Annotated in this window: 48 protein-coding genes and 1 tRNA gene (1 of these 49 only partly in view); 22 read left to right on the top strand and 27 right to left on the bottom strand. The window is 33.3% G+C overall.

Annotated elements, in window-relative coordinates; translation table 11 throughout:
• Positions 1 to 325 precede the first annotated feature (325 nt).
• Positions 326 to 1,942: an alkaline phosphatase PafA gene (pafA, locus tag GWR14_RS07940; protein ID WP_163408487.1), complete on the top strand. Its 1,617-nt coding sequence runs from the start codon at positions 326 to 328 to the stop codon at positions 1,940 to 1,942.
• Between the two features lie 121 nt (positions 1,943 to 2,063).
• Here pafA and ald read toward each other — a convergent pair whose 3' ends face one another.
• Entirely contained in the window at positions 2,064 to 3,182 is a 1,119-nt protein-coding gene (ald, locus tag GWR14_RS07935) for an alanine dehydrogenase (RefSeq protein WP_163408486.1), read from the bottom strand.
• Between the two features lie 200 nt (positions 3,183 to 3,382).
• Here ald and GWR14_RS07930 point away from each other — a divergent pair, with 200 nt between their 5' ends.
• Positions 3,383 to 3,841 (top strand): Lrp/AsnC family transcriptional regulator, encoded by a 459-nt coding sequence (locus GWR14_RS07930; protein WP_031456201.1) that lies wholly within the window; start codon positions 3,383 to 3,385, stop codon positions 3,839 to 3,841.
• A gap of 59 nt (positions 3,842 to 3,900) precedes the next feature.
• Here the strand turns inward: GWR14_RS07930 and GWR14_RS07925 are convergent, their stop codons facing one another.
• Both GWR14_RS07925 and GWR14_RS07920 read right to left on the bottom strand, forming a co-directional pair.
• Positions 3,901 to 5,349 carry a glyceraldehyde-3-phosphate dehydrogenase gene (locus GWR14_RS07925; RefSeq protein WP_163408485.1) on the bottom strand — a complete coding sequence of 483 codons (1,449 nt, stop codon included), beginning with the start codon at positions 5,347 to 5,349 and terminating at the stop codon, positions 3,901 to 3,903.
• Positions 5,350 to 5,532: 183 nt separating this feature from the next.
• Positions 5,533 to 6,933, bottom strand: a complete 1,401-nt coding sequence (locus GWR14_RS07920) for a trypsin-like peptidase domain-containing protein (RefSeq protein ID WP_163408484.1) — start codon at positions 6,931 to 6,933, stop codon at positions 5,533 to 5,535.
• A gap of 324 nt (positions 6,934 to 7,257) precedes the next feature.
• Between GWR14_RS07920 and dapF the strand changes: the two genes are divergently transcribed.
• From dapF to GWR14_RS07895, 5 genes are all read left to right on the top strand, one after another.
• The gene (gene dapF, locus GWR14_RS07915; protein WP_163408483.1) at positions 7,258 to 8,040 is read left to right on the top strand and encodes a diaminopimelate epimerase; all 783 of its coding nucleotides are present in this window, start codon (positions 7,258 to 7,260) and stop codon (positions 8,038 to 8,040) included.
• 24 nt (positions 8,041 to 8,064) lie between these two features.
• Positions 8,065 to 8,598: a GNAT family N-acetyltransferase gene (locus GWR14_RS07910; RefSeq protein WP_163408482.1), complete on the top strand. Its 534-nt coding sequence runs from the start codon at positions 8,065 to 8,067 to the stop codon at positions 8,596 to 8,598.
• Positions 8,599 to 8,608: 10 nt separating this feature from the next.
• The gene (mltG, locus tag GWR14_RS07905) at positions 8,609 to 9,649 is read left to right on the top strand and encodes an endolytic transglycosylase MltG (RefSeq protein WP_163408481.1); all 1,041 of its coding nucleotides are present in this window, start codon (positions 8,609 to 8,611) and stop codon (positions 9,647 to 9,649) included.
• A gap of 2 nt (positions 9,650 to 9,651) precedes the next feature.
• Positions 9,652 to 10,572 carry a DUF2279 domain-containing protein gene (locus GWR14_RS07900; RefSeq protein WP_163408480.1) on the top strand — a complete coding sequence of 307 codons (921 nt, stop codon included), beginning with the start codon at positions 9,652 to 9,654 and terminating at the stop codon, positions 10,570 to 10,572.
• Between the two features lie 98 nt (positions 10,573 to 10,670).
• Positions 10,671 to 11,318 carry a peptidoglycan-binding protein LysM gene (locus GWR14_RS07895; protein WP_163408479.1) on the top strand — a complete coding sequence of 216 codons (648 nt, stop codon included), beginning with the start codon at positions 10,671 to 10,673 and terminating at the stop codon, positions 11,316 to 11,318.
• A gap of 58 nt (positions 11,319 to 11,376) precedes the next feature.
• On the opposite strand, the gene scpA is transcribed toward GWR14_RS07895, so the two are convergent.
• From scpA to dnaA, 10 genes are all read right to left on the bottom strand, one after another.
• The gene (gene scpA, locus GWR14_RS07890) at positions 11,377 to 13,518 is read right to left on the bottom strand and encodes a methylmalonyl-CoA mutase (protein WP_163408478.1); all 2,142 of its coding nucleotides are present in this window, start codon (positions 13,516 to 13,518) and stop codon (positions 11,377 to 11,379) included.
• Positions 13,519 to 13,556: 38 nt separating this feature from the next.
• Positions 13,557 to 14,921 (bottom strand): methylmalonyl-CoA mutase subunit beta, encoded by a 1,365-nt coding sequence (locus GWR14_RS07885; RefSeq protein WP_163408477.1) that lies wholly within the window; start codon positions 14,919 to 14,921, stop codon positions 13,557 to 13,559.
• A gap of 15 nt (positions 14,922 to 14,936) precedes the next feature.
• Positions 14,937 to 15,263 carry an FtsB family cell division protein gene (locus tag GWR14_RS07880; protein ID WP_163408476.1) on the bottom strand — a complete coding sequence of 109 codons (327 nt, stop codon included), beginning with the start codon at positions 15,261 to 15,263 and terminating at the stop codon, positions 14,937 to 14,939.
• Positions 15,264 to 15,412: 149 nt separating this feature from the next.
• Positions 15,413 to 16,021, bottom strand: a complete 609-nt coding sequence (gene udk / locus GWR14_RS07875; protein WP_163408475.1) for a uridine kinase — start codon at positions 16,019 to 16,021, stop codon at positions 15,413 to 15,415.
• 254 nt (positions 16,022 to 16,275) lie between these two features.
• Positions 16,276 to 17,157: an SDR family oxidoreductase gene (locus GWR14_RS07870; protein ID WP_163408474.1), complete on the bottom strand. Its 882-nt coding sequence runs from the start codon at positions 17,155 to 17,157 to the stop codon at positions 16,276 to 16,278.
• A 75-nt stretch (positions 17,158 to 17,232) separates the two neighbouring features.
• Positions 17,233 to 18,360, bottom strand: a complete 1,128-nt coding sequence (locus tag GWR14_RS07865) for a methionine aminotransferase (RefSeq protein ID WP_163408473.1) — start codon at positions 18,358 to 18,360, stop codon at positions 17,233 to 17,235.
• Positions 18,361 to 18,395: 35 nt separating this feature from the next.
• A complete protein-coding gene (locus GWR14_RS07860) occupies positions 18,396 to 18,857 on the bottom strand; it encodes an energy transducer TonB (protein ID WP_163408472.1) in 462 nt (153 codons plus the stop codon).
• Between the two features lie 16 nt (positions 18,858 to 18,873).
• Positions 18,874 to 19,587 carry an SAM-dependent methyltransferase gene (locus GWR14_RS07855; protein ID WP_163408471.1) on the bottom strand — a complete coding sequence of 238 codons (714 nt, stop codon included), beginning with the start codon at positions 19,585 to 19,587 and terminating at the stop codon, positions 18,874 to 18,876.
• Between the two features lie 65 nt (positions 19,588 to 19,652).
• Positions 19,653 to 20,120, bottom strand: a complete 468-nt coding sequence (locus tag GWR14_RS07850) for a low molecular weight protein-tyrosine-phosphatase (RefSeq protein WP_163408470.1) — start codon at positions 20,118 to 20,120, stop codon at positions 19,653 to 19,655.
• A 9-nt stretch (positions 20,121 to 20,129) separates the two neighbouring features.
• On the bottom strand, positions 20,130 to 21,557 hold the full coding sequence (gene dnaA, locus GWR14_RS07845; RefSeq protein ID WP_163408469.1) for a chromosomal replication initiator protein DnaA: 1,428 nt from the start codon (positions 21,555 to 21,557) through the stop codon (positions 20,130 to 20,132).
• 187 nt (positions 21,558 to 21,744) lie between these two features.
• Between dnaA and GWR14_RS07840 the strand changes: the two genes are divergently transcribed.
• Positions 21,745 to 22,149 carry an acyl-CoA thioesterase gene (locus GWR14_RS07840; protein WP_163394513.1) on the top strand — a complete coding sequence of 135 codons (405 nt, stop codon included), beginning with the start codon at positions 21,745 to 21,747 and terminating at the stop codon, positions 22,147 to 22,149.
• A 31-nt stretch (positions 22,150 to 22,180) separates the two neighbouring features.
• On the opposite strand, the gene GWR14_RS07835 is transcribed toward GWR14_RS07840, so the two are convergent.
• Genes GWR14_RS07835 through ribD form a run of 3 tightly spaced genes read right to left on the bottom strand, consistent with a single transcriptional unit; the run spans position 22,181 to position 24,467 of the window.
• Positions 22,181 to 22,813, bottom strand: coding sequence for an IMPACT family protein (locus GWR14_RS07835; RefSeq protein WP_163408468.1), 633 nt, complete (start codon positions 22,811 to 22,813; stop codon positions 22,181 to 22,183).
• Positions 22,814 to 22,822: 9 nt separating this feature from the next.
• Positions 22,823 to 23,425 (bottom strand): HAD family hydrolase, encoded by a 603-nt coding sequence (locus GWR14_RS07830; RefSeq protein ID WP_163408467.1) that lies wholly within the window; start codon positions 23,423 to 23,425, stop codon positions 22,823 to 22,825.
• Positions 23,418 to 24,467: a bifunctional diaminohydroxyphosphoribosylaminopyrimidine deaminase/5-amino-6-(5-phosphoribosylamino)uracil reductase RibD gene (gene ribD / locus GWR14_RS07825; protein WP_163408466.1), complete on the bottom strand. Its 1,050-nt coding sequence runs from the start codon at positions 24,465 to 24,467 to the stop codon at positions 23,418 to 23,420. The genes GWR14_RS07830 and ribD overlap by 8 nt, the downstream gene beginning before the upstream one ends.
• A 107-nt stretch (positions 24,468 to 24,574) precedes the next feature.
• Between ribD and GWR14_RS07820 the strand changes: the two genes are divergently transcribed.
• Together GWR14_RS07820 and prmC are read left to right on the top strand one after the other, a co-directional pair.
• Positions 24,575 to 25,060 carry a GNAT family N-acetyltransferase gene (locus GWR14_RS07820; RefSeq protein WP_163408465.1) on the top strand — a complete coding sequence of 162 codons (486 nt, stop codon included), beginning with the start codon at positions 24,575 to 24,577 and terminating at the stop codon, positions 25,058 to 25,060.
• A gap of 85 nt (positions 25,061 to 25,145) precedes the next feature.
• Complete coding sequence (prmC, locus tag GWR14_RS07815; protein ID WP_163408464.1) at positions 25,146 to 26,000, top strand: peptide chain release factor N(5)-glutamine methyltransferase; 855 nt, start codon at positions 25,146 to 25,148, stop codon at positions 25,998 to 26,000.
• 88 nt (positions 26,001 to 26,088) lie between these two features.
• Here the strand turns inward: prmC and GWR14_RS07810 are convergent, their stop codons facing one another.
• Positions 26,089 to 27,333: an ABC transporter permease gene (locus GWR14_RS07810; RefSeq protein WP_163408463.1), complete on the bottom strand. Its 1,245-nt coding sequence runs from the start codon at positions 27,331 to 27,333 to the stop codon at positions 26,089 to 26,091.
• A 211-nt stretch (positions 27,334 to 27,544) separates the two neighbouring features.
• On the opposite strand from GWR14_RS07810, the gene hisS reads away from it, so the two are divergent.
• The 11 genes from hisS to GWR14_RS07755 all read left to right on the top strand — a co-directional run bounded on the left by hisS (position 27,545) and on the right by GWR14_RS07755 (position 37,927).
• Entirely contained in the window at positions 27,545 to 28,972 is a 1,428-nt protein-coding gene (hisS, locus tag GWR14_RS07805; protein WP_163408462.1) for a histidine--tRNA ligase, read from the top strand.
• 249 nt (positions 28,973 to 29,221) lie between these two features.
• Positions 29,222 to 29,292 (top strand) — tRNA-Trp (locus GWR14_RS07800).
• A gap of 338 nt (positions 29,293 to 29,630) precedes the next feature.
• Complete coding sequence (locus GWR14_RS07795; protein ID WP_163408461.1) at positions 29,631 to 30,209, top strand: nucleotide exchange factor GrpE; 579 nt, start codon at positions 29,631 to 29,633, stop codon at positions 30,207 to 30,209.
• Between the two features lie 71 nt (positions 30,210 to 30,280).
• Entirely contained in the window at positions 30,281 to 31,390 is a 1,110-nt protein-coding gene (gene dnaJ / locus GWR14_RS07790; protein WP_163408460.1) for a molecular chaperone DnaJ, read from the top strand.
• 160 nt (positions 31,391 to 31,550) lie between these two features.
• On the top strand, positions 31,551 to 32,480 hold the full coding sequence (locus tag GWR14_RS07785) for an ABC transporter ATP-binding protein (protein WP_163408459.1): 930 nt from the start codon (positions 31,551 to 31,553) through the stop codon (positions 32,478 to 32,480).
• Positions 32,481 to 32,573: 93 nt separating this feature from the next.
• Positions 32,574 to 33,890, top strand: coding sequence for an ABC transporter permease (locus GWR14_RS07780; RefSeq protein ID WP_163408458.1), 1,317 nt, complete (start codon positions 32,574 to 32,576; stop codon positions 33,888 to 33,890).
• 110 nt (positions 33,891 to 34,000) lie between these two features.
• A complete protein-coding gene (locus GWR14_RS07775; protein WP_163408457.1) occupies positions 34,001 to 35,164 on the top strand; it encodes a sigma-54-dependent transcriptional regulator in 1,164 nt (387 codons plus the stop codon).
• Between the two features lie 97 nt (positions 35,165 to 35,261).
• A complete protein-coding gene (locus GWR14_RS07770; protein ID WP_163408456.1) occupies positions 35,262 to 35,921 on the top strand; it encodes a DEAD/DEAH box helicase in 660 nt (219 codons plus the stop codon).
• Between the two features lie 170 nt (positions 35,922 to 36,091).
• A complete protein-coding gene (locus GWR14_RS07765) occupies positions 36,092 to 36,802 on the top strand; it encodes an alpha/beta hydrolase (protein WP_246236302.1) in 711 nt (236 codons plus the stop codon).
• A 30-nt stretch (positions 36,803 to 36,832) separates the two neighbouring features.
• Entirely contained in the window at positions 36,833 to 37,051 is a 219-nt protein-coding gene (locus GWR14_RS07760; protein ID WP_031456168.1) for a putative signal transducing protein, read from the top strand.
• Between the two features lie 72 nt (positions 37,052 to 37,123).
• A complete protein-coding gene (locus GWR14_RS07755) occupies positions 37,124 to 37,927 on the top strand; it encodes a Cof-type HAD-IIB family hydrolase (RefSeq protein ID WP_163408454.1) in 804 nt (267 codons plus the stop codon).
• A 98-nt stretch (positions 37,928 to 38,025) separates the two neighbouring features.
• On the opposite strand, the gene GWR14_RS07750 is transcribed toward GWR14_RS07755, so the two are convergent.
• Complete coding sequence (locus tag GWR14_RS07750; protein ID WP_163408453.1) at positions 38,026 to 38,550, bottom strand: hypothetical protein; 525 nt, start codon at positions 38,548 to 38,550, stop codon at positions 38,026 to 38,028.
• Positions 38,551 to 39,037: 487 nt separating this feature from the next.
• Here GWR14_RS07750 and mtaB point away from each other — a divergent pair, with 487 nt between their 5' ends.
• Complete coding sequence (gene mtaB / locus GWR14_RS07745) at positions 39,038 to 40,372, top strand: tRNA (N(6)-L-threonylcarbamoyladenosine(37)-C(2))-methylthiotransferase MtaB (protein WP_163408452.1); 1,335 nt, start codon at positions 39,038 to 39,040, stop codon at positions 40,370 to 40,372.
• A 74-nt stretch (positions 40,373 to 40,446) separates the two neighbouring features.
• On the opposite strand, the gene GWR14_RS07740 is transcribed toward mtaB, so the two are convergent.
• From GWR14_RS07740 to GWR14_RS07700, 9 genes are all read right to left on the bottom strand, one after another.
• Positions 40,447 to 40,962: a hypothetical protein gene (locus GWR14_RS07740; protein WP_163408451.1), complete on the bottom strand. Its 516-nt coding sequence runs from the start codon at positions 40,960 to 40,962 to the stop codon at positions 40,447 to 40,449.
• Between the two features lie 102 nt (positions 40,963 to 41,064).
• Positions 41,065 to 41,781, bottom strand: coding sequence for a 3-ketoacyl-ACP reductase (locus GWR14_RS07735; RefSeq protein ID WP_163408450.1), 717 nt, complete (start codon positions 41,779 to 41,781; stop codon positions 41,065 to 41,067).
• Positions 41,782 to 41,895: 114 nt separating this feature from the next.
• Positions 41,896 to 42,483 (bottom strand): LURP-one-related/scramblase family protein, encoded by a 588-nt coding sequence (locus GWR14_RS07730; protein ID WP_163408449.1) that lies wholly within the window; start codon positions 42,481 to 42,483, stop codon positions 41,896 to 41,898.
• 40 nt (positions 42,484 to 42,523) lie between these two features.
• The gene (locus tag GWR14_RS07725) at positions 42,524 to 43,225 is read right to left on the bottom strand and encodes an SIMPL domain-containing protein (protein WP_163408448.1); all 702 of its coding nucleotides are present in this window, start codon (positions 43,223 to 43,225) and stop codon (positions 42,524 to 42,526) included.
• 33 nt (positions 43,226 to 43,258) lie between these two features.
• A complete protein-coding gene (locus GWR14_RS07720; RefSeq protein ID WP_163408447.1) occupies positions 43,259 to 45,421 on the bottom strand; it encodes a VWA domain-containing protein in 2,163 nt (720 codons plus the stop codon).
• 36 nt (positions 45,422 to 45,457) lie between these two features.
• Entirely contained in the window at positions 45,458 to 46,414 is a 957-nt protein-coding gene (locus GWR14_RS07715; protein ID WP_163408446.1) for a hypothetical protein, read from the bottom strand.
• A gap of 2 nt (positions 46,415 to 46,416) precedes the next feature.
• A complete protein-coding gene (locus tag GWR14_RS07710; RefSeq protein WP_163408445.1) occupies positions 46,417 to 46,917 on the bottom strand; it encodes an RNA polymerase sigma factor in 501 nt (166 codons plus the stop codon).
• Positions 46,918 to 47,066: 149 nt separating this feature from the next.
• Positions 47,067 to 47,744: a CPBP family intramembrane glutamic endopeptidase gene (locus tag GWR14_RS07705; protein ID WP_163408444.1), complete on the bottom strand. Its 678-nt coding sequence runs from the start codon at positions 47,742 to 47,744 to the stop codon at positions 47,067 to 47,069.
• A gap of 150 nt (positions 47,745 to 47,894) precedes the next feature.
• A protein-coding gene (locus GWR14_RS07700) for a DUF6929 family protein (protein ID WP_163408443.1) crosses the window boundary here: on the bottom strand, positions 47,895 to 48,146 show its end. Its footprint extends 585 nt past the window's final position; the window shows 252 of its 837 coding nt (coding positions 586-837); the start codon falls outside the window, past its right edge — the gene reads right to left on this strand; its stop codon occupies positions 47,895 to 47,897.

Genomic DNA, 48,146 nt, shown 5'->3' with positions numbered 1-48,146 from the left:
CCGCTCTGAGTACCAAAACAAAAAAAAGCGTAATTACTAAATAAATGTAATTACGCTTTTTTGGGTTTATGAAATATCGGGCTATCTTTTTGTGATAATGAATTCTTATGTTCTTGATCTTGGTTGCACTATCCTTTTGTGAAAAACTTCTTTTTTTATTCTAAAAACTTCTCAGAAAAATGATACAGCGTAAATCCCATGTGAAACGCTAAAAAAAACTTTTTACTTTTGTTAAATTAAAAGCAATTTTGGTTTTAAGTTTAGGCTTGATTAGCCTTTTTGGGTTCGAATCTGTATTTTTGTTTTAAATATTTATAAGTTAATTATGAAAAAAACTATTGTATTGTTGACGTTATTTGTTATTTCAAATATGGTCGCTCAACAACGTCCTAAATTGGTTGTTGGAATTGTGGTTGATCAGATGAAAATGGAATATTTATACCGATTTTTAGATGATTTTTCTCCAAACGGATTTAAAAGATTAATGAATAATGGATATACTTTTCAAAATATGCATTATAATTATGTGCCTACTTATACAGCTCCGGGCCATGCATCGATTTATACAGGTACTACACCTGCTACACATGGAATTGTAGGTAATGAATGGTTTAGCAGAAGTCTTGGGAAACAAATGTACTGTACGGATGATGCTTCTGTAAAAACTGTCGGAGACGGAACTGCAGATGAAGGCGAAATGTCACCAAAAAATCTGCAGAGTACTACCATTACAGATGAAGTTAGAATGGCAACAAATTTTCAAGGAAAAGTGATTGGAATGAGTCTTAAAGATCGTGGTGCCATTTTGCCGGCCGGGCATTTTGCGAATTGGGCTTTTTGGTACAGCAAGACAGGTTCTTTTATTTCCAGTACATTTTATGGAGAAAAATTACCTGAATGGGTGTCAGAATTCAATAATGAGAAAAACTATCTGAAATACATTAATAAAGGCTGGGATTTGTATAAGCCTGCTTCAACGTATAATGAAAGCCTTCCCGATAATAATCCTTACGAAGGCAAATTATATGGTAGTTCAGCACCTGTTTTTCCATATGATCTGAAAACGATGTATGAAAAAAATGATGCAGGAATATTGAGATCTACTCCTTTTGGAAATGATTTATTAGCTGATTTTGCTAAAAAAGCTATTGAAAAAGAAGAATTAGGGAAAGATAATATTACGGATTTCCTGACCGTGAGTTTTTCGTCTACTGATTATGTTGGACATTTATTGGGACCACGTTCTATGGAACTTCAGGATACTTATTTACGATTAGATCAGACAATAGCTGACTTTTTAACTTATTTGGATAAAACAGTAGGAAAGAATAATTATTTACTTTTTTTAACCGCTGATCATGCTGGTGCAGAGAATGTTATTTATTTGAAAGACAGGAAATATGATGTTGATAATTATCCGTCAAAAGATTTTAGAAAGAGTTTGCAGGATTTCTCTGTGAAAACGTTTGGAATAGATTTGCTTTTGAATTATTCTAATTTTAATATCTTTTTCAATAAACAGATTGTTAAAGACAAAGGTTTAGATTTAGTAAAAGTAAAACAAGCGTTTAAGGAGTTTTTAATTTCGTTGCCACAGGTTAAAAGAGTATATACTGAAGAAGAAATTTTAGCTAATTCAGGAAATGATTATTATTTGAATTTTGTTGCGAAAGGATATGATGTAACACAGGATGGTGATATTGTTGTAATTGGTAAGCCAGGTGTTATTGAATATTTGCCAACAGGTACTTCACACGGAACGGCTTATACTTATGATACTCACGTACCAGCAATTTTTTTTGGTTGGCATATTAAAAAAGGAGAATCTTATGATAAAAAGGCGATTACTGAAATTGCACCAACTATTGCTCAAAAAATAAAAGTTACTTTTCCTAATGGAACAGAAGCTAAAGTAATGCAGGAAGTTTTAGATGAAAAATAATATTTTAAAAATACAAAATTTGAAACTGTCCTTTTAAAGGTAGGTTTTTTATGAAAAAAAGGCTTTTCAGTATTGAAAAGCCTTTTTTCTGAGAAATTATAAATTATTATTTTAGTAATAACTATGCGTTTGTTAATACTAATTCTTCATTGAAAGGAAGATTCCAAGCTTCGGCAACTCCTTTGTAAAGGATTTTTCCGTTTGCAATGTTTAGTCCTTTTTTCAATTCTTCGTTTTCGTTACAAGCTTTTTCCCAGCCTTTGTTTGCTAATTGTACTGCGTAAGGTAAAGTAGCATTAGTTAAAGCTAGAGTAGATGTATAAGGAACAGCACCTGGCATATTAGCCACACAGTAGTGAACAATATCATCGATAATAAAAGTTGGGTTTTCGTGAGTTGTTGGAGTACAAGTTTCTATGCAACCTCCCTGGTCTACAGCAACGTCAACAACAACAGTTCCAGGACGCATTAATTTGAGCATGTCACGAGTAATTAAGTGAGGCGCTTTTGCTCCCGGTATTAAAACTGCTCCAACAATTAAGTCAGCATCTTTAATTGCTTTTGTAATGTTGTAATGGTTTGACATTTCTGTATTTACATTTGCTGGCATAATATCATCTAATTGACGCAAACGTGGCAAACTTAAATCCATGATAGTTACTTGAGCACCTAAACCAGCAGCCATTTTTGCTGCCTGAGTTCCTACGATTCCTCCACCTAAAACTAGAACTTTTGCTGGTGGTACACCCGGTACACCTCCTAAAAGAATTCCTCTTCCTTTTAATGGTTTTTCAAGATATTTTGCTCCTTGCTGAATTGCCATACGACCTGCGACTTCAGACATTGGAACCAATAGCGGCAAGCTTCTGTCTGTTTTTTCTACAGTTTCGTAAGCTAAACAAACTGCACCTTTTTCTAACATTGCGTGAGTTAATTCTTCAGAAGAGGCAAAGTGAAAATAAGTAAAAAGTAATTGGTCTTTTTTAATCAAGGGATATTCTGAAGCAATTGGCTCTTTAACTTTGATAATCATTTCTGCAATAGCATAAACGTCTTCAATTGTTGGTAATACAACCGCACCAGCATCTGCATATTCTTCATCGCTGAAGCCACTTCCTAAACCGGCAGTAGATTGAATGTAAACTGTATGTCCGTGTTTTTTTATTTCAGAAACACCTGCAGGAGTTAAAGCCACACGGTTTTCATTATTTTTAATTTCTTTTGGAACACCTATTATCATAATGTTATGTATTTTGTTTTTTTATAGAGTTATGTTACAAATGTATTAATAGAGAATATATTATTGATAAATAGGTTTTAAATAAGAAAATATTATTTTATTTTATATTTTTACAGAAAAATATTCTTTATAAAATCCCTTTTATTTCCTTAAAAAGAAAAAATGACTGATTTTAATTAAAAATAGAAAACGTTTTCGTTATGGCTTTAGATGAAATTGATAAAAAAATCTTACGTCTTTTACAGGAAAATGCTCATTATACCCTAAAAGACATTGCAAACAAAATAAATTTATCATTAACACCAGTTCATGATCGGGTTAAACGACTTGAAAAAGAAGGTGTTATAGAGAAGTATGTTTCTATTTTAAATAAGAAAAAACTAGGGAATAATCTAACTGTTTACTGTCAGGTAACCTTAACAAAACAGACATACGATACCTCTGAAGGATTTAATCAATCCATTTTAAATATGCCTGAAGTTGTAGAGTGCAACTATGTATCGGGAAACTTCGATTATATGCTGAAAATTATCATTCCGGATATGGAAAGCTATCATTATTTTCATCAAAAGAAATTATCTGTTTTACCTGAAGTTTCCTTAATTAATACTGTTTTTGTGATTTCTGAAGTAAAAAGTACAACAGTACTTCCTATTTAAAACAAAAACCACCAGAAAAATTCTGATGGTTTAAGAAATGGTTGGTTTTGGTTTTTATATTAATAGTAAGTGAATCTCCTAACTTTGGCAATATACTTTGCTAAACGAATTACCTGATGACTATAACCATATTCATTGTCATACCAAATGTAAAGGATAATGTTTTTTCCGTCTTTAGAAACGATAGTTGCATTACTGTCATAAATTGCAGGTGCAGAAGTTCCAACAATGTCAGATGAAACAAGTTCATTATTTAATGAATATTTAATTTGTTCTACCAATTCGCCTTCAAGGGCATATTTCTTCATTATTTTATTTACAGCAGTTATTGAGGTTGATTTTTTGACTTCTAAGTTTACAACTACCAAAGATCCGTTTGGAACCGGGACTCTAATCGCATTTGAAGTCAGTTTTCCATCAAGTGACGGAATTGCTTTTGCAACCGCATTGCCTGCTCCTGTTTCAGTAATAACTATGTTTAAGGCTGCAGCTCTTCCACGACGGTATTTTTTGTGCATATTATCAACCAGATTCTGATCGTTTGTATAGGCGTGGATAGTCTCCAAATGACCTTTTGTGACCCCTAAACTATCTTCGATAACTTTTAAAATAGGAGTTATAGCATTTGTAGTACATGAAGCTGCCGAAAAAATAGCTGTCTCATCCGGATTGTATTCATTATGGTTTACGCCATATACAATATTTGGAACTCCTTTTCCGGGTGCCGTCAACAATACTTTACTGACTCCTTTTGAAATTAAATGTTTTTTTAAAGTTTCTTCGGATGTAAAAGCTCCACTGTTTTCAATAACAAGTGCGTCATTAATTCCGTATACTGTATAATCTATTTCTTCAGGCGAATTTGCATTGATTATGTTTACTGTAGTTCCGTTAATAATCAAAGCATTATTTTTTGGGTCAGCTGTCACTGAACCCTGAAAATCTCCGTGAATTGAATCGTGTCTCAATAGAGAAGCTCGTTTCTCTAAGATTACTGAGTCAATTTTATCACGGGTTACAATTGCTCTCAGGCGCAACTGATTTCCTTTTCCGGTTTTAGACATTAACTCTCTTGCTAATAAACGTCCAATTCTTCCAAAGCCATACAGGATGACATCTTTAGGCTGAATTTCTTTAGATGATTTGGCTTTTTTTAATTTGTCCATCACAAAATATCGTGCATCAGGATATTTTTCTTCCTCCAGCTGATATTCATAAGTTAGTTTTCCAAGATCTAATTTCGCTGGTGGAAAATCTAATGACAAGATGACTTTTGCAATTTCAACAGAATCAAAAATGCTGATTGGCTTGCCGACAAATTCTCCTGCGTATTGATGCAAGTTGATAATGTCACTAACATTTTTATCCAATAATTGATTTTTAAATAAAACCATTTCGATGGATTTGTCATACCATAAATCACTTATGACTTTAATTAATTCGACACCGGCTCTTCTTCGGTCGACTTGTAGGGATACTTCTTTTTGGTACAAAGTTTTGTTGTTCATAATTAATCGAATTAAAAAAATAAAATGCTCACTATTTTAAAATTTTGCGCAAAACTACTTATTTCAATCGATTTCGTAATTTGTTTTGTGATTTATTTTTGAAAAACAAAAAAGCCACCTTAATTTTTTAAGATGGCTTTCCTTGATTTTTAGTTTCAGTTTGAAACTTAGGTATGACTATTTTTAAATTATAATTCTAAAGATTTCTCCATTTTTATTGATCATTTCGATTCGGACACTTTGACCTTCGTCTTTTTTATTTAAAAGCTTAGAAACTGTTTCAACATTGGTCGCTTTAATATTATCAATACTTAAAATAATATTTCCTTGTAATTCATTTTGATACTGCATCAAATTTTCATTTGTAATGTTTTTGATTTTTACACCATAATCAATTTTAAATTTCTTTTTGTCTACAGCGTCAATATTTTCTAATTCAATTCCTTTAAATTCGGTACTGAAAAATTCATTTTTACTAAGTGTTACTGAGGCTGTTTTAGATTTTCCTTCTCTAATATAAGTAACCTGTACGACATCATTAGGTCTTTTAGTATTGATATAGCCAGAAAGATCTGCATATGTCGAAATGTTCTGATTATCTAATTTTACAATGATGTCACCTTTTGTAAGACCAGCCTTCTGAGCGCCTGATTTAGGGGTAACCTTATTGATATAAAAGCCCTGTGTTTCAGAAATACCTAATTCTTTGGAAGCGTTGCTATTTAATTCACCACCTTCAACACCCAAAATCCCTCTTTGTACATTTCCGAATTCCATAATATCTTCAACAATTTTACGTGCATTGTTTGATGGAACTGCAAAAGAATATCCAACATATGATCCCGTCATTGAAGAAATCATAGTGTTAATTCCGATTAATTCTCCACGGGTATTAACTAATGCTCCACCACTATTTCCGGGATTTACGGCAGCATCGGTCTGAATAAAGGACTGGATTCCGCTGGTGTCTAAATTTCTGGCTTTCGCCGAAACAATCCCGGCAGTAACAGTCGAAGTTAAGTTATAAGGATTTCCAACGGCTAAAACCCATTCTCCAACTTTTACACTGTCAGAATTTGCAAAAGCAGTGTATGGCAATTTTTCGTTGGCATCAATTTTCAATAAAGCAATATCCATTTTGGAATCTGTTCCAATTAATTTTGCTTTATATGATTTTTTATTGTTTAATGTGATTTCAATTTCGGTTGCATCTTTAATAACGTGATTATTTGTTACAATATATCCGTCTTCAGAGATAATAACACCTGAACCGGTTCCAACCTGTTCCTGTTGTTGTCCTCCACCGTAGCCATAGAAAAATTCCATCATGGGATTACTAACTGTTCTGCGGGAAACATTTTTTACGTGAACAACAGTGTGAATTGTTTTATCAGCAGCTTCTGTAAAATCTACTGTTTCGGCAGCCAGACCAACATTTCTGCCAAATGAATTCGGGGCAAGAGTAACAACAGAATTTTCTCTTCCCAATAAAGAATTGTTGCCGTCAAATAATAATTTGTAAGCACCAAGAGTAGTAGCACCACTCAATAATGACACTAAAAATAAGCTTGAAAATCTTTTCATAATTAGGATTTATGTTTAAGTTACTAACGTAAAATTAAAGGAAAAAATTATTTTGAAAAATGGTTTAACGCTCTTTAACATTGATTAACATTTCATTAATTAATAGTGTGTTAAAAATGATGCTATTTAACATATTGAGTTTAAAATTATAGGGTTTGAATGAGATGATTTGTTTTATAATTCTAAAATTGTGATATTGGAACAAATAATATTAAAATTTTAACATTAAATTTTTCAAAGTCATTTAGTGCAAGATGATTTCACAAATTACAATAAATGGTTAATTAATAGTTCGTACTTTTGTACTTTAATAATCCAACAGAAATGCAAATAGAATTTTATAAATATCAGGGTACCGGAAACGATTTTGTAATGATTGATAACCGTTCAGGTTTCTTTCCAAAAGAAGATATAAAACTTGTTGAACGTTTATGCGACAGACGTTTCGGAATAGGTGCTGACGGACTTATTTTACTTGAAAATGATACTGAAACTGATTTCAGAATGGTTTATTATAATTCAGATGGTAATGAAAGTTCGATGTGTGGTAACGGAGGTCGTTGTCTTGTGGCTTTTGCAAATCAATTGGGAGTTATCGAAAATAAAACCACTTTTATTGCTACAGATGGTTTACATCATGCAACAGTAAATAATGATTCAATTGTTTCACTACAGATGATTGATGTTGAAGAAGTTCAAAAGAAAGAATCATATACTTTTTTAAACACTGGTTCGCCTCATCATGTACAAATTGTAGATGATTTGGAACATTATAATGTAAAAGAAAACGGAGCAGCCATTCGTTACGGAGAATTATACGGACAAAAAGGGAGTAATATCAATTTTGTAAAAAAAATAAATGATTCTGAATTTTCACTTCGAACTTACGAAAGAGGTGTTGAAGATGAAACTTTAGCCTGTGGAACCGGTGCTACAGCTGTTGCAATTGCCATGAATGCAACGGGACAAACGGATAAAACTTCAATTGATATAAATGTTGAAGGTGGAAAACTAGCTGTTTCTTTTGATAAGTTGGGAGAACATTTTACTAATGTTTTTTTAATTGGTCCTGCAAAATTTGTTTTTAAAGGAACAATAGAGATTTAATCTTCAGGAAATTTAAAATCAATAATGATAACTCTTAAAGGCGAAAATATTTATCTGCGAGCACTTGAACCTCAGGATTTAGAGTTCATTTACTCCATAGAAAATGATGAGAATATTTGGGAAGTCAGCAATACGCAAACTCCTTACAGTCGTTTTTTGATTAAACAATATTTAGAAAATGCTCATCAGGATATTTATGAGGCCAAACAGCTTCGTTTAGCAATATGTCAGGATGAAGATTTTCCTGCTATAGGGTTGATTGATTTGTTCGATTTTGATCCGAGAAATAATAGGGCAGGAATTGGAATTGTTGTTCAAAAAGAAGAAAATCAAAGAAAAAATATTGGTTCTGAGGCTTTAGAGCTTTTAATAAAATATTCTTTTTACAATTTAAATCTTCATCAATTGTATGCAAATATTGGTGTACAAAATGTAGCCAGTGTCGCACTTTTTACTAAATTTGGTTTTAAGAAAATCGGAATAAAGAAAGACTGGATCTTGTTTCATAACCGCTATCAGGACGAAGCAATTTTTCAGTTAATAAACAAACAAATTTAAATTTTAGACTTTGAAATTAAAAAAGATTATCACGATAGTTGCCGTAGCTGTTATTTCAGTTTTAATGATTTACGGATTTATTTTAATTAGCAAAATTTTTAGCGCCAATACCAAATTTCAGGAAAACGAACTTTACGTATATGTTCCTACTGACGCGACCTATGCAGATGTAAAAAAAATATTAGAACCTTATATTAAGAATTTCGACAATTTTGAAATGGTTGCCAGTAAACGCAGCTATCCTGAAAATGTAAAGTCTGGTCGTTTTTTACTAAAAAAAGACATGAACAACATTGATTTAGTTCGTGCAATGCGTTCTAATGTTCCGGTTAAATTAGCCTTTAATAATCAGGAGCGTTTAGAGAATTTTGCCGGAAGAATAGGCTCTCAAATTGAAGCTGATAGTTTGTCACTGTTGAAAGCTATTAAAGATTCTACTTTCTTAAAAGAAAATGGATTTAATGAACAGAATGTTTTTGCAATGTTTATTCCAAATACTTATGAAGTATACTGGAATACTTCGGCAGTGAAATTCCGTGATAAAATGATTAAGGAATACCACAATTTTTGGACTGCAGAAAGGATTGAAAAAGCTAAAAAACAAGGGTTAACACCAGTTCAGGCTACAATTTTAGCTTCTATTGTACATAAAGAATCAGTTAAAAAGGATGAAAGACCTCGTATCGCTGGGGTTTATTTAAACAGATTACGTTTAGAAATGCCTTTACAAGCAGATCCTACAGTGATTTATGCCTTGAAATTACGTGATAATAATTTCGATCAGGTTATTAAAAGAGTGTTTTATAATGATTTAATTATGAGATCTCCCTATAATACTTACGTAAATATTGGACTTCCTCCGGGACCAATTGCGATGCCTGATATTACAGCCGTTGAAGCAGTTTTAAACCCGGAGAAGCACGATTATATTTATTTCTGTGCGAGTATAGATCGTTTTGGTTATCATGAATTTGCTTCGAGTTATGAGCAGCACACAATTAATGCAAAAAAATATTCAGACTGGATTGCCAGTCAGGGCGTAACAAGATAGTTTTGAATTTTAGAATTTCCTTATTTTTATCGATTTTATTCGTTTTGAGTCTTCAGTCTGTTGAAGCTCAGAATAAAATCGATAATTTTTTTAAGCCTTCTGATACCTTAAATGTAAAAAGGCAAAATGCAGTTATCATAACTGAGGCTGCTTTGGCCACAGCAACCTTAATTGGTTTGAATCAGATTTGGTATGCTGACTATCCTAAATCTGATTTCCATTTTATAAATGATAATGACGAATGGCTCCAAATGGATAAAATAGGTCATTTATATTCGGCTTATCATTTAGGAAGATTTGGTGCTGAAGCACTGAATTGGAGTGGCTCAAGTAAAAAGAATCAACTGATTTATGGAGCAGGTGTAGGTTTTGTGTTTCTCACTGCGGTTGAAGTTTTAGATGGATACTCTACAGAATGGGGAGCATCTTCGGGGGATTTAATTGCTAACGCAGCCGGGACCGCTTTATATGTTTCTCAGGAATTACTTTGGAAGGAACAACGAATTACTCCTAAATTTTCTTTTCATACGACCAAGTATGCTAATCAAAGCCCGGATAAGCTAGGGAAATCCCTTAATGAGCAAATTTTAAAAGATTATAATGGTCAAACTTATTGGCTTTCAGTAAACCTGCATTCTTTTGCTAAAGAAACAAAAATTCCGAAGTGGTTAAATGTTGCTTTTGGATATGGAGGTGAAGCGATGTTATCCGGAAATAATAAAACTCAAATTCCTGACGTTGGTCAAAATCCAGAAAATTTTCGTCAGATTTATCTTTCTTTTGATCTCGATTTAGCTAAAATTAACACAAAATCGCATTTTTTGAAAACTGTTTTTTCAGTTTTTAATACCATAAAAATTCCGGCTCCAACTCTCGAATATACCGCAAATAAAGGGCTTAAAGGATATTGGATATATTTTTAGAAACGCTATTTTGTTGATTATCAGTATTGTTTTGGATTTATTACCTTTGCACCGTAGAAATTTCAAAAAGGTGACAGCGTTTTGAAGAAAAACAATTTATGATAAAGAAATGGTATTTTTATGCGGGTTTAGTCGTTATTATTACATTTTTAAGTTTGGGTTTTAAACCCTTTAGTCTGAAAACCAAACCTTGGTTTATTACAGAAAAAACAGATGGATCAGAATACTTACTGCCATCACAAAAAGAGGATGATTATCCTGTTTCAACTAAATTAAATGTCCCATACACAGGAAATCGTTTTATTGGTTTCAAAGAAGCAATAGCTTTTAAAGAATCTCAGGGAAAATACAGAAAAGTAAATTCTATTGGGTACATGGGAAAATACCAGTTTGGTTCTAAAACTTTAAGAGCCGTAGGTGTTCAAAATGACAAAGCATTTTTAAAAGATCCTGCTTTACAGGAGAAAGCTTTTATTGCGTTACTGTCCAAAAATAAATGGATTTTGCGCAATGAGATTGAAAAGTACGAAGGAAAAATTATTGACGGAATCGAAATTACCGAATCGGGAATTTTAGCGGCTGCACACTTAGGAGGTGCCGGGTCAGTAAAAAATTTCTTTAAAAACAAGGGAAACAGGCATTTCAGAGATGCTTATGGAACTTCTTTAAAGAGTTACATGAAAGCCTTTGGAGGTTACGATCTTTCTTATATTGAAGCAGATAGTAATGCTACAATTAACGATTAAAAATTACAAAAAACAAAAACCCGAAAATTATCGGGTTTTTTTATACAATTGACTTTTTTTAATCAATTAAGATTTCTAAAATTTTGATGGCAGTATCACTAATTTTTGTACCAGGTCCAAAAATAGCTACTGCTCCGGCATCAAATAAATATTGATAGTCCTGCGAAGGAATTACACCTCCAACAATGACCATAATATCTTCACGGTCATGTTTTTTTAGTTCTTCAATTACCTGAGGTACCAATGTTTTATGACCGGCAGCCAATGACGAAATACCTAAAATATGTACATCATTTTCTACTGCTTGTTTAGCAGCTTCTGAAGGAGTCTGAAATAGCGGACCAATATCAACATCAAATCCCATATCCGCATAACCTGTGGCTACTACTTTTGCTCCACGGTCATGACCATCCTGTCCCATTTTGGCAATCATGATTCTTGGGCGTCTTCCTTCTTGTTTAGCAAAAACATCAGCTAGTTGTTTTGCTTTTTCAAAATTCTCGTCGTTTTTAATTGCTGCACTATACACACCACTAATAGATTTTATTTGTGCTTCGAACCTGCCAAAAACACTTTCGAGAGCATTACTAATTTCGCCTAAAGTTGCTCTGTTTCTCGCAGTTTCAATCGCAATTTCCAGTAAATTTCCCTGACCGGTTTTTGCACAATAAATTAATTTTTCGAGTGATTGGTTTACTTTTTCAGTATTTCTGTTTGTTTTTATTGTTGAAAGATGTTCAATTTGTTTTTTGCGAACCATTTGGTTGTCTACATCTAAAATATGCAAAGGATCTTCTGTTTCTAATCTAAATTTATTTACGCCTACAATAATATCTTGTCCACTGTCAATTCTTGCTTGTTTTTTTGCTGCAGCCTCCTCAATTCTAAGTTTGGGAATTCCGGTTTCAATGGCTTTCGTCATTCCGCCTAATTCTTCTACTTCTTCAATGAGCTTCCAGGTTTTCTCTACCATTTCATTGGTAAGGCTTTCGACATAATAACTTCCTGCCCATGGATCTACCGTTTTGGTGATTTTAGTTTCTTCTTGCAAAAAAATCTGAGTGTTACGCGCAATTCTTGCAGAAAAGTCTGTTGGTAAAGCAATTGCTTCATCAAGGGCATTGGTATGTAATGATTGTGTTCCTCCAAATACAGCTGAGGAAGCTTCAATACAAGTTCGGGTTACATTATTAAAAGGATCCTGTTCAGTTAAACTCCATCCGCTTGTCTGACAATGCGTTCTTAAAATTAATGATTTATCACTTTTTGGATTGAATTGTTTTACCAGTTTCGCCCAAATCATTCTTCCGGCTCTCATTTTGGCAATTTCCATAAAATGATTCATACCGATAGCCCAAAAAAATGATAATCTTGGAGCAAATTGATCAATAGTCATCCCTGTTGATAATCCCGTTCGGATGTATTCAAGGCCATCTGCTAAAGTATACGCCAGTTCAATATGAGCTGTTGCACCCGCTTCCTGCATATGGTATCCTGAAATTGAGATAGAATTGAATTTTGGTATTTTTTTACTTGTGAATGCAAAAATATCGGCAATAATCTTCATTGAAGGCGTTGGGGGATAGATGTACGTATTACGAACCATGAACTCTTTTAAAATATCATTCTGTATGGTTCCTGAAAGTTTTTCAGTTGGAACGCCTTGTTCTTCTGCAGCAACAATATAAAAAGCCATAATGGGCAAAACTGCGCCATTCATGGTCATGGATACCGACATTTCATCTAATGGAATCTGATCGAAAAGGATTTTCATATCTTCTACAGAGTCAATAGCAACACCTGCTTTTCCAACATCTCCAACAACTCGTTCATGATCGGAGTCATAGCCACGATGGGTCGGTAAATCAAAAGCGATCGATAAACCTTTTTGACCGGATGCTAAATTTTTTCTGTAAAAAGCATTGCTTTCTTCAGCTGTTGAAAACCCCGCATATTGTCGAATGGTCCATGGTTTTTGTACATACATGGTCGTATAAGGACCTCTCAAGTTTGGCGCAAAACCTGCTCCAAAATCTAAAAAATCCAATTCTTCAATATCTTTTTCAGAATAGTTTTTTTTGATTTCGATTCCTTCGGCTGTGGTAAAATTTTGATTTATAGGCTCAGAGTTATGCGTCAGTTCGTCTAACGTCTCACTTTTAACATCTAACTTGATATGTCTAAGGTCTTTTCTTATCATGGAGACATTCTGGGTGTGAATATTAATTACGTTTAAAATTACTCAATTTCAAGTCTTTCTTGTTCAACTTTCTCAGCTAATCTTTTTTCTATAATTGGTGTAATTAATGTTTTTCTTGGTTTTATTTTTACAAAAGGAAACAGTTCTAAATCGTGTTTCATTTTGTCTTCCGGATTTGGATATTTATTCGTGCCTAATAAAACTTCTTTTTGGGTATCAAATAATTCCTGTTCTTTATTAGCGCTTTCCTGAATTTTCTTCTTGATGGTTCCATCATTCAAAAGTTTTAAAAAGCCTCCATTACTTTCAATATCTTTAAATAAAGCCAGACTTTTTTCTGCCAGTTGAATGGTTAAGCTTTCAATATAATAACTGCCATCAGCTGGGTTGTCTACTTTGTCAAAATAACTTTCATGTTTTAAAATCAATAGTTGATTTCTTGCAATCCGGTCGCCAAATTCATTGTCTTTGTGATACAAGAAGTCATAAGGCAAATTAGCAACAGCATCTGCACCTCCTAATATTGCCGACATACATTCTGTTGTGGTGCGAAGCATGTTGACATTGTAATCGTATATGGTTTTATTGCGTTTGGTTGGTGTAACCAATAAATGACATTCTAAATCTGGATTGTATTCGGAAGCAATTAAATTGAAAAGCATTCGCAAGGCACGAAGTTTTGCAATTTCAAAGAAATAATTAGTTCCTGCAGCTATTTGAAATACAATTGGTTTTGTCAAGTCAGGAAAGCGATTTAGATATTCGTTTGCATGTGCCAGACTGTATGCAATCTGTTGTGTTATATTTGCTCCGGCATTTTGGTAGAGACCTAAATCAACACTTAGTAAAGAAAGATTGGAAGTTGCTATCGAAAGTTTTTCGAGAGTTTCAAAGTTATTTTTATCAGATGTTATAAACCAGTTTCCTTCTCGGGCTAAATGTCCAATTGGATCAAAATTACAATAAAAAAGAGTATTTTTTTGAATTGAAATAGTATCCAGTTTTTTTACGAAATCGATTGAAATAAAATTCAAATTAAAGTAAACGATTCGGTTTTCTAAAGGAAGGTTTTTTAATAATTTTTGAATATCTATTTTTTCATTTTGAATGGTAAAACGTAAACTTTCTGCACCTCTTTCCAGAGTATTAATGGCTCTTTGAATCGATTTTTCAATATCGTAAACAAATATGTTTTGGCAGATTTTAAAATTGGAAGCCTGTGTTTTTACCGGAGCAGTTTTAAAATCTTCATCGTAATGGTAAAATGGTTTTACCTGAATATCTTCAGGAGAATTCCAGATTACAGTTTTGTTGTAATCGGCTCCATCCAGTTCAAACTGAATTTTTTGTTTCCATTGTTTGGATGAAATCGGACTAAAATCGTCGAATAGGGTAGTAGCCATTTGATGTTTTTCTAATTATTCTTTTTCCTGAATCGTATCTCCTTCAAATTTGATAATGTATATGTCTTCACTGTCTTTTTTCATGAAGTACTTTTCGCGGGCATATTTCTCAATCTGTTCAGGATTTTTGAGTTGTTTGATTTGTTCCTCGTCTTTTTTTATTTCTTCCTGATAATAGGTTTTATTGTCCTCAAGCTCATGAATCTGATCGTTTAAAAACCGATGGTCGAAATAAGAATAATTATCTAAAAACAGCATCCATACTATAAAAAACAGCAAAACCCAAACATATTTATTGCTTAGGAATCTGAACCAGGATTTATCTTTATACGGATTTTTCATTTTAGTTTTATTTTTAGCCCCGATGGAGCCGGTATCCTTTTTATGGCTTTTTCTGCGATAAAAAGATAAAGGCGAGAGCGGGACACGGGCGGAGCGAACTGGCAAAGCAAACAGCTCCTTATTTTTATGGAATAAATTTACAATAAAAATTATGAAATTCGCTGATTAATTACGGCACGAACCACATCAATTGCGACTGTATTGTATTTGTCATTTGGAATTATAATGTCGGCAAATGCTTTTGAGGGTTCTATAAATTGCTCATGCATAGGTTTTAAGGTGTTTTGATAACGATTTAAAACTTCGTCGATATCGCGCCCGCGTTCTGAAATATCTCTTTTTAAACGACGAATTAATCTTTCATCAGAATCTGCATGAACGAAAATTTTAATGTCAAACATATCACGTAATTCCGGATTGGTCAAAATTAAAATGCCTTCAACAATCATTACTTTTCTTGGATGTGTAGAAACGGTGTCATCTGTCCTGTTATGCTGAATAAAAGAATAAACCGGCTGATCTATTGTTTCACCTGCTTTTAAAGCTTTAAGATGTTTTACCAGTAATTCGAAATCGATAGCACGAGGATGGTCAAAATTGATTAAGGCTCTTTCATCAAATGACAAATTGTGGGTTTCTTTGTAGTATGAATCCTGAGAAATCACGCCTACTTCTGTGTCTGGCAATTCATTCATGATTTGATGTACTACGGTTGTTTTTCCACTTCCTGTTCCTCCTGCAAGTCCAATAATGAGCATAATTTTGATGTTATAATTTGTTTCGCAAAAATAATAATTTAAGTGAATTGGTTATATGTATTATTCATTTAAACCATATTGGTAATGTTAGTAAATATAAGTGATTAGAATATTCAAACATTTTTTTACTTCATTGAATTTATATCACTTATAGTCGAAAAAACATAAAAAAAATCCCGAAAGTAAAACCTTCGGGATTTCGTGCAATCAGTATAGTTTTAATAAAATATTCTGAATTTAGTAAGCACTTGTAATTATTTATTCTTTTTTGCTTTTATCATCATTTCAAGTTGGTCCCAAAGTTCTTCGGGAATTGCTTCTAATAAGTTGAATTGTCCTGCCCCTTTTAGCCATTCACCTCCATCAATAGTAATAACATCACCATTTACGTAAGCTGAAAAATCAGACACCAAATATGCTGCCAAATTTGCCAGTTCCTGATGATCACCTACACGTTTTAATGGAACTTTTTTTGCCATATCAAATTTCTCTGCCAAATCTCCCGGTAACAATCTGTCCCATGCGCCCTTAGTCGGGAAAGGTCCAGGAGCAATTGCATTAGAACGGATTCCGTATTTTGCCCATTCAACAGCCAAACTTCTTGTCATAGCCAAAACTCCTGCTTTTGCTGTAGCACTTGGTACTACATAAGCTGATCCTGTCCAGGCATAAGTTGTTACAATATTTAAAATCGTTGCTGATGTCTGTTTACTGTCAATCCAGTGTTTTCCAAACGCAAGTGTACAGTTTTTTGTACCCTTTAGTACAATATCTATAACAGTGTCAAATGCATTGGCAGACAAACGCTCTGTTGGAGAAATGAAATTTCCGGCTGCGTTATTTAAAAGAACATCTACTTTTCCAAAAGTTTTTAGAACTTCCTGAAGCATGTTTTCGACTTCTTCATAATGACGAACATCACATTGAAGAGGCAAACATTTTCCACCGGTTTCAGTTTCCAGCTCTGTCGCAGTTGTTTTAAGCTTTTCTAAATCTCTTGAAGTAATGGCTACCTGAGCTCCTAATTCTAAAAAATATTTAGTCATTGCTTTCCCTAAACCGCTTCCGCCGCCTGTAACCACAATGACTTTACCTTTTAAAGCATCGTCCCGTAACATTTTATCTGTATAGCTCATACTTTTTTTATTTTACAAAATTAGTTAATTTAAATAGGATGCGTGCATAATATTGTTATAAATTTTCGAAAAACTTCATATTACACATATTTTTTTTGCTGCAGATTCGAGTGTAAAGTTATCTTTAGCGAAACAAAAACGAATTAATCTCTTGTCTTTATGATCTGAATAAAAAGTTGAAATTGGAATTGCAGCAACTCCATGATCAGTGATTAGTTTTTTGCAGAAAGTTACATCATCTTCATCAGAAATTGAAGCATAAGAAGCAACCTGAAAATAAGTGCCCTCACAAGGTTTTAGTTCAAACCGACTGTTTTGAAGCAATTTTTGAAAATAATCTCTTTTTTCCTGATAGAATTTTCCAAGTAAATTTACATCAACAACATCTAAATATTCGCTTATTGCAAACTGTGAAATGCTGTTAACACTAAAAACCAAAAATTGATGTACTTTTTTGATTTCTTTCATTAAATGTTCCGGAGCAATGGTGTAACCAATTTTCCAGCCTGTAATGTGAAAAGATTTTCCGAAAGAAGAAACCATAACACAACGATCTAAAAGGAAATCTTTTGTATGGGTAGAAATATGTTTTTCTTCAAAAGTAATGTATTCGTATACTTCATCAGATAAAACAATGATTTCAGGATATTTTTCAAGAAGATTTTTTAATTGAATAAAATCATTTTCGGTTAAAATTTTCCCTGTTGGATTATGCGGATTGTTGATAATCATCATTCTGCTTTTTGCAGAACAGGCTTTTTCAATCGTTTCCCAATTTGGAGTGTAATCATCGTTTAGCGCCACCCGAACTGGTTTGGCTTTGCATAGTAAAACAGGAGATTCGTAAGAGTCATAGCTTGGATCCAGAATAATGACTTCATCGTTTTCTTTTATTAAAGCCAAAATGGTTGTAAAAATTCCCTGAGTGGCACCTGCTGTAACCAAAAGTTCTATATCAGGATTAATTGTTCTATTATAAGAACTCTGGATTAATTTTACAATTTTATTCATCAACGGCGGATAACCTGCCATTGGCGTATATTGATGCACATTTTTCTTTGCTAATCTTGCAACAATGTCGGTCAATCTTTCATCAACGGGAAAATTTGGAAATCCCTGAGAAAGATTTATCGCATTGTATTCTGCAGCCATTTTTGACATTACCGTAAAGATGCTTGTGGTGACGTTAGGGAGTTTACTCATGATAAAGTTTGATTAGAGAAAAAACTTGAGAGTAATTATTTTGGAGAACTATTTACATACATAGGGGCAGAAAAAAGAACTCTAACGGTTTTATTATTTTGTTTTCCAGGACTCCATTTCGGAGACATTTTTAAAACACGAATTGCTTCCCTTCCTGTTTCGAAGCCAATATCTCTCAATATTCTAATCTCGCTTAAAGAACCATCTTTTTCTATGACAAAAGTGACATAAACTTTTCCTTTTAATTCTGGATTACTTGCAGGAATTTTAAAATTCTTTTCAACAAATTTATTAAATTCAATCATTCCTCCCGGGAAATCTGGTTTAATATCTATTCCGGCAGTATTATAAACATTGTAATCATTATTAGGAACGTCGCCTTCTGGGTAAGGTTTATTAATTGGTTCATCCAATGTGATAATTTCGCTTTTCGTTGGAGTTTGAGCAAAGATGTTTTGTAAAAAAAAAGTTAAAAATAGAATTAAAAATTTTTTCATGATAACGAGATTTAAATTACATTTTATGAATAATAAAAATAGTAGGACGTTTATCAATATCAATTTTCAGCTTCTTCCAATCTGAAACTTTCATTGTTTTGATAAATTCTGTCGGCAAAGTAATATCAGTTGCAATACAAAGATGTGTTGAAGGATTTAAAATCTGCAAAAGATCTTCTGCCAGTTTATTGTTTCTGTAAGGAGTTTCAATAAAAATCTGTGATTGGTTTTTATCTTGAGATAATTTTTCAAAATGTCTTAAAGCTGATTTTTTTTCGTCTTTGTCAATTGGCAGATAACCGTTGAAAGTAAAACTCTGTCCGTTCATTCCAGATGCCATCATCGCTAATAGGATAGAAGAAGGACCAACCAAAGGCACAACCTGAATTCCTTTTTCATGCGCCAGTTTTACAATAACTGCACCCGGGTCTGCAACGCCCGGACAACCGGCTTCGCTCATTAAACCCATATTTTTTCCTTCCAATAAAGGTTTTATGAATTCTAAATGTTCGCTTGTTTCAGTTCGTTTGTTAAGTGTAAAAAGAACTAGTTCCGACTGTTTTTTCTCCGGTAAAACTGCTTTTATGGATTTTCGGGCTGTTTTTTCGTTTTCAACAATATAATAATCTATAAGTTCAATACTTCTTTTTACAGTTTGCGGTAAAACATCCATTGGGTCACTTTCGCCCATAGTAGTTGGAATTAAATATAATTTTCCCGGAAGTTTCATATGTTATAGATTATAAAATGAAATACTTTTTCAATTATTGATCATCAAGTAATTGAAAAAGTAAATTAAGAATGTTTTTTGATAAGTTTTTGGGCAATTATTTCGGAAACTTCGTCTAACATCTGATAGACATTGTCAAATCCGTTAACAGCTCCGTAGTATGGATCTGGGACGTCGACATTTTCATTCGGAAATAATTCATTTAGAATAAGATTTACTTTGCTTTTGTGTTCTGGAGTTTTGGCAAGGTGAATGATATCACGAAAATTCGAATTATCCATGACATAAATGTAATCAAATTCATCAAAATCAGAAGTCTTGAATTGTCTTCCTTTTTGTTGATCGATACATAAGCCGTTTTTTTGAGCAACAGCAATAGATCTTTTGTCAGGTGAATGACCTACATGCCAGGAGCCTGTTCCTGCTGAATCAACTATAAAATTTTCTTTTGGCAATTTGGATGCTAAAATACCTTCGGCTAAAGGTGATCTGCAAATATTTCCCAAACAAACCATTAAAATTTTTACTGGCATGATGCGCGTTTATAGCGTTAATTTTTTGTTGATGTCTTCGACAAATTTTTTGAATTGTTTGTCTGTAGAAACTAAGTTGTCAACAGTTTTACACGCATGTAAAACAGTAGCGTGATCGCGGTCTCCAATTTGGGAACCAATGTTTGCTAAAGAAGCCTTTGTGAATTTCTTTGCAAAAAACATGGCCAATTGTCTCGCCTGAACTACATGTCTTTTTCTTGTTTTTGATTGAAGTGTTTCAATATCCAACTGAAAATAATCAGACACGATTTTTTGAATATAATCGATAGAGATTTCTCTCTTTACATTTTTAACAAATTTCTCTACAACACTTTTAGCCAGATCAATTGTTACTTCTTTTTTGTTGAAAGACGATTGAGCGATTAATGAAATAATAGCTCCCTCAAGTTCTCTGACGTTTGTTTTGATGTTTCGGGCAACATATTCAATAATGTCTTCCGGCATATTAACACCATCTCGATACAAAATGTTTTTTAAAATAGAAATACGGGTCTCATAATCCGGTTGGTGCAGTTCTGCAGACAATCCCCATTTGAAACGGGATAATAAACGCTGCTCGATATCCTGCATGTCAACTGGAGCTTTATCCGAAGTTAAAATTACCTGTTTTCCGTTTTGGTGCAAATAATTGAAAATATGGAAAAATACGTCCTGAGTTCCTGATTTTCCTGATAAAAACTGAACATCATCAATAATGAGAACATCGATTAATTGATAAAAATGAATGAAATCATTACGATTGTTCTTTTTTACAGAATCAATATATTGTTGTGTGAAAATTTCGGCAGAAATATATAAAACTGTTTTTTCAGGATATTTGTCTTTTACTTCAACACCAATAGCATGCGCTAAGTGTGTTTTTCCTAAACCAACTCCTCCAAAAATCAATAAGGGGTTAAATGAAGTTCCTCCCGGTTTGTTGGCGACTGCCATACCTGCAGAACGGGCCAGACGGTTAGAATCCCCTTCAAGGAAATTGTCGAAACTATAATTAGGATTTAACTGCGATTCGATTTTTAAATTTCTAATCCCAGGAATTACAAACGGATTTTTAAGTTCAGGATTTAGGTTTTTAAACGGAGCATCAACCTCTTGCGGTTTCATTGGTACTCTGTTGGCACTTGGCAGCTGTTCGGTAAACGGCTGTTTGTTGCCATAAGTGTTTTCCATTTTGATTTTATAGAGTAACTTTGCGTTTTTTCCCAGTTCTTTGGTAAGCGCAACTTTCAATAATTTTACGTAATGTTCTTCGAGCCATTCGTAGAAAAATTTACTTGGAACCTGAATGTATAATGCGTTATCGGTTAGCTCAACTGATTTGATTGGCTCAAACCAAGTTTTGTATGCCTGGTCTTGAATATTGTCTTTTATAAAGGACAAACAGTTTTCCCATACCGATTGAGCAGTTTTAGTCATAGATTCAAATAAATTTTTATATTATTGATAAAGATTCTCCTAATAAAAATGGAGCAATTTTATTCCGTATTTCGGGATAACAAATATGTGAACAAAATTCTGTAAAAAAAAATATTTTGCTTCTTAATTTTATAAAATAATGTTGTAAGGAGACTTTGAAATTTTAAAAAAAAATAATCTTTAAATAATGAAAAATCATCAAACCCAAGTGCGTGTTCGTTACTCAGAAACTGATCAAATGGGAGTCGTTTATCACGGAAATTATGTGCCATATTTTGAGATAGGACGTGTGGAATGGCTTAGAAATAAAGGGATTTCGTATAAAAGTATGGAAGAAAGCGGAATTGGACTTCCGATTGTTTCGATGCAAATAAATTATAAAAAATCTGCGCGTTATGATGAGCTTTTAACGATTCATACAACGTTCAAAAGTCAGTCGTCTGTCAAGATTGAATTTGACTGCGAAATTTATAATGAGGCAAATGAGTTATTAACAACTGCGGTGTTTATTTTAGTATTTATTTCGTTAAAAACGGGTCGCCCGACAGCTCCTCCTGATTATATTTTAGAATTGTTTAAAACGCTTGAATAATTGTTAAAATGAGATACCTTTTTATGTTAATTTAGATAATTTTAATATCGATTTCAAACATTAAATCAAAAATGTCGAATACTGATTCGGCATTTTTTTTTCGCGTTTTGGTAGTAATTTTGCCAATCGGAAGACCGGAATTTTCATTAATTTCCATTTCCTGAGAAGTAACATCCAGTTTCTTTTCTTTAATTACCCGCATTACTTTATTCATGTTTTTGTAATCAAAGGAGATTAAAAAATGGACATCAATTGTTTTTTCGACAACTTCACAAACTTCCAAGGTCATTTGAGCCGTTGTCCGATACGCAGCGATTAATCCGCCAACGCCTAATTTTACTCCACCAAAAATTCGTACGACAACAATTAAAATATTTGTTAAGCCAAAAGATTGTATCTGGCCATAAATTGGCGCTCCGGCTGTATTACTTGGTTCTCCGTCATCATTTGCCCGATAAGATATTTTTGGTGCAGTGCCAATTTGATAGGCATAACAATAATGAACGGCATGCGGATGCAGTTTCTTTAAGTTTTCAATAATGGGTTTTACTTCATCTTCTGTTTCTATTGGAAAAGCATAGCCAAAGAACTTGCTGCCCTTTTCCTTAAATAATACTTCTTCAGATTCAAAAGCAATAGTCTGATACGTGTCGTTATATTCCAAAGTGAAAATCTAAAGTATTTTTTTCTCAAATAAATCAACAACATCTTCCTGACCAACTTGTAAATTCCAGACATGGAATCCTAAAGAGGCTGCTGAATCTGTGTTTTCTTTTTTATCATCTACAAACAAAGTACGTTTAGGAGACAGTTCATGTTTGTTGATTAAGTACTGAAAAGCATTCGCATTCGGTTTTCGCATTCCAATTTCAAATGAAAAGTAAACTTTTTCAAAACACTGGTAAAAATCGCTGTAAAATGAAACGCCGCTTTTGTTTTCGAAAGTTTCAATATGAATGGAATCGGTATTGCTTAATAAAAACAGACGGTATTTTTTAGAAAGCATTTGCAGGAATTCTAATCTGTATAAAGGGAAATCGGCCAAAATAGCATTCCAGGCTTCCAGAATTTCTTCTGTTGATGCGTTTGGCAGCTGTTTTTGAAAACCGCCTATGAAATCTTCATGCGAAATATCGCCGGTTTCAAATAAAAGGTTCAGTCGGTCAAATTCGGCATTCCATTCTGTCATGCCTAATTTTTGTAATCCTGAAATAGTGGCTTGTTTGTCTAAATTGATAAATATATCGCCAAAGTCAAAAATTATAGTATCAATCATGATTTCTAACGTATGTTAATTCGTCGTTCTGAATGTAAGTTTTGGTCGCGTTTTTCTTTTGAATAACCGGGGCTTTTATTCCGTTTTTAAAAGAGGTTTTTCCTGTAAAAATCCGGGCCTCATCCCAAATGTCCTGGTCAATAAAAGTTTGTAAAGTTTGTGAACCGCCTTCAATAATAATGGACTGAATCTGATTTTGATATAAAACAGCCAAAATTTGCGGTATTATGTTTTGATTAAAATTGATTACTTCAAAGGTAGTGTTTTCTGCTGAAAGGTTTGTTTCGGATTTAGTAAAAACTATAGTTTTGATGCTGTTATCAAAAATAAAGCTGTCTTTTGGAATCCGGTTATTTTGATCTAAAATTACTCTCACAGGATTGTTCCCTGACCAGTCCCTGATATTTAATTTCGGATTATCATCAATTACGGTTTGGGTTCCGACTAAAATTGCCTGTTCTTTGCTTCTCCATTTATGAACCAATTGTCTGGAATAATGGTTGGTAATCCAAACCGGCTGACGTTCCTGACCTGTTTGTTTTTCAGGAGCCAGAAAACCGTCCAGAGTTTCTGCCCATTTTAAGATGATATAAGGTCTCTTTTTTTGATGAAAAGTAAAAAAGCGTTTGTTGAGCTCGTTGCATTCTTTTTCTAAAATGCCTGTTGTAACATTTGCTCCGGCAGCAATTAGTTTTTTGATTCCGTTTCCGGCTACTTTTTCGTTTGGATCTACAGTGCCCACAACGACATTCAGAATTTCGTTTGCAATAATTAAATCAGAGCAGGGAGGGGTTTTTCCAAAATGACTGCAAGGTTCTAAACTTACATAAATAGTAGCTTTTTTTAATAATGATTTGTCTTTTACAGACCGTACTGCATTGACTTCGGCATGAGGTTCTCCGGCTTTTTTGTGCCAGCCTTCGCCTATAATTTTGCCTTCGTAAACAATGACGCTTCCTACCATAGGATTTGGATATGTAGTTCCGAGACCGTTTTGGGCCAGTTCAATACAGCGTTTTATGTATTTTTCATGTATATTCACAGTACAAAAGTAGTCATTTTTGGGTTTTCAGTCGAATGTTAACAGGGGAGTTGTGAAAGAATCAGAAAAGTATGTTTATTTTTGTAAAGACAGAATGATTACAGAAAATGGAAGATTGGATTATAAGAGAAATTAAAAAAGAAGACAATCAGTCAGTTGCTCAATTAATAAGGTCGGTTTTTGATGAAATGGAGATTCCGAAAAAAGGAACTGCTTATGAAGATCCGTATTTAGATTTGATGTTTGAAGAATATAACAAGCCAAAGTCGGTTTATTTTGTGGTGGAGAAAGAAGGTAAAATAGTAGGTTGTTGCGGAATTGCACCTTTAGAAAATGGCGACCCGAAGATTTGTGAATTGCAGAAAATGTATTTTTTGCCAGAAACAAGAGGTTTGGGAATTGGTAATAAAATGATGGAAAAATGTTTGCAGCAAGCCAGAAATTTTGGTTTTGAAAAATGTTATATCGAAACGATGCCATTTATGCATGCCGCTCAAAAATTATATAAAAAATCTGGTTTCGAATATTTAGATGCCCCGTTAGGATGTACCGGACATACGTCCTGTCCAGTCTGGATGCTGAAAAAATTGTAAAATTTAGATTGTAACAAATTTAAGTTTGTAATACTTAATTTGTAGAAAAAGCTATTGATTAGCTGAAAAACGCCCCAAATACAAAATGAAAATCAAACAATACAGAACTCAGTTTATTCAAGAGCTTTCGCCTTTTTATGATGCGTATGAGGCCGAGAGTTTTTTTTATTTAATTTTAGAAAATAAGCATCAATTGCGTCAGATAGATTTAGCTTTAAATCACGAATTGTCATTTACAGAAGATGATTTTGAGGTTTGGGATTCTTTGGTGAGAGAATTAAAAAAAGAAGTCCCGATTCAGTATTTGTTAGGAAAAACAAGTTTTTACGGTCTGGATTTTGAAGTAAACGAAAACGTTTTGATTCCGAGACCTGAAACGGAAGAGTTAGTCGAGTGGATTATTAAAGAAAATAAGATTCTCGATAAAACTAAAAAGCTGAAAATTCTGGATATAGGAACAGGAAGTGGCTGCATAGCAGTTTCGCTTGCCAAAAATCTGCCTAACGCTGATGTTTTTGCTATGGATGTTTCGAAAAAAGCAATTGAAACCGCAAAAAGAAATGCTATAAACAATAATGTCAGGGTAACTTTTATGTATAAAAATGTTTTAGAACTGGAGCTTCTGAAATATGAATATGATATTATTGTTTCGAATCCGCCTTATGTACGCAATTTAGAAAAAGAAGAAATCAAAAAGAATGTGCTGGATTACGAACCACATTTGGCTCTTTTTGTGGATGATAATGATGCTCTGGTTTTTTACAGGAAAATTGCAGGTCTAGCTCAGAAAAGTCTATTAGAAAAAGGGCAGCTGTATTTTGAAATTAATCAGTATCTAGGGAAAGAAATGGTTGATTTACTGGAAAAAATGAATTTTAAAAATATCCATCTTCGAAAAGATATTTATGATAATGATCGAATGATAAAGGGGGAAATTTAGTGTGATTATGCAAAAGTATTTACGCACAGTTTGTCTCATTCATAGAAATCTATTGTTCATTTAAGACAAAATCTGAAATTCTGTAGATCTACTCATAACGCAATGCTTCGATCGGATCTAATTTTGAAGCTTTAATTGCGGGATATAAACCGGAAACAATGGCAACTGCAAAACTGGTTCCGAAGGCAATTAGTATGGCAAACCAAGGTATAACAAAAGCAAAACTCATTGCAGTGGCTATTCCAAAACCGATCAGCATTCCTAACATGATACCAATCAAACCTCCAATTTGACCAATCAGTAAAGTTTCAATAAAAAATTGAAATGCTACGGTAGATCTTTTGGCTCCTAAGGCTTTTCTAACGCCAATTTCACGTGTACGTTCTGTAACAGATACAATCATAATGTTCATCAAAGCAATAGATGATCCCAAAATAGTTATGACACTGATAATGGCTGAAGCCCAGTCTAAATACTGAGTAATTCCTAAGATTCTATTGATTAAATCGTCACTTCGGCCAACGCCAAAATTATTGTCACGAACAGGACTCAGTTTTCGGACTCTTCGCATGGTACTTATCGCATTGTCAACGGCCTCGTCTAAAAGTTCTTTTTTTGAAACCATCACACTCATCGTATAATTGATGTTTGGAGCAGTAAACAAGGATCGAGCTACCTGAATCGGAATTAAAACCCGCAAATCCTGACTGTTTCCGAAAGTAGAACCTTTTTCTTTTAAAACACCAATTACCTTAAAACGGGCACCTCTGATTGAAATAATTTTATCAATTGGATTGACGTCTTTCAATAAACCTTTTTCAAAATCAGAACCTACAACACAGGAATAAGTATTATTGTCAATATCAAACTGATTAAAGCTTCGGCCAAAATTGATTTCCAGACCGGAGTTGCCTATAAAATGTTCATCAACGCCAACAATAGTGATTTCCGGATCTGTTTTTTGGTCTAAATATTTGACTTCGGCTTTTGAAGTTGCGGTAAATGAAAGAGATGTTTCTGTAAAAGGATATTTGTATTTGTTTTTGAATGCAACTGCCTCTGGATACGAAATAATTGGGTTTATTATTTCGCGTTCATTTCCGCCACGGTTTCGAACGGTATTTTCGTATTGATTAATATTGAAAGTGTTAGCACCCATTGAAGCAAAATTGGTAGAAACTGTATTTTCAAGTGCTGTTACTACGGTTAAAATTCCAACCAAAGCGGTAATTCCGATAGCAATAATTAATACAGTAAGAATGGTTCGCAGAATTTGCGTTTTGATGGAACCAAATGCAATACGGATATTTTCTTTAAATAATTTTAGCATCATGACCAATTTGTCACGAAAATACGGTTTTTGTTACAAGTTTGTTTTTAAAGCCGTATTATTTATTTTAAAAAGTAAGATATTTGCAGTCGATTAGAATTAAGAGAAATCTAAAATTCTAAATAAATATAATTCAAAATAGATTTTTAAATGTTAGGTTTCAGAAAGCGAAGTCTAAAAGTCTAAAGATCTAAAATCTAATAATCTAAAAAGAATGGCTTCAAAACCAAGTATTCCAAAGGGAACCAGAGATTTTTCACCTGCCGAGGTGTCAAAACGTCAATATATTATTCAGACCATAAAAGCTAATTTCGAAAAATTTGGTTTTCAGCCAATCGAAACGCCTTCGTTTGAAAATTCAGATACCTTAATGGGGAAATATGGGGAAGAAGGAGATCGTCTGATTTTTAAAATATTAAACTCGGGTAATTTTTTCTACAATAAAAGTAAAATTGAATTGCCGGAGTCAATTGAAGAATTACAATTAAATTCTGCTGAGAAAATTAGTTTAGAGCAAAGAATTGAATTAAATAAATTTACAGGAAAAATTTCTGAAAAAGCGTTGCGTTACGATTTGACGGTTCCGTTTGCAAGATATGTGGTACAGCACCAAAGTGAAATTGAATTTCCTTTCAAAAGATATCAGATTCAGCCAGTTTGGAGAGCAGATAACCCGCAAAAAGGGCGTTTTAGAGAGTTTTTCCAATGTGACGCCGATGTCGTAGGTTCAAAATCACTTTGGCAGGAAGTTGAATTGGTACAGTTATACGATACTGTTTTTACATCTCTTGGATTAGAAGGTGTGACAATCAAAATCAACAACAGAAAAATATTATCTGGAATTGCCGAGGTAATTGGCGCTTCAGATAAATTAATCGATTTTACAGTTGCTCTTGATAAATTGGATAAAATCGGTGAAGACGGTGTTAAAAAAGAAATGATAGAAAAAGGAATTTCTGAGGAAGCGTTGGTAAAAGTACAGCCGCTTTTTAGTTTCTCAGGAACTTTTGCAGACAAAATAGCACAGCTTTCAGAATTATTGTCATCTTCTGAAGAAGGAATGAAAGGTGTTGAAGAACTGAAATTTATTTGCGACAATGTTGCTGAATTAGGACTTTCTACTGCGATTTTAGATTTAGATGTGACTTTGGCTCGTGGTCTAAATTATTATACAGGAGCAATTTTTGAAGTTGCAGCTCCAAAAACAGTTGCGATGGGTTCTATTGGAGGTGGCGGAAGATACGACGATTTGACTGGTATTTTTGGATTAAAAAATATGAGTGGTGTTGGAATATCTTTTGGATTGGATAGGATTTATCTGGTTTTAGAAGAACTGCAATTATTTCCTGAAACAGTTGCAGCGACTTCTAAAGCATTGTTTTTGAATTTCGGAAATAAAGAAGCTTTATACGCTTCGCAGGCAATTCAGAAATTGAGAAAAGAAAACATAAAAGTAGAGTTATATCCTGATAGTGTAAAAGTTGGTAAACAATTTCAATATGCTGATAAACGACTGATTCCGTTTGCTGTGTTGGTTGGTGATCAGGAAATAGCTTCAAATTCTTATACGCTTAAAAACTTAGTGACAGGAGAGCAGGTTTCTGTAGATTTTGAAGGATTGAAAAATGCTTTACAGGTATAATTAGATTTTTAATTCATGCAGATTCTGCAGATTAAAGCAGATTTAATTTGATTTTTAATGTTTAAGAAATCTGCCTAAATCTTTTTTTTAAATCTGTGGAAAATATTGAAAATAAACTTTACGGGGTTAATTGTTTGATAAATAGGTTTTTGCTTTTTATCTGTTAGATTTAAAGGGATTTCTTTTGAAATCTCTTTTTAAAATAGTTGCCAGAGAAGAAAAAAAACTTTTAATTTGCGGCCTTAAGTTACGGGCGTAGTTCAAGGGTAGAATAGCGGTCTCCAAAACCGTTGATGGGGGTTCGAATCCCTCCGCCCGTGCAATAAAAAGTTGAAAAGCTTTTGTAGATAAAAGGTAAAACATAAAAAAAAGCTTCGTCTTTCTATAAGGCGAAGCTTTTTTTAATATAAGGTAAACTTGAATTAATAATTATTTAGAGGCCGAAGCCAACCCTTAAATTCAATTTTGGTGGTAAATAATATGTTTTTAGATTTTGACTTCAAATATACTATAAACGATATCGTAATAGTCTTAAAATTATACTAAATTTTATCGCGCTGATTTTTAGTTTTTTAAATGTGTATAATTAATAAAGTGACAATTTGACATTTTGTAATATTTGGCAGTACTTTTGCAATCCAACACAAAGAAATAAAAAATGAAGTTTAAAAATATTTTTAAAAATAAAAGTAATATGACTACGGAAAATACAGAATTCGATCAGGAATTAGATGATGCAACGATAGAGACTAACGCTAATGGAGAGCAGTTAATTGTTGAAGAATTAAGTGTTGAAGAGCAGTTAGCTCAGGACTTAGCTAAAGAAAAAGATAAGTTTTTGAGATTATTTGCCGAATTTGAAAATTACAAAAAAAGAACTTCAAAAGAGCGTCTGGACTTATTTAAAACTGCCAATCAGGAAGTTTTATTGGCGATGCTTCCGGTTTTAGATGATTTTGACAGAGCAGCTGTAGAGATCAACAAATCTGATGATGAGAATTTGAAAAAGGGTGTTGAATTAATTCACGAAAAGTTTAAAAATACCTTGGTAGGTAAAGGTTTAGAACAGGTTGAAATTCAGGCCGGAGATGCTTTTAATGCTGATGTTGCAGAAGCTATTACTCAAATCCCGGCTCCATCTGACGATTTAAAAGGAAAAGTTGTTGATGTTATTGAAAAAGGATACAAATTAGGAGACAAAATTATTCGTTTCCCTAAAGTTGTTGTTGGAAACTAAAAATGCAATAAGAATTTCAAGTGCATTTTTTGGATTTTGGAATTTTTAAGATTTGGAACTTAATCTAACTTATGAAAAAAGATTTTTACGAAATACTGGGCATTTCAAAAAATGCTGATGCTGCCGAAATTAAAAAAGCATACAGAAAAAGTGCTTTAAAATACCATCCTGATAAAAATCCAGGCGACAAAGAGGCAGAAGAAAACTTCAAACTGGCAGCTGAAGCTTATGAAGTTTTAAGTGATCCGCAGAAAAAAGCTAAATACGATCAGTACGGTCATCAGGCATTTGATGGTTCCGGAGGATTTGGCGGTGGTCACGGAGGTATGAACATGGATGATATTTTCAGCCAGTTTGGTGATATTTTTGGTGGCGGATTTGGTGGTTTCGGAGGCGGAGGCGGAGGTCCTCGTCGTGCGAAAGGAAGCAATCTTCGAATTAAAGTTAAACTTAATTTAGAAGAGATTGCAAATGGAGTTGAGAAAAAAGTAAAAGTAAAACGTAAAGTTCAGGCAAAAGGCGTAACATATAAAACTTGTACGACTTGTAACGGTCAGGGACAGGTAATGCGTGTAACCAATACTATTTTAGGAAGAATGCAGTCTGCATCGACTTGTCCTTCTTGTGGCGGTTCTGGTCAGATTTTAGATAAAAAACCTTCTGAAGCAGATGCACAGGGAATGGTTGTGGAAGATGAAACTGTATCAATCAAAATTCCTGCAGGAGTTGTTGACGGAATGCAGCTGAAAGTTTCTAACAAAGGTAATGATGCCCCAGGAAACAGTATTCCAGGTGATTTAATTGTCGTTATTGAAGAAATTGAGCATGAATTCCTTAAACGTGAAGGTGAAAACATTCATTATGATTTATATATCAGTTTCCCTGAAGCAGTTCTCGGAGCGTCAAAAGATATTGAAGCCATCAACGGAAAAGTACGTATCAAGTTAGAAGAAGGAATCCAGTCAGGAAAAATCTTAAGATTAAAAGGAAAAGGAATCCCAAGTATCAACGGTTACGGAAGCGGAGACTTATTGGTTCACGTAAATGTATGGACTCCAAAAACATTGAACAAAGAACAAAAACAGTTCTTTGAAAATGCTTTAAATGACGAACATTTTGTTCCAAGTCCGGAAAAATCAGAGAAATCATTCTTTGAAAAAGTAAAAGATATGTTCTCATAATCTTACTTTTTTAAAAGGTTTAAATAAATTCAAAACCCATTCTAATGTAAATCAGAATGGGTTTTTTGCGTAATAGTACACATTTTCGTTTCGAATTATTTACTTTTACAGTCGCTTACGCCAGAATTGGTAAAGTGACGCAGAAAATCTAAAAAATAGCATGAGCAACTTACTCGAAGTACATAAAGTCGTAAAACAATATGGCGATTATGTAGCGCTTAACGAAGTTTCATTAAATGTGCCTAAAGGCAGTATATATGGACTTTTAGGTCCGAATGGAGCCGGAAAAACCTCCCTTATCAGAATTATAAACCAAATTACGATGCCTGACAGCGGCGAAGTAATTTTGGATGGTCAAAAATTGCAGCCAAAGCATGTACAGGCAATTGGTTATCTTCCGGAAGAAAGAGGACTGTACAGTTCGATGAAAGTAGGGGAGCAATGTTTGTATCTGGCTCAGATGAAAGGTCTTTCTAAAGCTGAAGCCAAAAAACAATTAGATTATTGGTTTGACAGATTAGGAATTCAGGGCTGGTGGAACAAAAAAATTCAGGAACTTTCTAAAGGAATGGCACAGAAAATACAGTTTGTCGTTTGTGTTTTGCATAAACCAAAATTACTGATTTTAGATGAACCCTTTTCTGGATTTGATCCTGTAAATGCAAATGTAATTAAAGACGAGATTTTAGCTTTAAAAGAACATGGTTCAACGATTATTTTTTCAACTCACAGAATGGAAAGCGTTGAAGAAATGTGTGAACATATTGCTTTAATTCATAAATCAAATAAACTGATAGAAGGAAAAGTAAGTGATGTTAAGCGTCAGTTTAAAACCAATAGTTTTGAAGTTGGAATTTTAACTAACAATGTTGAAGGATTAATGTACGATATTACTCAGAAGTTTACCGTTTCTCCAGCCAGCTTTAAATCGCTAAATGATGATTTAAAGTTAAATATCCAGATTGGAAATGCTTCGCCAAACGAGTTATTGCATGTTCTGACACAACGCGGACAAGTAACCCATTTCGTAGAGAAAATTCCAAGCGTGCATGATATTTTTATTAAAACGGTAACTGGTTCCTCGAACTAACTTAGACATCTTAGATATTCGATTATTAGACTAAAGCTAAGAATCGAATGTCTGAAAATCTAAGTCAGTCCAAAAATCTAATAATCTAAATAAATGAGTATTATTTCATTAATTATAAAAAGAGAATTTATTGCCAAAGTCCGCAATAAATCTTTTGTTGTCATGACTTTTTTGAGCCCGCTTTTGTTTGTGGCTATAGCTGTTTTTATTGGCTATTTGAGTTCGATGAAAGCAGAAACGAAAAGAATTGTGATTCATGACGAAACCGGACTTTTTGCCTCTGATTTTTTAAAAGAAAATAAAAAAGACGCCGAATTTAAATATCTGAATTTATCTGAAATTGATGTAAAAGCTTTAAAAGACAGCATTACAAAAGAAAATTTCAGCGGATTAATTGTTATTCCGAAAACGAAAAACATAAAAGATTTAGAAAGTAAAATCGAGTTTATTTCGAATAACAGCCCGAGTATTTCTTTTGTTGAAAACACTCAGGATTTAATTGCTTCAAAAATTACAAAGCTAAATCTTGAAGAAGCAAGATTAGATACTTTAGCAATCCAGAAAGCGCAGTCAGATGTGAATATTCATTTAGTTAAAGCTTCCGGAGAAGAAAGTCTGAAAGGTTTAAATGAGATAAAAATTGCAATTGGAGGTGCATTTGGCTATTTGATTATGATGTTTATTATCATTTATGGAAATATGGTAATGAGAAGTGTAATCGAAGAAAAAACAAATAGAATTATCGAGATTATTATTTCATCAGTAAAACCATTTCAGTTAATGATTGGTAAAATTGTTGGGACTTCGCTCGCAGGAATTTTACAGTTTGTGATTTGGGCAATAATTGGGTTAGGATTAATGTTTGCAGCTTCTGCATTCTTTGGAGTAAATGTAGGGTCTGCTTCCAGAATCCCGCCTGTTTTGATGCAGTCAGTAGGGCATAATTTTTCTGAAATGATGCAAATTGGACTTAATGAAGCATGGAATCTGCCGATTGCCAGTATTTTAATCGGTTTTATAATTTATTTTATTGGTGGTTATTTCTTGTATAGTTCTTTTTATGCGGCCATTGGGGCAGCAGTTGATAATCAAACAGACTCTCAGCAATTTTTACTTCCAATTTTAATGCCTCTAATTTTGAGTGTTTACATTGGATTCTTTACAGTAGTAAACGACCCTCATGGAAGTGTTGCGGTTATCTTTTCAATGATTCCGTTAACCTCGCCAATTGTCATGTTAATGCGTATTCCTTTTGGTGTGCCTTGGTGGCAAATTGCAATTTCGGTATCATTATTGTTTACAACCTTTTTCTTTGTTGTATGGTTCGCTGCCAAAATTTACCGAGTGGGTATTTTGATGTACGGCAAAAAACCAACCTGGAAAGAATTGTATAAATGGCTTAAATATTAATTTTTGAAGTTGCTAAGGTACTAAGTTACTGAGATGCTAAGATTTTTTTTAGCTTCTTTTCGAAAAACCTGAGAACCTTAGTAACTTAGAATCTCAGAACCTTAAAAAATATGAGTAAAATACTAATTATCGAAGACGAAGCAGCGATCAGAAGAGTTTTGGTAAAAATATTATCAGAAGAAAATGATTCGTATCAGGTTGATGAAGCGGAAGACGGAGTTGCGGGACTTGAAAAAATAAAAAACAACGACTATGATTTGGTTTTGTGTGATATCAAAATGCCAAAAATGGATGGTGTTGAGGTTTTAGAAGAAGTAAAAAAGATAAAACCAGAAATTCCGATGGTGATGATTTCGGGTCACGGTGATATGGAAACGGCAATTCAGACCATGCGTTTAGGAGCTTTTGATTATATCTCAAAACCACCAGATTTGAATCGTTTATTAAATACCGTTCGAAATGCTTTGGACAAAAAACAATTAGTAGTTGAAAATAAAATCCTGAAGAAAAAAGTCAGCAAAAACTACGAAATGATTGGTGATAGCGAATCAATTAATCATATAAAAATAATGATTGATAAAGTTGCTCCAACAGAAGCGAGGGTTTTAATTACAGGTCCAAACGGGACTGGAAAAGAATTAGTAGCGCATCAATTGCATGAAAAAAGCGAGCGTGCTGGTTTTCCGTTAATCGAGGTAAACTGTGCTGCGATTCCAAGCGAATTGATTGAAAGCGAATTGTTCGGACACGTAAAAGGTGCTTTTACATCGGCTGTGAAAGACCGTGCCGGAAAGTTCGAAGCTGCAGATAAAGGAACTATTTTTCTGGATGAAATTGGGGATATGAGTCTTTCGGCGCAAGCCAAAGTTTTACGTGCTTTGCAGGAAAGTATGATTACGAGAGTTGGTGCGGATAAAGATATTAAAGTTGATGTTCGTGTTGTTGCAGCGACAAATAAAGATTTAAAAACAGAAATTGCAGAAGGTCGTTTTCGTGAAGATTTATACCATCGTCTGGCCGTAATTTTAATAAAGGTTCCACCATTGAATGAAAGACGTGATGATATTCCTGCTTTGATTTTGCATTTTACAGAAAAAATAGCTTCAGAACAAGGAAATACGGCTAAGTCATTTTCGGCGCAAGCCATAAAGTTATTGCAAGAATACGATTGGACAGGAAATATTCGTGAACTTCGAAATGTGGTTGAAAGACTAATTATTTTAGGTGGGAATGAAATTTCGGAAACAGACGTAAAAATGTTTGCGAGCAAATAAAATTAATTTAATGATTTAAAAATTTAAAGATTTAAGGATTTTGGCCTGAGCTGTAATTTTTCAATTTTTCAATTTTTCAATCTTTTAATCACTAAGAATGAAGCTAAAAAAAATAAACGAAAGATTACAAGACGGGTTGATTGAAAATGGTCTGACAGAAGCCAATGCTTTGCAGATGGAAACTTTTTCGACTATAAAAAGTGGAGCCGACTGTGTGATTATTTCACCAAAAGGAAGTGGAAAAACGACGACAATTGTATTGAATGTTATTCAGCAATTGGCTGGTAAAAATGAAGAATCTCCTCGCGCTTTGATTGTTGTTGAAGACAAAGAAAAGGTTCTGGCAATGGAAGAGCTTTTCGAAAAATACGGAAAATATACCAATCTTGAAGTTTACGGTGTTCACGATAAAGGAGATATGGATTATGACAAAAACTATGTTTCTACCGGAATCGATGTTTTAATTGGAACACCAACCAAATTAAACGATATGTTCAGTACAGCGGGTTACAATGTAAATCGTCTCAAAATGTTTATTTTGGATGATGCTGATCCAATTTTGAAATTACGTCATGATCCAAAAATTACACGTATTTCTAATAGTATTGCCAAAGTGCAACGAATTATATTTTCTGAAACTCTGACAGAACGTATTGAAATTTTGGCAGACAAAATCATGATAGAGCCATATTTGTTTGATATGGATGAAGATGGAGAAGAGCTAGATGAAGATGAAGACGATATTGAAGAAGAATAAATAAAAAGTGAAACCAATCCCGTTTTCAGTTTTAACCAATTGAAAATCGGGATTTTTTATATCATATGGAGATTTTAAAAACATTTAAATTTTTAGGGATAGTACTTTTGTGCTTTTTCTTAGTTATATATGTTTTAATTATTTCCTATGTATATTTTAATCAGGTTGGAATGGTTTTTCATAATTCAAAACTACCCAAAGATTATAAATTTGATTATCAGCAGAAATTTGAAGAAGTAAATATTGCTTCTTTTGACGGAGCTATTTTGAATGGATTATTGTTTAAAGCAGAGAAATCAAAAGGTCTTGTTTTTTACCTTCACGGAAATGCCGGAACACTCGAAACATGGGGGAAAATTGCAAAAATATATACTTCATTAGGTTATGATATTTTTATTTTAGATTACAGAAGTTTTGGTAAAAGTGATGGTGAAATCGAAAATGAAGACCAATTAAGTAAAGATATTTCTATCGTATATAAGAAAGTGACTGAGAAATATTCTCAGAATAAAATCATTATTGCAGGATATTCAATTGGTTCTGGTTTTGCGGCTAAATTGGCTTTAGAAAATAATCCGAAAGCTTTGATTCTTCAGGCTCCCTATTACAATTTTCTGGAATTGTCCAGTTCGAGAGTGCCTTTTTTTCCTGACTTTATGAAGAAGTTTAGTTTAGAAACAAATCTACATCTTCCAAAAGTAAAAAGCCCTATTTATATTTTTCATGGAATTGACGATCAGTTGATTCCAATCGATAATTCAATCCGATTAAAAAAGTTGTTGAAATCAAATGTCTGTTTTTATCCGCTGAAAAATCAAGAACATATCGGTGTAAATGAAAATGAAGATTTTCAGGAACAATTAAAAATAATTTTAGAATAATAAAGTAAAATAATAATAAAAATAAATGTCATGGGATTAATGAAGGCGTTTTCAGGAAGTGAAGTATTAGCAATTGCTTTGCAGGAAAGATTAGAAGAAGCAGGTGTAGAAACCGTAAAAAAAGATAATATTCAGTCAGCGCGTTTAGGAGGTTTTGGCGGGACAGATCTGGCTGTTGAAATTTTCATTCAGGAAACAGATTTTGCAAAGGCAAATCCGGTAATTGAAAAGTTTAGAATGAGTATTTAAAAAAGTTTTCAATCTTAGTAATCTATTCAACTTGAAAAACTAAGGACTAACAACTAATGAACTAAAAAAATAATGCAATACAAAATGTTAGTGCTCGACATGGATGACACCTTGTTGACAGACGATCACAGAATTTCAGATTTAAATAAAAAAGTGCTTCTTGAAGCTCAGTCAAAAGGTGTTTACGTTGTTTTAGCTTCAGGACGCCCAACGTCTGCTATGACTGCGTATGCGAAAGAACTGGAGTTGGATATAAACGATTCGTATATGATTTCGTTTAACGGAGCAATAATAAGTCGGGTAAAAGACGATTTGGTTTTGTTTGAGCAAAAGTTAACTGTAGAACAAATTCATGCGTTATACGATTATAGTGTAAAGAAGGACGCACATATTATCACGTATTTGGATGATCAAATCATTAGCGAAACGGATTCAGAATTTATTGAAGTCGAAAAAGAAATTACCGGAATGGCACATCAGAAAGTTTTGAGTTTTAAAGATTATGTAGACCGACCTGCAGTTAAGTGTATTTTGCTGCAAGATCCCGCTTATTTAAAAACGTTAGAACAAGATTTAATTGATGCTATGCCACATTTAAGTGTTTCAATGTCTAAACCTTTTTTCCTTGAGGCTGCTCAACAGGGAATTGATAAAGCGGCTAGTTTGAAATTTTTGGCAGGTAAGTTAGGAATTCATCAAAGTGAAATTATTGCTGTTGGAAACGCAGGAAACGACTTAACAATGATTGAATACGCCGGATTAGGAGTCTGGGTTGATAACGTAACACCAGAATTGCGTGACAAAGCTGATTTAATTGTAGCTTCAAATAATGATGATGGTGTTGCTGAGGTGGTACAGCGTTATATTTTGAATTAATTTTTTAGAATAATAATCCAATAAAAAAATCCCAATTTTAAAAATGTCTTTAAAATTGGGATTTTAATTTTTATGATATTTAATCTTTTTTAGAAATATTATTTTTTAGCTACAGAAACGAAATATTTATTTCCGTCACCCATAGTTAATTTTACACGCTCATCGCAAAGATCGATTGCAAAATTTTCGCTTTCGTAACAGCTGCAGGTTGTGTTTTTGTCTTTAGACATTTCAGTTTTGCAATTGTTGTTTTTAAAAGTTGATAATTGTGGAGTATATAAACTTACCAAATCAGTAGAAGCAGTAACTAGTGAAATAATACTTGCCGAATTGGTATTCGTAATTCTGTACACAATTCTGTCTGTGAAATTAACTTCGTTAACAACGACTTTTCTAATGTATGTGTAAGCAGTAGATCCATCTCCAGGTTCTTTTACTTCAAATTTAAATCCGACAGCACGAATGGCAATATCAAACTTTTGTTGAGAATTAAAACTGGCCCACGTTGTAAGTGTGCTGATTGTTGGAAACGGATTTGGAGTAGCAGCTGAGGTATTTGTCTGAGCCTGTACATTAAAAATTGTTAAGAACATTAAGCAGATTGTGGGGAAAAATGCTTTCATATAGTTTTAAGTTTTTAAAAAACGCCTACTCTAATTTGGTTTTCGGCTTTCCCATTGTGTTAGTGAGTTGAAATTTTAACGCTATTAACCAAATAATAGTGTGGTTCAGATTTAATTTTTTTTAATCAAATTTCGATGCGTGAATTTAGTTTTAATATTATTGTTAACAAAGAAAAATGTAAGAAAAAATTAAATTTAAAGTTAATTTTATGTATTTGGTCGGATTTATTTACTTTTTGTCGATGTTTTCCTTCATTTTTGAATTTCTTTTAAACTTAATTTAAACTTGAGAAATTCGATAAGTTTTGTCTTGCTATAATTTTCGGCAATTGTTTTTTATGGCAAAATAAATGTTTGTTTAGGTCAAGCAATTGATTTATAATGCATTATTGATTTTCTTTTAAAGAAATTTGTGTGTAAATTTGCAAACTCTTCAAATGAGGATGTAAATATAATAATCTTACTACTGAAAACGTAGTGTATTCCTATGGAAAATAGAAAAAAAGTTGCTTTTTATACACTTGGCTGTAAACTGAATTTTTCAGAGACCTCTACAATTGCCAGAAATTTTAATGATGAAGGTTTTGACAGAGTAGATTTTGAAGAAGTAGCAGACATATATGTTATCAATACCTGTTCTGTAACAGAAAATGCAGATAAGCAGTTTAAGCAGGTGGTAAAAAAAGCAATGAAACTTAATGATAAGGCTTTTGTTGCAGCGGTTGGCTGTTATGCGCAATTAAAACCAGAAGAACTGGCAGCTGTTGATGGCGTTGATTTGGTTTTGGGCGCCACAGAAAAATTCAAAATCACTGATTACATTCATGATTTGAGCAAAAATGACATGGGTGAGGTTCACTCATGCGAAATTGCTGAAGCCGATTTTTACGTTGGCAGTTATTCTATTGGTGACAGAACACGTGCTTTTCTGAAAGTTCAGGATGGCTGTGATTATAAATGTACCTACTGTACAATTCCTTTGGCCAGAGGAATTTCAAGAAGTGATGCTTTAGAAAATGTATTAAAAAATGCCAAAGAAATTTCTGCCCAGGACATCAAAGAAATTGTTCTGACCGGAGTAAATATTGGAGATTACGGAAAAGGGGAGTTCGGAAATAAAAAACACGAACATACTTTTCTGGATTTGGTTCAGGCTTTAGATAAAGTCGAAGGAATTGAACGTTTGCGAATTTCATCTATTGAGCCTAATTTACTGAAAAACGAAACTATCGAATTCGTTTCAAAAAGCCGAACTTTTGTCCCTCATTTCCATATTCCGCTACAGTCGGGAAGTAATGATATCTTGAAATTAATGAAACGTCGTTATTTACGCGAAGTTTATACTGATCGTGTAAACAAAATTCGTGAAGTAATGCCACATGCCTGTATTGGTGTTGATGTTATTGTTGGCTTTCCGGGAGAAACAGATGAGCATTTTTTAGAAACGTATCATTTTTTAAATGAAATGGATATTTCGTATTTGCATGTTTTTACCTATTCTGAAAGAGATAATACGGAAGCGGCAGATATGTCTGGTGTTGTTCCTGCCAATGTAAGAGCGAAACGTAGCAAGATGCTGAGAGGTTTGTCTGTTAAAAAACGTCGTGCTTTTTATGAAAGTCAGTTAGGAACCAACAGAACTGTTTTGTTTGAAGGTGAAAATAAGGAAGGCTACATTCATGGTTTCACCGAAAACTACGTAAAAGTAAAAACACCGTGGAATCCAGAATTGGTTAATACTTTACACGAAATTAATTTGACCAAAATTGATGAAGACGGAAGTGTTCGTCTGGAATTTTTAAATAAATTAACTGAAGCTTAATTCATAAATATTGTCATTTCGGCATAAACACAAAAAAGGCCTTTATAATAAGGCCTTTTTTGTGTTTATAAATCTTATTTGTTGTTTTCTTTTTCTTCCGAAACGAGCTTTAGCGAATTAATATAATCCGAATCAAATTCAATAACTCGTATTTTGTCAGGATTAAAGCTCAGTTCGCCACCAAAAGAACCTCTGATATCTAAAAAATCAATAGTCAGAATTTCTTCGTTTACTTCAATAAGTTTTCCTAAATAAACCGATTTAGGGGATTTTTTTACAATCTGAAAAATACCATATTTATTACTGATGTAATTCAGAATTGTACTCAGATCCTTAATCAGGATAATATCTTCTGCGTTTGTTTTTAATCCTTTCAGGCGAATCACTTTTTCGTTGAATACCAGTTCTTCATCTCTTTCGATTGCTTCAATGTTTTTGTTTTTCAAAATCACAAAACCATCAAGTATAAAATCAATTGGATTGTTTTTAAGTAAAATCCAGTCATCGGAATAATCAATCAGAAATCCGGTAAATATTTCTTTTTTATCTGTAAATGCAATTGAAACCAATTGTCTTAAATATTGTTCCATTTTGTTCGTTTTTAAATTCTAAAAATCAGTTTCAAATTTCAATTTAAGTTAAACAAAAGAATTGGAATTTGGAATTTTTGCGATTGGAATTTAGATTTTAAATTAAGGATTTGTTGACCAGATACTGCTGTTTTTAATAAATACTCTGCGATTAAGTTTTAGCTGAGCAATAATCAATTCTGCAATATCTTCAGACTGCATCACTTTTTCAGGATTGCCGTCGGTTAAATTTAACTCTTTTGCCATATCAGTTGCTACGGTACTTGGCGTTAAGGCTGTAACACGAATATTATGTTTTCTGAGTTCCTGCATTAAAGAATCGGTTAATCCCAGAACAGCAAATTTAGAGGCGCTGTATGCACTCGTTAACGCATTTCCGTTTAATCCGGCTGTAGATGAAATATTGATGATATCACCGGTTTGTCTTTCAATCATATTAGGCAGAACGGCGCGTGTTGTGTAATACGTTCCCATTAGGTTTACCTGAATAATTTTCTCCCATTCGGCAGGTTCTAATTCAAGAAATTTACCAAAAGAAGCAATTCCGGCGTTGTTGATTAATATATCTATGGTTTTAAATTTGTCCAAAGCTTTTTCAACAGCAGTATTTATGGAGTTTATATCAGACACATCAGCTGTTAATGCTAATGATTTGACGCCATAATTTTCAATTTCAATAGCCAGTTGATCAACATCAAATTGTGTTCTCGAAACCAAAACTACGTTTACGCCTTCTTTTGCAAGGGCAATCGCAATAGCTTTTCCAATTCCTTTTCCAGCTCCTGTAATCAGTGCGTTTTTATTTTTTAAATCAGTCATGTTTTTATTTTTTAGAAATGCAAAAAGCATCGGTTCAGTAGTACAAAAATACAGTTTTTGCTTACCAAAAAGATGCTTTTTAATTTTCTTAATCTAAGTTTAACAACGTTTACTTTATTCTTTTAAAACCATGTCAATACACATTACGGCAGCAAGGATTAATTGTCTTAGCGGAGAATCGGCAGGAACAGTTTCTTCAATTTGCAGGACATAATTATCGGCACTGGTAAAAAACTCTTTGCCCATTCCTGCCCATTTTTTGCTTACCTGAGCCAGCTGTTTATTTTCATGTGAAAATTTAAAATCCCAGCCGGTCCATTTTCCCTGAAGGGTTGCGACAGGCTTTTCGTTTTTGTCTAAAATTTCAAATTTTCCTCCAATAGAAAAGAATTTTTGTTTGAAGGTTCCGATAAGTCTGTCTTTTTCATCAAATATTTCGACAGTAGATCGAAAGATTGCAATACCACGTTTTACTGAAATTAATTTTTCGCCGCTGGCCGTCGTAATTTCAACATTGAAAGGCGTTGCTCTTTTGTAATCTGTAAAACGAAGTATTTTTGTAAAAAAGCCAAGATTGTTCTCACGGCAGTTCATGATAATCTGATTGCTTTTTGGATCATAAATATCGTAATTGTTTGAGGCTTTAAACATTCCGATATGTTCTTTTACTAAAAATAGATTTTGGCTTAAAATGGGATTCATGAATTTTGCTTATAGTTGATTTATATAGAGCTAATTTAAATTATTCTACGAGAAATCTAACTTGTACTGAGCTTGAAATTTTTATTTTTTCGAATTCAATATTAGGTTCATTAGAAGGTTCTTCGGCATAAAAACTTCTGGAGCCTCTAATTGCAATTCCAGAAACACTTCCTGCTAATTGACTCGAAAAATCTTCAAAATTACTGATCTGTATAGCATTACCAACTTTTTGATTTAGAGGTTTAGTAAAACTTTCTGCTGTTTCTTTTGCGTTCAACATAGCTTTTCCATTAATCAGAAGTTTTATCTTTTTTTCATCTGAATTTTCAATTTTTTCAATACGAACATTTGAGATTCCGATTTTTTCCAAACCGATAAAGACTTTTGAAGCTTCGGAAGCATTTTTGACTAAAATAGAATACGATTTGGATTTGAAAATATCAGTTTGTTTTAAAAGATAAAACTTGTAATTGCTTGAAATGTCATTGACACTTAGAGTTTTATTTACATCTACACCAATCTCTTGTAATTTCTGAATCATTTCTTTTTCAATGTCTTCAACAGACTTTTTGCCTTTAAAATCTTTTTCCATTAAAAGAACATTTATCCAGATTTTATTTGGAATGACTAATGTGTCTGCCTTACCTGAAGACTCTATATAAGGCTTATCAATTGAATTTTTAGTTTGGGAAAAGGAATTTATCGTTAACAGTGCAAATAATGCGAAAAGAAGTTTTTTCATTGTAATAGTTAAGTTTAAATGTAAATAAGAAAATTAATTATACTCTTTAGAAGTTTCAACCAGACGAATAAATTCAGCTTTGTATCCTTCGTCATCATTTGAATTTCCTTGTTTGGCTAATTTAATTATTTCTTCGGAAGATTTGTTTGATATCAATTTTGAATCTCTCAATTTTAATCCGAACCAGGCGACTGCGGAGCTAAATTTAAAATCTTCAGAAGCTTTTTCTAAAGCAACAGCTTTGTTTTCAATCACCTGAACCATTTCGATACTTTTGTCGCCATCAGGTTTTTTGTAACGGAATTTTATCGTTGCCAGTTCATTATTGAAATTAGATGCAACTTCCTGATTTTTTGTGTATTTTAAATCATCAGGAAGACTTGTAACATATTCACTGGAAACTCCTGCCGGAATGATTTCATACAAAGCTGTAACGACGTGGTTGCTCCCCAATTCACCTGCATCGATAGCATCATTTTTAAAATCTTCCGGACGAAGTTTTCTGTTTTCATATCCAATTAAACGATACGATTGCACTTGTTTTGGATTGAATTCAATTTGGATCTTTACATCTTTCGCAATAGCAAACATCGATCCTTTAAATTCTTTTCCTAAAAAGCGATTTGCTTCCTGAATATTATCAATATAAGCGTAATTTCCGTTTCCTTTATCGGCAAGGATTTCCATTTTACTGTCTTTGTAATTTCCCATTCCGTAACCTAAACAAGTCAGGAAAACGCCTGTTTTTCTTTTTTCTTCAATTAGTTTTTCCATGTCGGTATTCGAAGAATCTCCCACATTAAAATCACCGTCAGTTGCGAGAATCACCCTGTTGTTTCCATTTTTGATGAAATTTTCAGAAGCAATTTTATAGGCAAGATTGATTCCGGCACCTCCTGCCGTACTTCCTCCGGCGTTTAATTGATCCAAAGCATCAGTGATAGTTTTTTTCTCGTCTCCCGAAGTTGGAGGCAAAACCAATCCGGCAGCACCAGCGTAAACCACAATGGCAACTTTATCTTTTGAGCGTAATTCGTTTACCAGTATTTTCATGGATTGTTTCAGTAAAGGTAGTTTGTTCATTTCGCTCATCGAACCCGAAACATCAATTAAAAAGACAAGATTGGAAGCCGGCAAATCTTCGGTTGGAATGTTTTTTCCCTGTAAACCAATTTTAAGGATTTTATTTTTGGAATTCCAGGGCGAATCACTCAGTTCAGTATTGATAGAAAACGGATGCTGGTCTTTTGGCTGAGGATAATTGTATTTAAAGAAATTCACCATTTCCTCCACACGCACAGCATCTTTTGGAACTTGCTGCCCGTTGTTTAAAAAACGTCTGATATTGGTGTAAGACGCATTATCAACATCAATAGAAAATGTAGAAAGCGGTGCTGTTTTCGGACTTTCGAAAGCATTTTCTACGAATGTATCATAATCTTCCTGAGTTGGTTCTGCAGGGATTGGTGTAATTATGTTTAATTTTTTGTCTAATTCTTTTTCCGATAGGTTTTTATAAATTTCATTTTTAGTTGAAATAATTACAACGCCATTTGACCCTTTATTTCCATAAACAGAAGTTGCTGCTGTATCTTTTAAAACGCTTACATTATCAATATCATTCGGATTAATTTTTGCCATCTGCTCCGCTTTTGCAGGAACTCCATCAATTATATAAATTGGTTCGTTTTTTGGAGAAACAGATGCAGTACCGCGTATTGAGATATTTGGGCTCGCAACCTGCTGAGTATTTGCTGAAATTTGTACCCCGGAAACTTTTCCTTTAAGCATTTGTGAGGCGGCGATTTTCTCTTTTTTTCTTTCAGCGCGCTCGTAACTTCTGGCACTATAATCAGAACTGCTGATTCCGTAGCCTACAACTACAACTTCCTGTAAACTATTAGATTCCGGAAACAGTTTGATATTAATCGTATTTGAGTTTTCAACTTTCTGTCTTTGAGTTTTATATCCGATAAAACTAAAAACCAAAAGATCTCCTTTTTGTGCTTTAATACTGTATTCTCCATTAAAATTGGTTGTAGCATTCGTTTTTGAGGTCTGATTAAAAATAGTTGCACCTGGGATTGGCAGACGGGTTTCATCAGAAACAACTCCTGTAATTATTCTTTCCTGTGCCATTGATACCAAACATATAAGCATAGTAATGGCTAATGAAATAAGTTTTAGACTTTTCATGATAATAAGTTTTAGAATTAATGTTCGGGTTTTTGGCTATTTTTTCAGAGCCGGTTTTCCAGTTTTAGTAGTGATAATGACAACTCCTTTTCGGCCTTTTTCGCCATATTTTTCTGTGGCTTCCAGATCCTGAAGAATGGTAATGGTTTTAATTTCCTGTTTGTTCAAAGGAGCATAAGGACTTGTGGGATTTTTTCCGAATAAATCATTTTCCGAATAATAAATACCGTCAATGATATACAAAGGTTCATCGAGAACAACCAGCGATTCTACGTTTTCAGGGCTTAGATTAGGAAGTTCGTCCTGCATCATTTTGTCTCTTTTGGAATCGTCACTGTGCGCCATGGCATTTCCGTTAAGGACAATCAATGGTGCTGATTTTTTATACTTTAGCTCTTGTTTGTCGGCAAAGGCAACTTTTGCAGATTCTCTTTCTTTAAATTTAGAAGAATAATCTATTTCTTCACTGGTTTCTTTTTTTGAAACTATATTGTTGTCTTCTTCAAAATGTTCTTCTTTTACGGGAGCAGCTGAAATAGCTTCTGTAGCCATTGTCGGAGGAGCTAACGGTTCTACAGATTGTGAATTTCCTATTACTTCATGAACAGCAACACTTTCTTTATTTTTTGCCTGATTTTCAAGAATTTTAATCGCCTCTGCTTTAGAGACAATTCCGGAGTCAGAAGAAATCACTTCGTAATTTGCGTCTGAATTAGGTTTTTGAGGCTTTTCAGTTTCCTGAATCACCACTTTTGGAATCTCATTTACAGCATCTTTGTCTGATTTTAAAAATTGAAATCCCAGAGAAAGTACTAACAGAAAAGAAGCTGCAACTGCAATTTTTTTCCATAAAGCAATGGTTTTTTTGTCTTCTTTTTTGTCCAGTTTATCTTCAACACGAGACCATATTTTTTCCATTCCCGGAAAATCTTTGAGTTCCGAGTTGTGCGCGGCTTCTTTAAATTTATCGAATATTTTATCCTGATTGTCCATGACTATTTTGCTTTTTGATAATACAATTTACTTACGAGTTCCTTTATTTTGGTTTTTGCTGCATTGAGCTGAGATTTTGAAGTACCTTCAGAAATATTAAGCATTGCTGCAATTTCCTTGTGTCCGAAACCTTCAATGACAAAAAGGTTGAAAACCGTTTTACAGCCTTCAGGAATATGGTTTAATAAATTGAGTAAATCTTCTTCTTCTAATGTGTTGATCTCATCTGTAAACGGCTGCGAAAGTACTTTTACATCATCAAGATACATGTTGAAATTGGTATTCTTTTTAATAGTCGCCAAACAGTGATTAACGGTAATTTTTCTGGCCCAGGCTTCAAAGGCTTTTTCTTCTTTGAGCTGGTCTAATTTTGTAAAGATGGTATAGAAAGCATCGGCCAGGGCTTCTTCTATTTCTTCTTCCTTCTTTAGGTATCGTTTGCAAACGCGATACAATTTTGGAGCCATGTGCTCATAAACCTGACGCTGGGCATCACGGTTCATTTTTTTGCAGTTAGAAATTAGCGTTTCGTTTATCACAATTTTGGTCTTTAATTATAAAGAGAACTAAAAAGGGAAAAAGGTTGGGACGAGGATGAAAATAAATGTAAAAATAATTTAAATTAATTTTTAATATGTTGATTTTTATATGGTTATTTTGTTTTTAACATCAAAAGAAAAAGATCCCATAAGAAATGACAAACAATAAGGATTTTTATGTTTCGATATTTTTCGTATTGAATCGCAAATACTAATCCTATTACAATCGGGCCAATAACATTTGCTAAAGTGCCATAACTAATATGCAGGATTCCAAACAGGATACTGGAAAGAATTATAGCTAGATTTTTGTTTTTTAAAACGACTTCTAATCTTGGTAACAAATAACCTCTAAAAATTAATTCTTCGGTAATACCGGCAGTTACACAAGTAAAAAAAAGTAATACATAACTCTTTTTAAAAAGTACCAAAGCTTTATTTAATACAGTACTTTCGGTAGTTATTTTAAATAACATAAGGAAAAGACCTGTGAAAAAAACAGCAAGAAATAATTTTAAAAAGGTCTTAAATATCGCTGTGGCTAAAAAAGAAAATGGATATTCAGTTTCTTTCCAAAGCAGAAAAGGCTGTTTTTCTATTTTAAAAGAATATAGAAATAAAAGAAGTAATGAAATCCAAATTGTAAATCTCGAAATGTAGTATTGAGTTTCTTTACTAAAACCTGAATCTTTAAATAATAAAGAAGAGTAAATTGCCAGAACAGGGAAGAATATTGAAAGGATGATACCAATGATTACAGTTGTTTTTTTTGAATATGTAATGTTGAGCATTTAAATTGGAAGTATTGTTTTTGGTTATTTCTATTTTTGGGTAAAAGCAATGAGCAGAATTCTTTGTGTTTCTCTGTGAAATCTTTGAGAATCTTTGTGGAAAAGCTCTTTCGCAGAGATTCTCAAAAGTTACACGAAGATTCGCAAAGTTTACTTAACAGGCAATGTCAATTTATAAACCTTTGTTTCTAAAAGTTCTGTATCATTATCTTCGCAAAGCAAAAACTCAATTTTATTATTTTCTTTTTTGTAAAGTGTCAAACCTTCAAATTTGTTGGTAGAAGTTATTTTTTGAGTAAAATCGATTTTCATGGTCTTAGCATCGATCCGGCCAATGAAACTTCCTAAGACTTCGCCATCATCGTAGGTTGATTTGGTGTCTTCTGCGGTGGAGAGAAAATA

It is taken from the genome of Flavobacterium ajazii (genome assembly GCF_010614725.1).
Lineage (GTDB): Bacteria > Bacteroidota > Bacteroidia > Flavobacteriales > Flavobacteriaceae > Flavobacterium > Flavobacterium ajazii.
This window is presented reverse-complemented; position numbering and strand designations above follow the sequence as displayed.

What these genes read in the sequence shown, in the direction of transcription:
- pafA (WP_163408487.1), top strand. Translation starts at nt 326, where the DNA reads ATGAAAAAAACTATTGTATTGTTGACGTTATTTGTTATTTCAAATATG.
- GWR14_RS07715 (WP_163408446.1), bottom strand. Translation starts at nt 46,414, where the DNA reads ATGGACAATCAGGATAAAATATTCGATAAATTTAAAGAAGCCGCGCAC.
- GWR14_RS07755 (WP_163408454.1), top strand. Translation starts at nt 37,124, where the DNA reads ATGCAATACAAAATGTTAGTGCTCGACATGGATGACACCTTGTTGACA.
- GWR14_RS07710 (WP_163408445.1), bottom strand. Translation starts at nt 46,917, where the DNA reads ATGAACCGTGATGCCCAGCGTCAGGTTTATGAGCACATGGCTCCAAAA.
- GWR14_RS07750 (WP_163408453.1), bottom strand. Translation starts at nt 38,550, where the DNA reads ATGAAAGCATTTTTCCCCACAATCTGCTTAATGTTCTTAACAATTTTT.
- GWR14_RS07855 (WP_163408471.1), bottom strand. Translation starts at nt 19,587, where the DNA reads ATGAAACTTCCGGGAAAATTATATTTAATTCCAACTACTATGGGCGAA.
- udk (WP_163408475.1), bottom strand. Translation starts at nt 16,021, where the DNA reads ATGCTCATTATTGGACTTGCAGGAGGAACAGGAAGTGGAAAAACAACC.
- GWR14_RS07920 (WP_163408484.1), bottom strand. Translation starts at nt 6,933, where the DNA reads ATGAAAAGATTTTCAAGCTTATTTTTAGTGTCATTATTGAGTGGTGCT.
- GWR14_RS07910 (WP_163408482.1), top strand. Translation starts at nt 8,065, where the DNA reads ATGATAACTCTTAAAGGCGAAAATATTTATCTGCGAGCACTTGAACCT.
- GWR14_RS07740 (WP_163408451.1), bottom strand. Translation starts at nt 40,962, where the DNA reads ATGGAACAATATTTAAGACAATTGGTTTCAATTGCATTTACAGATAAA.
- hisS (WP_163408462.1), top strand. Translation starts at nt 27,545, where the DNA reads ATGGCTTCAAAACCAAGTATTCCAAAGGGAACCAGAGATTTTTCACCT.
- GWR14_RS07830 (WP_163408467.1), bottom strand. Translation starts at nt 23,425, where the DNA reads ATGATTGATACTATAATTTTTGACTTTGGCGATATATTTATCAATTTA.
- GWR14_RS07730 (WP_163408449.1), bottom strand. Translation starts at nt 42,483, where the DNA reads ATGAATCCCATTTTAAGCCAAAATCTATTTTTAGTAAAAGAACATATC.
- ald (WP_163408486.1), bottom strand. Translation starts at nt 3,182, where the DNA reads ATGATAATAGGTGTTCCAAAAGAAATTAAAAATAATGAAAACCGTGTG.
- dnaJ (WP_163408460.1), top strand. Translation starts at nt 30,281, where the DNA reads ATGAAAAAAGATTTTTACGAAATACTGGGCATTTCAAAAAATGCTGAT.
- GWR14_RS07930 (WP_031456201.1), top strand. Translation starts at nt 3,383, where the DNA reads ATGGCTTTAGATGAAATTGATAAAAAAATCTTACGTCTTTTACAGGAA.
- GWR14_RS07785 (WP_163408459.1), top strand. Translation starts at nt 31,551, where the DNA reads ATGAGCAACTTACTCGAAGTACATAAAGTCGTAAAACAATATGGCGAT.
- dapF (WP_163408483.1), top strand. Translation starts at nt 7,258, where the DNA reads ATGCAAATAGAATTTTATAAATATCAGGGTACCGGAAACGATTTTGTA.
- GWR14_RS07870 (WP_163408474.1), bottom strand. Translation starts at nt 17,157, where the DNA reads ATGAGCTATACAGATAAAATGTTACGGGACGATGCTTTAAAAGGTAAA.
- GWR14_RS07765 (WP_246236302.1), top strand. Translation starts at nt 36,092, where the DNA reads ATGGTTTTTCATAATTCAAAACTACCCAAAGATTATAAATTTGATTAT.
- GWR14_RS07865 (WP_163408473.1), bottom strand. Translation starts at nt 18,360, where the DNA reads ATGAGTAAACTCCCTAACGTCACCACAAGCATCTTTACGGTAATGTCA.
- GWR14_RS07925 (WP_163408485.1), bottom strand. Translation starts at nt 5,349, where the DNA reads ATGAACAACAAAACTTTGTACCAAAAAGAAGTATCCCTACAAGTCGAC.
- GWR14_RS07795 (WP_163408461.1), top strand. Translation starts at nt 29,631, where the DNA reads ATGAAGTTTAAAAATATTTTTAAAAATAAAAGTAATATGACTACGGAA.
- GWR14_RS07810 (WP_163408463.1), bottom strand. Translation starts at nt 27,333, where the DNA reads ATGATGCTAAAATTATTTAAAGAAAATATCCGTATTGCATTTGGTTCC.
- GWR14_RS07885 (WP_163408477.1), bottom strand. Translation starts at nt 14,921, where the DNA reads ATGGCTACTACCCTATTCGACGATTTTAGTCCGATTTCATCCAAACAA.
- GWR14_RS07725 (WP_163408448.1), bottom strand. Translation starts at nt 43,225, where the DNA reads ATGAAAAAACTTCTTTTCGCATTATTTGCACTGTTAACGATAAATTCC.
- dnaA (WP_163408469.1), bottom strand. Translation starts at nt 21,557, where the DNA reads ATGACTAAAACTGCTCAATCGGTATGGGAAAACTGTTTGTCCTTTATA.
- GWR14_RS07840 (WP_163394513.1), top strand. Translation starts at nt 21,745, where the DNA reads ATGAAAAATCATCAAACCCAAGTGCGTGTTCGTTACTCAGAAACTGAT.
- scpA (WP_163408478.1), bottom strand. Translation starts at nt 13,518, where the DNA reads ATGATAAGAAAAGACCTTAGACATATCAAGTTAGATGTTAAAAGTGAG.
- GWR14_RS07850 (WP_163408470.1), bottom strand. Translation starts at nt 20,120, where the DNA reads ATGCCAGTAAAAATTTTAATGGTTTGTTTGGGAAATATTTGCAGATCA.
- GWR14_RS07780 (WP_163408458.1), top strand. Translation starts at nt 32,574, where the DNA reads ATGAGTATTATTTCATTAATTATAAAAAGAGAATTTATTGCCAAAGTC.
- GWR14_RS07720 (WP_163408447.1), bottom strand. Translation starts at nt 45,421, where the DNA reads ATGAAAAGTCTAAAACTTATTTCATTAGCCATTACTATGCTTATATGT.
- GWR14_RS07760 (WP_031456168.1), top strand. Translation starts at nt 36,833, where the DNA reads ATGGGATTAATGAAGGCGTTTTCAGGAAGTGAAGTATTAGCAATTGCT.
- GWR14_RS07860 (WP_163408472.1), bottom strand. Translation starts at nt 18,857, where the DNA reads ATGAAAAAATTTTTAATTCTATTTTTAACTTTTTTTTTACAAAACATC.
- prmC (WP_163408464.1), top strand. Translation starts at nt 25,146, where the DNA reads ATGAAAATCAAACAATACAGAACTCAGTTTATTCAAGAGCTTTCGCCT.
- GWR14_RS07735 (WP_163408450.1), bottom strand. Translation starts at nt 41,781, where the DNA reads ATGACTGATTTAAAAAATAAAAACGCACTGATTACAGGAGCTGGAAAA.
- GWR14_RS07705 (WP_163408444.1), bottom strand. Translation starts at nt 47,744, where the DNA reads ATGCTCAACATTACATATTCAAAAAAAACAACTGTAATCATTGGTATC.
- mtaB (WP_163408452.1), top strand. Translation starts at nt 39,038, where the DNA reads ATGGAAAATAGAAAAAAAGTTGCTTTTTATACACTTGGCTGTAAACTG.
- GWR14_RS07880 (WP_163408476.1), bottom strand. Translation starts at nt 15,263, where the DNA reads ATGAAAAATCCGTATAAAGATAAATCCTGGTTCAGATTCCTAAGCAAT.
- GWR14_RS07775 (WP_163408457.1), top strand. Translation starts at nt 34,001, where the DNA reads ATGAGTAAAATACTAATTATCGAAGACGAAGCAGCGATCAGAAGAGTT.
- GWR14_RS07895 (WP_163408479.1), top strand. Translation starts at nt 10,671, where the DNA reads ATGATAAAGAAATGGTATTTTTATGCGGGTTTAGTCGTTATTATTACA.
- GWR14_RS07770 (WP_163408456.1), top strand. Translation starts at nt 35,262, where the DNA reads ATGAAGCTAAAAAAAATAAACGAAAGATTACAAGACGGGTTGATTGAA.
- GWR14_RS07820 (WP_163408465.1), top strand. Translation starts at nt 24,575, where the DNA reads ATGGAAGATTGGATTATAAGAGAAATTAAAAAAGAAGACAATCAGTCA.